General features: G+C 56.6%; 42 protein-coding genes and 1 tRNA gene (1 of these 43 only partly in view). 27 read left to right on the forward strand and 16 right to left on the reverse strand.

All coding sequences use genetic code 11. The annotated features are described in order from the left end of the window. Both GSQ80_RS17455 and GSQ80_RS17460 read left to right on the forward strand, forming a co-directional pair. Positions 1 to 419 (forward strand): ROK family protein (locus GSQ80_RS17455; protein ID WP_158788950.1); only part of this gene is annotated, 419 nt, incomplete at its 5' end. Continuing rightward, the gene (locus GSQ80_RS17460; protein ID WP_371315734.1) at positions 406 to 1,251 is read left to right on the forward strand and encodes an MFS transporter; all 846 of its coding nucleotides are present in this window, start codon (positions 406 to 408) and stop codon (positions 1,249 to 1,251) included. The genes GSQ80_RS17455 and GSQ80_RS17460, both read left to right, overlap by 14 nt. Before the next feature lie 213 nt (positions 1,252 to 1,464). On the opposite strand, the gene GSQ80_RS17465 is transcribed toward GSQ80_RS17460, so the two are convergent. The 6 genes from GSQ80_RS17465 to GSQ80_RS17490 form a co-directional block, all read right to left on the reverse strand. Continuing rightward, complete coding sequence (locus tag GSQ80_RS17465) at positions 1,465 to 2,322, reverse strand: sigma-70 family RNA polymerase sigma factor (protein WP_158788951.1); 858 nt, start codon at positions 2,320 to 2,322, stop codon at positions 1,465 to 1,467. A gap of 13 nt (positions 2,323 to 2,335) precedes the next feature. Then, the gene (locus tag GSQ80_RS17470) at positions 2,336 to 2,641 is read right to left on the reverse strand and encodes an antibiotic biosynthesis monooxygenase (protein ID WP_158788952.1); all 306 of its coding nucleotides are present in this window, start codon (positions 2,639 to 2,641) and stop codon (positions 2,336 to 2,338) included. Between the two features lie 331 nt (positions 2,642 to 2,972). Next, a complete protein-coding gene (locus GSQ80_RS17475) occupies positions 2,973 to 3,254 on the reverse strand; it encodes a TSUP family transporter (RefSeq protein ID WP_254059738.1) in 282 nt (93 codons plus the stop codon). Positions 3,255 to 3,286: 32 nt separating this feature from the next. Then, complete coding sequence (locus tag GSQ80_RS17480) at positions 3,287 to 4,726, reverse strand: TolC family protein (RefSeq protein WP_158788953.1); 1,440 nt, start codon at positions 4,724 to 4,726, stop codon at positions 3,287 to 3,289. Then, positions 4,723 to 7,950, reverse strand: coding sequence for an efflux RND transporter permease subunit (locus GSQ80_RS17485; RefSeq protein WP_158788954.1), 3,228 nt, complete (start codon positions 7,948 to 7,950; stop codon positions 4,723 to 4,725). The genes GSQ80_RS17480 and GSQ80_RS17485 overlap by 4 nt, the downstream gene beginning before the upstream one ends. Positions 7,951 to 7,952: 2 nt before the next feature. Then, complete coding sequence (locus tag GSQ80_RS17490; protein WP_158788955.1) at positions 7,953 to 9,203, reverse strand: efflux RND transporter periplasmic adaptor subunit; 1,251 nt, start codon at positions 9,201 to 9,203, stop codon at positions 7,953 to 7,955. A gap of 980 nt (positions 9,204 to 10,183) precedes the next feature. Here GSQ80_RS17490 and GSQ80_RS17495 point away from each other — a divergent pair. Both GSQ80_RS17495 and GSQ80_RS17500 read left to right on the forward strand, forming a co-directional pair. Continuing rightward, positions 10,184 to 11,356 carry an MFS transporter gene (locus GSQ80_RS17495; RefSeq protein ID WP_158788956.1) on the forward strand — a complete coding sequence of 391 codons (1,173 nt, stop codon included), beginning with the start codon at positions 10,184 to 10,186 and terminating at the stop codon, positions 11,354 to 11,356. Positions 11,357 to 11,434: 78 nt separating this feature from the next. Further along, on the forward strand, positions 11,435 to 12,850 hold the full coding sequence (locus GSQ80_RS17500) for an aldehyde dehydrogenase family protein (protein WP_158788957.1): 1,416 nt from the start codon (positions 11,435 to 11,437) through the stop codon (positions 12,848 to 12,850). Here GSQ80_RS17500 and GSQ80_RS17505 read toward each other — a convergent pair. Next, positions 12,804 to 13,547, reverse strand: a complete 744-nt coding sequence (locus tag GSQ80_RS17505; protein ID WP_158788958.1) for a TetR/AcrR family transcriptional regulator — start codon at positions 13,545 to 13,547, stop codon at positions 12,804 to 12,806. The genes GSQ80_RS17500 and GSQ80_RS17505 overlap by 47 nt on opposite strands. A gap of 307 nt (positions 13,548 to 13,854) precedes the next feature. Here GSQ80_RS17505 and GSQ80_RS17510 point away from each other — a divergent pair, with 307 nt between their 5' ends. The 12 genes from GSQ80_RS17510 (at position 13,855) to GSQ80_RS17560 (ending at position 34,882) form a co-directional block, all read left to right on the forward strand. Beyond that, positions 13,855 to 15,456, forward strand: coding sequence for an FGGY-family carbohydrate kinase (locus GSQ80_RS17510; RefSeq protein ID WP_216850416.1), 1,602 nt, complete (start codon positions 13,855 to 13,857; stop codon positions 15,454 to 15,456). Continuing rightward, positions 15,453 to 16,112: a class II aldolase/adducin family protein gene (locus tag GSQ80_RS17515; protein ID WP_216850418.1), complete on the forward strand. Its 660-nt coding sequence runs from the start codon at positions 15,453 to 15,455 to the stop codon at positions 16,110 to 16,112. Before GSQ80_RS17510 ends, GSQ80_RS17515 begins: the two co-directional genes overlap by 4 nt. Next, entirely contained in the window at positions 16,109 to 17,590 is a 1,482-nt protein-coding gene (locus GSQ80_RS17520; protein WP_158788959.1) for an aspartate aminotransferase family protein, read from the forward strand. The genes GSQ80_RS17515 and GSQ80_RS17520 overlap by 4 nt, the downstream gene beginning before the upstream one ends. A gap of 12 nt (positions 17,591 to 17,602) precedes the next feature. After that, positions 17,603 to 18,268: a class II aldolase/adducin family protein gene (locus GSQ80_RS17525; protein ID WP_158788960.1), complete on the forward strand. Its 666-nt coding sequence runs from the start codon at positions 17,603 to 17,605 to the stop codon at positions 18,266 to 18,268. Positions 18,269 to 18,685: 417 nt separating this feature from the next. Further along, entirely contained in the window at positions 18,686 to 22,177 is a 3,492-nt protein-coding gene (locus tag GSQ80_RS17530; RefSeq protein ID WP_254059739.1) for a TonB-dependent receptor, read from the forward strand. A gap of 150 nt (positions 22,178 to 22,327) precedes the next feature. Further along, complete coding sequence (locus GSQ80_RS17535; protein ID WP_158788962.1) at positions 22,328 to 23,980, forward strand: DUF5597 domain-containing protein; 1,653 nt, start codon at positions 22,328 to 22,330, stop codon at positions 23,978 to 23,980. Positions 23,981 to 24,029: 49 nt separating this feature from the next. Beyond that, on the forward strand, positions 24,030 to 25,733 hold the full coding sequence (locus tag GSQ80_RS17540) for a DUF5597 domain-containing protein (protein ID WP_254059740.1): 1,704 nt from the start codon (positions 24,030 to 24,032) through the stop codon (positions 25,731 to 25,733). A gap of 78 nt (positions 25,734 to 25,811) precedes the next feature. Further along, positions 25,812 to 28,601, forward strand: coding sequence for a glycoside hydrolase family 31 protein (locus GSQ80_RS17545; RefSeq protein WP_158788964.1), 2,790 nt, complete (start codon positions 25,812 to 25,814; stop codon positions 28,599 to 28,601). 72 nt (positions 28,602 to 28,673) lie between these two features. Further along, positions 28,674 to 30,677: a hypothetical protein gene (locus tag GSQ80_RS17550; protein ID WP_158788965.1), complete on the forward strand. Its 2,004-nt coding sequence runs from the start codon at positions 28,674 to 28,676 to the stop codon at positions 30,675 to 30,677. A gap of 124 nt (positions 30,678 to 30,801) precedes the next feature. Then, entirely contained in the window at positions 30,802 to 31,131 is a 330-nt protein-coding gene (locus GSQ80_RS17555) for a hypothetical protein (RefSeq protein WP_158788966.1), read from the forward strand. Positions 31,132 to 31,268: 137 nt separating this feature from the next. Further along, positions 31,269 to 31,394: a hypothetical protein gene (locus GSQ80_RS23690; RefSeq protein ID WP_256369911.1), complete on the forward strand. Its 126-nt coding sequence runs from the start codon at positions 31,269 to 31,271 to the stop codon at positions 31,392 to 31,394. A gap of 1,031 nt (positions 31,395 to 32,425) precedes the next feature. Then, the gene (locus GSQ80_RS17560) at positions 32,426 to 34,882 is read left to right on the forward strand and encodes a PAS domain S-box protein (RefSeq protein WP_216850420.1); all 2,457 of its coding nucleotides are present in this window, start codon (positions 32,426 to 32,428) and stop codon (positions 34,880 to 34,882) included. A 239-nt stretch (positions 34,883 to 35,121) separates the two neighbouring features. Here GSQ80_RS17560 and GSQ80_RS17565 read toward each other — a convergent pair whose 3' ends face one another. Continuing rightward, positions 35,122 to 35,463 (reverse strand): STAS domain-containing protein, encoded by a 342-nt coding sequence (locus tag GSQ80_RS17565; protein ID WP_158788968.1) that lies wholly within the window; start codon positions 35,461 to 35,463, stop codon positions 35,122 to 35,124. Positions 35,464 to 35,606: 143 nt separating this feature from the next. Here GSQ80_RS17565 and GSQ80_RS17570 point away from each other — a divergent pair, with 143 nt between their 5' ends. The 3 genes from GSQ80_RS17570 to GSQ80_RS17580 are packed head-to-tail and all read left to right on the forward strand — an operon-like array spanning position 35,607 to position 41,132. After that, a complete protein-coding gene (locus GSQ80_RS17570) occupies positions 35,607 to 38,012 on the forward strand; it encodes an efflux RND transporter periplasmic adaptor subunit (protein ID WP_158788969.1) in 2,406 nt (801 codons plus the stop codon). A 4-nt stretch (positions 38,013 to 38,016) separates the two neighbouring features. Continuing rightward, the gene (locus GSQ80_RS17575; RefSeq protein ID WP_158788970.1) at positions 38,017 to 38,973 is read left to right on the forward strand and encodes an efflux RND transporter periplasmic adaptor subunit; all 957 of its coding nucleotides are present in this window, start codon (positions 38,017 to 38,019) and stop codon (positions 38,971 to 38,973) included. After that, the gene (locus tag GSQ80_RS17580) at positions 38,970 to 41,132 is read left to right on the forward strand and encodes an HlyD family efflux transporter periplasmic adaptor subunit (RefSeq protein ID WP_158788971.1); all 2,163 of its coding nucleotides are present in this window, start codon (positions 38,970 to 38,972) and stop codon (positions 41,130 to 41,132) included. The genes GSQ80_RS17575 and GSQ80_RS17580 overlap by 4 nt, the downstream gene beginning before the upstream one ends. A gap of 79 nt (positions 41,133 to 41,211) precedes the next feature. Here the strand turns inward: GSQ80_RS17580 and GSQ80_RS17585 are convergent, their stop codons facing one another. From GSQ80_RS17585 to GSQ80_RS17595, 3 genes are all read right to left on the reverse strand, one after another. Further along, positions 41,212 to 41,433, reverse strand: coding sequence for a hypothetical protein (locus GSQ80_RS17585; protein ID WP_158788972.1), 222 nt, complete (start codon positions 41,431 to 41,433; stop codon positions 41,212 to 41,214). Positions 41,434 to 41,647: 214 nt separating this feature from the next. Next, positions 41,648 to 43,084 (reverse strand): sigma-54 dependent transcriptional regulator, encoded by a 1,437-nt coding sequence (locus GSQ80_RS17590; protein ID WP_158788973.1) that lies wholly within the window; start codon positions 43,082 to 43,084, stop codon positions 41,648 to 41,650. A gap of 435 nt (positions 43,085 to 43,519) precedes the next feature. Beyond that, positions 43,520 to 43,596 (reverse strand) — tRNA-Asp (locus GSQ80_RS17595). A 483-nt stretch (positions 43,597 to 44,079) separates the two neighbouring features. Here GSQ80_RS17595 and coxB point away from each other — a divergent pair. The 8 genes from coxB to GSQ80_RS17635 are packed head-to-tail and all read left to right on the forward strand — an operon-like array spanning position 44,080 to position 52,095. Beyond that, positions 44,080 to 45,093: a cytochrome c oxidase subunit II gene (gene coxB / locus GSQ80_RS17600; RefSeq protein WP_158788974.1), complete on the forward strand. Its 1,014-nt coding sequence runs from the start codon at positions 44,080 to 44,082 to the stop codon at positions 45,091 to 45,093. A 20-nt stretch (positions 45,094 to 45,113) separates the two neighbouring features. Further along, a complete protein-coding gene (gene ctaD, locus GSQ80_RS17605; RefSeq protein WP_158788975.1) occupies positions 45,114 to 46,841 on the forward strand; it encodes a cytochrome c oxidase subunit I in 1,728 nt (575 codons plus the stop codon). After that, positions 46,838 to 47,434 (forward strand): cytochrome c oxidase subunit 3, encoded by a 597-nt coding sequence (locus tag GSQ80_RS17610; protein WP_158788976.1) that lies wholly within the window; start codon positions 46,838 to 46,840, stop codon positions 47,432 to 47,434. The genes ctaD and GSQ80_RS17610 overlap by 4 nt, the downstream gene beginning before the upstream one ends. Positions 47,435 to 47,450: 16 nt before the next feature. Then, positions 47,451 to 48,320, forward strand: coding sequence for a hypothetical protein (locus GSQ80_RS17615; RefSeq protein WP_158788977.1), 870 nt, complete (start codon positions 47,451 to 47,453; stop codon positions 48,318 to 48,320). After that, positions 48,317 to 49,045, forward strand: a complete 729-nt coding sequence (locus GSQ80_RS17620) for a c-type cytochrome (protein ID WP_158788978.1) — start codon at positions 48,317 to 48,319, stop codon at positions 49,043 to 49,045. Before GSQ80_RS17615 ends, GSQ80_RS17620 begins: the two co-directional genes overlap by 4 nt. Positions 49,046 to 49,072: 27 nt before the next feature. Then, on the forward strand, positions 49,073 to 49,708 hold the full coding sequence (locus GSQ80_RS17625; protein ID WP_158788979.1) for a ubiquinol-cytochrome c reductase iron-sulfur subunit: 636 nt from the start codon (positions 49,073 to 49,075) through the stop codon (positions 49,706 to 49,708). Beyond that, entirely contained in the window at positions 49,696 to 51,237 is a 1,542-nt protein-coding gene (locus GSQ80_RS17630) for a cytochrome b N-terminal domain-containing protein (RefSeq protein WP_158788980.1), read from the forward strand. The genes GSQ80_RS17625 and GSQ80_RS17630 overlap by 13 nt, the downstream gene beginning before the upstream one ends. A gap of 3 nt (positions 51,238 to 51,240) precedes the next feature. Further along, entirely contained in the window at positions 51,241 to 52,095 is an 855-nt protein-coding gene (locus GSQ80_RS17635) for a cytochrome c oxidase assembly protein (RefSeq protein ID WP_158788981.1), read from the forward strand. 373 nt (positions 52,096 to 52,468) lie between these two features. Here the strand turns inward: GSQ80_RS17635 and GSQ80_RS17640 are convergent, their stop codons facing one another. From GSQ80_RS17640 to kdpA, 5 genes are all read right to left on the reverse strand, one after another. Beyond that, on the reverse strand, positions 52,469 to 52,723 hold the full coding sequence (locus GSQ80_RS17640; RefSeq protein ID WP_174241361.1) for a hexameric tyrosine-coordinated heme protein: 255 nt from the start codon (positions 52,721 to 52,723) through the stop codon (positions 52,469 to 52,471). An 89-nt stretch (positions 52,724 to 52,812) separates the two neighbouring features. Further along, positions 52,813 to 53,745 carry an NADP-dependent oxidoreductase gene (locus tag GSQ80_RS17645; protein WP_158788983.1) on the reverse strand — a complete coding sequence of 311 codons (933 nt, stop codon included), beginning with the start codon at positions 53,743 to 53,745 and terminating at the stop codon, positions 52,813 to 52,815. Between the two features lie 204 nt (positions 53,746 to 53,949). Next, entirely contained in the window at positions 53,950 to 54,513 is a 564-nt protein-coding gene (gene kdpC, locus GSQ80_RS17650) for a potassium-transporting ATPase subunit KdpC (protein WP_158788984.1), read from the reverse strand. 9 nt (positions 54,514 to 54,522) lie between these two features. After that, positions 54,523 to 56,574 carry a potassium-transporting ATPase subunit KdpB gene (gene kdpB / locus GSQ80_RS17655; protein WP_158788985.1) on the reverse strand — a complete coding sequence of 684 codons (2,052 nt, stop codon included), beginning with the start codon at positions 56,572 to 56,574 and terminating at the stop codon, positions 54,523 to 54,525. A 15-nt stretch (positions 56,575 to 56,589) separates the two neighbouring features. Then, positions 56,590 to 57,671, reverse strand: the 3' portion of a protein-coding gene (gene kdpA / locus GSQ80_RS17660) for a potassium-transporting ATPase subunit KdpA (protein ID WP_158788986.1). The gene runs 694 nt beyond the window's last position; only the last 1,082 of its 1,776 coding nucleotides appear in the window; the start codon falls outside the window, past its right edge; it ends in the stop codon at positions 56,590 to 56,592.

Below are 57,671 nucleotides of genomic sequence, written 5' to 3' on the forward strand. Positions count from 1 at the left end.
TGGCTAGAGAGCGCATGGGTTCGGAGGCGCCATCCAGCTCGCATGCGATCTTCCTCATGGCGAGCGAAGGAGAACCGCGAGCTCTCTCGATCTTCGAGACAGTCGGTCACTCGCTGGCAATCGCCCTTACCGGGCTTGTGAACACGCTGAATCTGCCTCTTTATCTTCTGGGTGGCGGCGTTTGCGAGGCATGGGAGATGTTTGCTCCGCGCATGTTTCGCGAGCTGCGTGTACGTAGCTACGTGTACCGGCTGACCGAACCGGGCGAGAGAGACCCTGCAGGTCTGGAACGGCATAAGACTTATATCTTGCGCGCACAGCTTGGCTCTGGAGCGGGTTTGTTGGGCGCTTGTCTCCTGCCGTACGAGCGTCAAGCTTCGACCTCCACCAGTCAGGAGAACCTGCTTGTCCATAAATAAATATGTGGTCCGCAGCACTCTAGTCGGTGCTCTGGGCGGTTTGCTCTTTGGCTTCAATACAGCGGTGATCTCCGGGACCACAGCAGGGTTAACACATGCCTTCGGGTTGTCAGTGCGGCAGCTTGGAATTACCGTCTCCATTGCCTTATGGGGAACAGTCGTTGGTGCGCTCGCAGCCGGTGTTCTCGGCCAAAGGTATGGCTCTCGGGAGATGCTTCGTCTTACGGCAGTTCTCTATCTGATTTCTTCGATCGGGTGCGCAATTGCGCCAATCCTCCCACTGCTGCTCGTTGCGCGGTTCCTGGGTGGCTTGGGTATTGGCGGTTCCTCCGTGCTCGGACCTGTGTACATCGCCGAACTGGCTCCGGCACACCTGCGAGGGCGCCTCGTCGGTACGTTTCAGGTCAACATTGTGATCGGTATTTTGCTGGCATACCTTTCGAATTACCTTATCAGCTTGCTCAGGCTTGGGGCGCACGAGTGGCGTTGGGAGTTCGGCGTGGCCAGTGTGCCGGCTTTTATCTTTTTCTGCCTGCTGTTTACGATTCCCCGAAGCGCACGCTGGCTTACCACCCAAAGCCGGTCTGAACTTGGCAACTTCATTCGCCGTGTGTTCCGTGAACGTCTTGATGGTCTGCACGTGACCATCTTCGCGGAGGGTGAAGTCGGCAGCTGTAAGGTTATGGGCGGGATTTTGATGGGCGTCTGTAACGACTATGTCGACGACGACGAGGTCGGTGTTGAGCTGAAAAGTTGTGTTGGGGACCGCTTGAGGGGATTGTTCGATCGCGACAATCGAAGTAAATGCAGGGAGGGTGAGGAAGCAATATAGTAAAGCCCGCGCCATAAGCCGGTCCCTCATGAACACCAACCACATATAACACGAAGTGGGTGCGGACAGGTTTGATTCGCCAGAGTCGATGTTCGGCAAAGTCTGGTTATCGGCAGGTTCGGATTCCAGGGCGAAGTTGCCGAAACACCGTTTTGCGGGAATGAGCGGCTGCTGACGGTAAGCCGACGTACCGTCGCGCGCAAGGATCTGATTTTACGGTAGACGAAACCAATCCAAGCCTTCTGTCACATAAGAAGCGAACAAGAAGTCCCGTATGACGGCGATTTTCTCGCCTTGCCAGCCGATCAGCACGAAGTGCGTTGGCCTTTCCATCTCTTCGTTGCAATCGAAACCAAGCAGGGCCGGCCGGCCTTCGACTGCGCCCAGTACGAATTGCCACCGCGCCTCCTCTGCGTAACGCGTGAAATAGGCGCCGACTTTTTCGCGGCCCTCCATTTGGACTCGGTTTACGAGATCGAGCTTGACCCCTTCGGCCAGCATTTCTCGAATCGCATCGAAGTCGCCTCCTTGAAACAGAGCCACATATCGAGAAAGCAGATTGCGTTCCAGATCTGTCATGACCGGCAAACGAATGTCTTCTGGCTCGGCGGCTAGCCGGCGTAGGTTCGCGCGGCCTCGCTGCAGGGCGGACTTGGCTGCTGCCGTCGTGCATCCCGCGACCGACGCGATCTCTTCTGCGGAATACCCAAGGACGTCTTTCATGACGACCGCACAGCGCTGCAGTTCCGGGAGCCGCAGGAAGGTCCGAAAGCTGATCGAAACCACCTGCGTCTCCTGCAAAGGGGGGGACGCGAGATCGTCGGGCAACGGGAGGATGTCTTGGCGCGCCCGGGAGCGCAGAACGTCGAGGCTGGCGTTGTGCGCGATGCGGAACAACCAGCCTTCCACATTGTCCTGAGGCATGTCAGGTGACCATGCCCGAATTGCTTTGAGCAGCGTCTCCTGTAACACATCTTCGCCATCCACCGTTGAGCCAACCATGCGAGCGCAGTAGCGATGCAGACGTGGACGGAGTTCCTCCAAGCGTTGATGAAATCCTGCGTTATCCATGGTTCCACCTTACCTAGCTGGCTTCACTCAGTACAACGTGCCCCTGCATCGACTCGAGCGTGGCAAGCTCCCGAATTTTCGGGAAATACGCTACCAATCGCGCATCGGAACGCATCATCGCAATATCTTCCTGTGATCTCCATTCCGAATAGATGACAACACTGGCACCGTCACTTGCAGCAATCAGCCGAGTAGACACCCAGCCTTGCAACCGGCTGATCACATCCCGGGTACTCGCCTCGAGCATTTCGATCACCGTGGCCTGTTTCGACGGCTCCATCTTCAGCAGATTTACCAAAACCACAAATTCGTTTTTCATCTCAGTTCTCCACTTCCGTGAATTCGCCGTTTTCCTTCTTGGAAACGGCTTACTTCAGGAACGAAGTTACTATCGAAAACGAATCGGCCTGCTCTACTTTTCTAAAACTGACAGTGGTACTGAGAAGCGGACATCGTCTGCCCTGTCGTCCGTGCCGTTCCCCGAAAGTCGCGTTTTTGGCAACTATGCCTCGACGTTCCGAAAGCGCGGTTTTTCGCGAGCTGTCGGCTAGGGTATTGGTTTGCTTGGCGGCGTCCGATACGTTCTCGGATCTTTGACCGAAGGAAGCTGCCGCGGAGTAGAGCAATACGATGCCGGATACGATGGCGATCTAGTGGGTTGAGACTTTAGCTGTGAGATACGCGCTGAGAAGAGCTCCGAGAGTCGTGGCTGTTTCGAGGAACATGCCGACTCTAATGTTGGATAGGCCTTCGGGAACATAGGCAACGGCCGCGCCTGAGGATGTCGCAATGACGGAGAGCAGCGAGGCACCGATGGCGTATCGGATGTCCACTTCGAATAGGAGCGCGAGCACGGGAACGATGGCGACACCACCGCCGAGACCAGTGAGAGACCCGAGGAGGCCGGCAACGACCGAGGTGGCGAAGAGCAAGCTCGCGAAGAGGATGAGGCTCTCGTGATCTTTCAGGGTGCCAGGTTGCCGCGCGCGAAGTCGAGGGAGCGGAGAGACAGAAGGTAATCGTAGCGCGCGTTGACTGCCGCGACGCTGGCCTGGGTCCCTTGCAGTTGCGCCTGGCTGAGTTCGACGATGGAGCTCAGGCCTAGTTTGTACCTGGTCTGTGCCAGAGCGAGCGCCTGGGCGGTTTGTTCCCGAAACTGATCAGCAACAGCGATGCGGCGAAAGGCTGTCTGCGCGTTGAGTAGGGCGATGCGGACATCCCGGGCGATGGAATTAGATAAGTCTTGTGCCTGCTTTTCGGCGGCTTTTTGCCGAAGGCGGGCCTCCTGCGTTTGGGCATCGATGCGGAAACCGGTGAAGAGCGGGAGAGTAAGGTTCACTCCTCCTGCGGCATACCAGTTGGGGACGAAGACTCCATCTGGAGCGACGGGCGTGTAGCCTCCCAGCGCCAAGGCGGAGATGGTCGGCAGATGCTGCAGGTGCTGCGCCGTAGCTAACTTCTGGTCGGCCGCGGCATCGAAGCGGAGGGCTTGGAGATCAGGGCGCTGGGCCTGTGCGGTGGAATTGATAGCCGCAGAGCTATCGGGCGCTGGCGGTGTTGGTGGCGCGGCCTCAGGGTCTTCGACAGCGCGATAGAGCGTGTCAGCGGGCATAGCAAGCACGGCGGCAAGGGTAGCACTGGCGGAGGCGACTGCGTCCTCGGTGTCGAGTTGGAGGAGTTGCGCCTGTGAGAGATCGGCTGAGGCGATGTTGAGGTCGAGATCGCTTTTGAGAGCGCTCTTGGTGAGGGCTGAGGTTAGGTTTTGGACATCGCCTCGGGCGGCGACGGTCGCCTTGGCTACATCGAGCAGAGCCTGAGCGTTGAGCAAACGATAGAAGGCCTCATCGGTCGCGAGCAGGACATCCTGTTCGGTGGCGAGTGCGGTCTGGTCCTGGGCTTTCTGTTGGAGTTTATTGGAGGCAACCAGGTCACGAGTGTGCCCAAAGTCTGTAATGAGCTGCGACAGCGAACCACCGGTGCCGGCGTGAGTGTAAAGACGCGAGTCTGTAAGAGCACCGGCGCCGATGCGGGTCGCATCCTCGGCTTTTTCCGCGGTGATGGCGCCGGAGATCTGAGGGAGCTCGGCCGATCGGGTTTCGCGCGTGACTTGTCCGGCTGCGAGGGCAAGGAGACGATTGGCGGTGATGCGTGGATTATTCCTGAGGGCCAGGCGCTCCGCCTCAGTGCGTGTGATGGCAGTGGCGGCCGTTGCGGGATTAATGAGGGGTAGCTGTCGGCTTGGAGGCTCGGCTTGAGATTGAGCTTGGACAGCCAGCGGATCAGTAGTTGCGTGCCTCAAGGAAGTTGACGGAGGCAGCGGGGCGGCGGGGAGATCGTTCGTGCTGGCCTGCGCGAGCATGGGAAGCGGTGCTGCGAAGATGAGAAAGAGGAGGCAAATTTTCATGCGGTCGCCCCGAGCGTCTGCGATGAATCTCCTGAGGGAGCTATGCCGGTGTTTGATCTGCGAGCTTCTATGTGGCGATGAATGATTAGGTAGGCGCTCGGCACGAGGAAGACCGTAACGACGCCGGAGACGGTGAGGCCGCCGAGGATGGCGCGGGCAAGCGGGGCGTATTGTTCGCTGCCTGCCTCGATAGCGAGCGCCATGGGGATGAGGCCGAGGACGGTAGCGAGGGTCGTCATAAGGATCGGGCGCAGACGGACCTTACAGGCAGTGATGATGGCGTCTTCGAGTTTGTATCCCTGCCCGCGGAGTTGGCCGGTGAACTCGACGATCAGAATGCTATCTGAGACGACGATGCCGGTCATCATGAGAACTCCCATGAGGCTCATGATGTTGATGGTGGTGCCGGTGAGGAGAAGGAATAGGATGACGCCCGAGATACCGGGAGGGATGGCGAGCAGAATGATGAAGGGATCAACAAACGAAGCGAACTGCGCCATCAGGATCAGGAAGACGAGCACGATCGACATGATGAGGCCGATCGCAAAGGAGCGGAAGGACCGGTTCATATTGTTGACGGTACCGCGCGCGGCGAGGATCGTTCCATGCGGCGGGTGCATCTCCGTGACGATCTTGTTAACGTCTTTGCTGACAGGGGCAAGGTTCTCCGCTTTGGGCATCACGTAGACGTCGAAAACGCGGCGGAGCTGGTAATGATCGACTTCGGTCGGCGTGTTGATGGATTGAATGGATGCGACGGTTTCGAGGGGAGTGGTGGTCTTGCCGTCGGCAGAGCGCAGGGGGATTTGCTTGAAGTCGTTGAGGGTTTGAACCTGTGTCTCTGGATACTGGACCGTGAGCATGTAGTTGTTGCCGGTCTTCTGGTCAATCCAGTAGCTGGGAGCCACCATTCCGTTGGAGGTCATCGCCGTGATGACACTGTCGACAATGGTTTTTGGGGTTAGACCTTCGAGGCTTGCCTGCTGACGGTCGATGTTGAGCGCGAGGCCCGGGTAGTCGATGTCCTGAGGGATGAGAACGTCGCTCACACCGGCGACTGCACGCATCTTTCTCGCAAGCTGTTGTGCAACGGCATAGCCACCGTCCATATCGTTGGTGCTGACCTGGATATCAAAGGGGGCGGGAAGGCCCTGGTTGACGATGGAATCTACGAGACCTCCGGACTGGAAGTAGGTCTGGACGGCGGGAAGGTCCGCTGCTAGTTTCGCTCGTACGCGCTGCATGCAGACAAAGCTGCTGAGGCTGTGGTCTTCCTTCAGGCTTACTTGGACGAAGGCGGTATGCATTCCGGAGTTTGGGGTGTAGATCGCTGAGAGGTCGGGCGTGACTCCGATGTTGGAGACGATCATGTTGAGATCTTTGGGCTCGATGACGTCGCGTACATCCTGCTCGACATGAGCGATGTACTGATCGGTGAGTTCAATACGTGTTCCGGTAGGAGTCTTGACGCTGATCACGAATTGACCGGGATCTGTGCGGGGGAAATAGGCTCGGCCAAGAAATGGAGCGAGCGCAAAACTGAGTGCGACGAAGATGGAGAACACAACGATCACCAGCGCGGGTCTGGCGAGGCAGTAGTGAATGGCTTTGTCGTAGTGTTCCTGCAGCCAACCGAAGCCCTGATTGAAACGGGAGACGGTGCGGGCAAATAGACTGGTTTGGGCGTGACCACCACGCATCCTCTCGGGTACGGGATCGTTACTTTGCGCGGACTCGTGCTCCTCACTATGGCCGGTGCGTTTAATGAAGCGGGAGCAGAAGAGTGGAACGACGGTCATCGCGACGACGTATGAACAGAAGAGTGCGATGACAACGGCGAGCGCCAGCGCCGTAAAGAGATACTTGCTTACGCCAGTGAGCAGGACGACGGGGAAGAAAACGATGGCGGTGCTGAAGGTCGCTGCCAACACAGCGAGTTGAACTTCTTTGCCGCCTTCCTGCGAAGCCTTAACCGGGTCTTCGCCCATCTCGAAGTGGCGAAAGATGTTTTCGAGCACTACGACGGAGTTGTCGATGAGGCGGGAGAGAACGAGGGCCATGCCGCCGAGAACCATAGTGTTGATGGAGTCGCCGAACGCCTTCAGGACGAGGAAAGTAGCTATGCAGGAGATTGGGATGGAGAGCAGAACGGCGACTGTGGCACGTATGTTGCCGAGGAAGAGCAGGATCATGATGCCGGTGAGGCAGAGGCCAATCGCGCCCTCACTGATGACATTCTTGATGGCAGTTTTTACGAAGACGGATTGATCAAAAACAACCCTGGTCTCAAGCTGTTGGGGAATATCCAGGAGATGGGCAGTGGCTTTACGGACACCGTTGACGATGGTGATGGTGTTGGAATCGCCGCCCTGCTTGAGGACGGGAATGTAGACGGAGTGCTGTCCATCGACGCGGACGATGTTGGTCTGGAGCTGGCCGCCGTCGACTGCATGACCTACGTCGCCTACGAGGATGGAGGCGTTGCCGACTGTTTTGAGCGGGATGCTGTTGACGTCGTCGGGCGTGGGCACCTGGCTGTTGGCGTAGATGTTGTAGTCCTTGGGGCCGATGCGGACGTCGCCGGCGGGAAGGATCAGGTTCGAGTCGTTGACTGCGTGGACAACGTCCATGATGCCGAGCTGCGATGCCTGTAGCTTAAGCGGATCGACATAAACCATGATCTGCCGGTAAGTTCCGCCATAGGGCTGGGGAACAGAGGCGCCGGGGACGTTGGCCACCTGATTTCGGACGCTGAACTGTGCGACGTCCTTGAGCTCGGTCTGATTCATGCCGGCGCCCTTGAGGGTGATGAGACAGACTGGAAGATTTGCTGCGTCGAAACTGAGCACGACGGGTGGGAGGGTTCCCGGCGGCAGACGGCGCAGGTTCGCCATCGCGAGGTTCGAGATGCTGCTCACCGCTGCTGTCGGGTCAGTGCCAGGCTGGAAGTAAATCTTGATCAGGCTGACGCCAGACATCGAGCGCGATTCAATATGGTCGATGTTGCTTCCGAGGGTAAAGAAGCGCTCATCGCTGTCGGTGATGTTGGATTCGATTTGTTGGGGCGGCATCCCCGCATAGAACGTCGCGACGACGACGATCGGGATATTGATAGGTGGGAAGAGGTCGACGGGCATGGAAGTGATTGCTGCGACGCCAACGACGACGACGATCATGCACGCCATCAGAATGAAGAAGGGATAACGAATCGCAAAGAAGGACATGGTTACCGGCCGCCCTTCGGATTCGCTTGATAGTTCGCGAGGTCGTTCCTGGCAGGCTGTGGAGTGACCTGCTGGCCGGGTTGCAGTTCTGACTGGCCACCAATGATGACCTCGTCGCCGGCTTTGAGACCTGAGGTAATCTCCTGCGAGTTCGAACCGCTTATACCCAGCACAATAGGCTGCTTCCGCGCTCGATTGTTGCTGTCGACCAGCATTACGGAAGGTTGATCGCCTTGGATGATGGCGCTCGCAGGAATGATGAGTGCGTCATTTTTCTGCTCCAGATTGAAGGTCACATCCGCGTACATCCCGGGTGTGAGCGTCAGATCTGGGTTGTTCACGTCAACTTCGGTCAACATTGTCCTGGTCGCGCTCGATACATCCCGCGTATAACGCACGACTGTACCGGGAAACTGCTGACCGGTCGCCTGCACGTGGACGGTGACTTGGGAGCCGATGTGCACGAGTGGCACATCCCGCTCAGGAACCGGCATACGGAGACGCAATACATCGCTCTGGGCGAGCCGGACCACACCCTGGTTCAACCCCTCAGTGGTTCCTGCCGGGATGAGCGCACCGGTGTCCGCATAGCGCATGGTGACCACGCCGTTGTAAGGAGCAGTGATGGTAGCGTATTGCTCCATGCTGCTGACTCTCAGATTCTCGGCTCGCGAGACACCCAGCTGTCCTTGCGCGGCGGCAACGGCCGATTTGGCAGCTTCGACTTGTGCGGCGGCTGATCTATCTTTCGCCAGAGCGTCGTCAAGCTCCTGTGCCGCAACCAATCCAGGCTGTTGGTCCGACGCCTGCTTCAGGCGGCCGTAGTTGGCATGGACGGCAGCATAATTGGCCTGCCCCATCGACACTTCATTCTGGAGTCGCCCGATGTTTTGCTGCGTCTGGGTTATACCAGCCTCAGCTCCAGCAACCTCAGCTTGCAGCTCAGGAACTTCCAACACGGCGAGCGTCTGTCCCTTGCGCACGCGGTCACCAATGTCCACGTAGATGTGGCGGATGTAGCCGGAAACCTTACCGTGAACGTCGATCTCCTGATACGCCTGAAATACTCCGGCGACGGTTAGCTGATTAGCGATGAAGCCGGCGTGGGCTGTTGCAACGGATACAGAGGGTAAAGCCGCCACAGGATCGACGGGAGCCCCTTGCTCATAGTGATGAGCATGCCAAAAATAGATAAGCAACAGCGCTGCAGCCAAAGAACAAGTAACAGTCACAAGAGGACGCTTGATTCGCATCGCAGACCTTCCTTCAAAGGGATTCCCAAATGATCCGCGGGAGGGTCTTATCTCCAGCGACTAGTCGAGAAAACGTCCTTCGTGCGGGGGTGGTCGAAGATAGAGAATCGGGGCTCGACGAAGCGGCGACAGGTTGATGGCCGTTTCGCGGCGATGAGGCCTCGTCCGGTACGTCCCAGCCGCCTCGTCAAGAGAGAAGAGCGCTCTCACTATGACGGGAATCTGAACCACGTTGTAGCCATCTGCGGCGTGGGCTATTGCGCTCTTTGCGGCATCGCTGCCACGAGTACACACTTTAGCTGGGGACGAACAAGCCAAACCTTCTGACCTGTAAAGTGACAGCTTATATCCCGTGCCCCAGGCAAAAATCATGAAGGCGAGGACAACGCAAAAACCACCGTACAGAGGAACATGCCCCTTCGATCGCAGAGTTCGAGATTGGTTTACGTATTCCAATTGAGCGATGTACGTTGGAATCCTTATGGACCCCCCCCGCACCATGTTTAGAGAAGCATTGGCCGAAATAGGTTGTTTTCCTAAGGTTGCGCATGGGATTCTGAAACAATTCAGGCACTTCCCGATAAGTCGACTTATCGGCAACTTCAACCTGGACGGGAGGTTCAGCGTTGCCGGCTAGAAGGCCGGTTTGCCTTGAAAGGTTTAGTAGCCACAGTGAAGACCCGCGTAGTTTGGTCAAATGTGGGTTGAACAGGCTCAATACTTTTTTACTTGTTCTCCGAATACCTTTTCTGGAATTGATTCACATTTCCCTACGAAGCTAAGCGGTCCACAGGGCAGCCGCCGACTTCGACGTGAGTTAAAAGGTCTTGGCGGCAAGTTTCGGTTGACAGCTTCTTGAAAGAAATCTCTAATTACGTGAGCAATAGTCATGTATGGCCTTTCTGCCCGGAGCGCACCATGAAAACTAATGTGACGGTAATTAGTGGTTTCTGTTTTCGACTTGCTGGACGGATGGCACCATGCTAAGAAAGCTAGTGCCGAACAAGAGGGACAGGCTCATTCTCCTGCCCGCGATCGGTTCGCAGTTCATTGTGTCGACCAGCCTGTTTCTGATGCCCGTCTTGATCGATAGCCTGCAGGTGAAAGCGGGACTTTCGGGGAGGGCCGCTGGATTCCTGCTCAGCATGGAACTGGTTGTATCGGCATGTACGACCCTGTTTCTTTCGGCTAAGCTGCACGTCCATTCAACACGACGATGGGCATTGTTTGGTGGGCTGCTGGCCATCTTGGGTACTGTCCTCACATTTGTATCTCCTCTTCTTCCAGCGCTGATTGGTGCCCGCTTGACCGCGGGAATCGGCGCGGGGATCGTAGGCGCGGAGGCGACGAGCGTTCTGTCCCGCGGAATCGAGCGTGAGAAGCTGATTGCTGCTGTGACTATTTCGTCGATCGCCAACGCTGCCATCTGGCTGGCGATCTTGCCTTACCTCGTTGACAGGCTTGGATACCGGGGGCCGTACGCGTGCCTATTGCTGATCAACCTCATCGGCACGGTTCTGTTGAGGCGCCTGCCCTCGCTATCCAAACAGAAGGGAATCAGCGAGAATCCAGCGCGATCGCCATTCAACCTGGCCGCCATGCTCGTCGTCGCAGCGATTTTTCTGACGCAGCTTGGCCAAGGCGCATTTTGGAGTTTGGAGGAGACGTTTGGCCGGCGAGCGGGATTCAGTAGCTACACAATCGGAATTTTGCTTGGCGCCGCTACGCTTCTCTTGCTGCTCGGCGCGGTAGGATCCGCGTGGGCCAGCGAGCGATTCGGACGCTTTTCGGGGATGTTGATTCTCATCGTCGTGAATGCGCTGTCTATTTTGTTCATCAGCACGATTACAGTTCACTGGGTCTTTGTCGCCGCAAACATTTTGCAGTCGATCACGAATCTCTCTTCCGTGATTTACCAACTCGGTCTCTCCGCGTCTATCGACCGGACAGGGCGAGTGATTGCAGCGAGCACTGGTTTGGTGACGCTTGGCAATGGGCTTGGCCCCAGCCTGTCTGCCAGCGTGAGTGGAGCTTTCGGTCCGTCAAGCGTGGGCGTCGTCGTCCTCGCATTCAACGTGATCGCGCTGATGTTGTATTGTGCGGTCAAATTGCGTGATACAGAGCGACAGCCCTTGTCTGCATCTGTAACGTGACCGGTTCTTCGCGTTTAGAGCTAGCTTGAGTTGCTGGTGTCAGCGTCGTCCCCAGATGAAACAGCAAAGGATGAAGAGGTGCAGCCTGTGAACACTTGTGCGATTGAAACGGCAGGCGCGGTCTTTCCAGCTGAGCGTATCGAACTGCTGCGGCAGCGTGTTGACGAGGGAATCTCGCGCTCGCTCTCTTGGCGTCTAGACCAACTCGAAGGACTACTGCGCTTTCTCGCGGACAACGAGGACGCAATCCTGGCAGCGTTGAAAGCGGATCTAGGGCGCTGTACGACCGAAGCACGGATGGCGGATATTTCCATGGTTCGGTCAGAGGTGCGGCTTATCCGGCGAAATCTAAAGAAGTGGCTACGGCCTCACCGCGTATCGACGCCCATTGCCGCCCAACCAGGGCGAAGCTGGATACAGCAGGAACCTTTTGGGTTGGCGCTGATTCTCGGGACCTGGAACTATCCGTTTCAGCAGGTTCTGATCCCGCTCGCAGGAGCGTTGGCGGCTGGAAATTCGGCAGTCGTGAAACTCTCGGAAGTCGCGCCGCACTCTGCTGCGCTGATGGCCGAACAGCTGGAGAAATACATCGATCGGACGGCGCTTGTCGTGGTGACCGGTGGGCCGGAAGCCGCAACACGGCTTCTCGAAAACCGGTTCGACAAGATTTTTTATACCGGCTCGAGTCATGTGGGACGGATCGTGATGAAGGCCGCGGCTGCCTATCTGACACCCGTTACGCTCGAACTCGGGGGGAAGAATCCCGTTATCGTGGCTGCGGATGCACCGCTAGCGGTGGCAGCCAGACGGGTCGCGTGGGGGCGGTTTATGAACGCAGGACAGATCTGCGTCGCGCCAGACTATGTACTCATAGACGAATCCAGGCGACTCCCTTTCATCGAGGCATTGCGAGATGCGATTGCACGTTTTTATGGACTTGATCCCAAGAACAGCGAATCCTACGGTCGGATCGTTGACCAGCACCATTTTGAGAGGTTATTGGGTTTGATGCAGAATGGCCGCATTGCAATTGGAGGAGAAACGGAGGCCGCGGAACGCTACATCGCGCCTACCGTACTTACTGATGTACCCGACGGTGCCGCTGCTCTGGAAGAGGAAATCTTCGGCCCGATACTGCCCGTTGTCGGCTATCGGACGCTCGATGAGGGCCTGGCGATTATCAGGACACGACCCAAGCCATTAGCCCTTTACCTTTTCACCGAGGATCGCTCTTTGCAGGAGCGTGTCATCCGCGATATCGGTTGCGGAAGTGTGGTGGTGAACGACGTGGTCGTCAATCAGATTGTGCCTGGCCTGCCGTTTGGCGGCGTGGGCAACAGCGGCATGGGTTCTTTCCATGGACGATTTACCTTCGAGGCCTTTTCCCACTCGAAGGCCGTCGTGAAAAGGGCCCTATGGGCCGATCTCGATGTGCGCTATCCACCCTTTAGCGACTGGAAGGATCGGATTTTGCAGTGGCTGATTTCCGTTTAGCTTGAGCCGTGGGCATCGCAGTTTTGCGATGCTTTTTCCCCTGGGGGAAGGAGTGCTCGGGTCTTTCCAGGGTTGCCGGATCAATCAGCAAGGACAGCGCCGTCTTGAGAGAAGACAGGATGCGGGAACGGTGAGGCTCGGGCAGCGCGAGGGCGAGACGCGTGGTCGCACTGGCCGCCTCGATCGCGATCAAAGCGCGATCAAAGACGGCAGCCGGATCGCCATGGGGATATTTCTGCTGGAGAGCGTCGGCAATGAGCCTGGCATTGGCAAGCGTGTCGTCGACGTTGAGTGCACGCAATTCCATAGACGCCGTGACGCAACTCCATATCTCGATGAAAGCCGGATTGGAGGCCTGAAGTTCAGCCATCTTATTGATGATGATCTCGTTCAGATGTCGGGGTTCAATTTTCCCTTCCTCAACCCAATTGCGAATTCCATTTGCAAGGGTTTCAGAGATAGCAGAGGTGTAGCGAGTCCACATCTCGCGCACGATGGCAAGTTTCATCGGGAAGTACTGATACACCGTTGCGATGGGCATCTTCGCTTCGCGAGCAATTTCGCGCATCGACGTACTTTCGTATCCACGTGCAGCGAACAGGTGCAAAGCTGCTTCCAACACTGCTTCAAAACGGGCCTGACTACGCTCCTGTCGGGGGATTCGTTTTATGAGTGTCCTGTCCTCCACCTCAAACATCTTCCCTCCACGATGGGTCGAACCCGTCTATTGCTCCGTTTAGACCATACACTATTTGGGTTCTCAAGCAGGCAGTCGTGGCCAATAGTCGAACAGGGATTCTCTGCATCATTTAGTGCATTTGAGCCACCACGATGGAGCTATTCTTCGCGATCCGCCTGACGTTGAATATCTCTATTTGACATAACATGACTGTTGCTCATATTATGAGACAACTGAGCAATGCCGTGTAATGGTTGTCTGCGTTCGCTTGGGATGATTGGTGAAGTGCAACTGGACGGAGATAGCCGCAAGTACTGGAGGGGCTGTGGTCGCAAAATCTCACAACCAATTCGTGCTTGCAGTCGACCTAGGAACTTCCGGCTGTAAATGCGCGCTGGCGCGGCTGGACGGTACCGTAGATCAGTGGGCGTTTCGCTCATTCCCTCTGCACATAGTCGACGAGATTGGCGCGGAGCAGGACCCTGAAGATTGGTGGAGCGCTTTTATTGGGGCAGCGCGCGAACTGATTGCGACACTCCCCGAGAGCCAGGGTGAGATCGTTGCGATCTGCTGTTCCAGCCAGGGCGAATGTACGGTCGCAGTGAACAAGGAAGGCCAGCCGCTGCAGCGTGCGATGTCGTGGGTGGACATGCGGGGAGGCGAAGCGATTCGTCGGCGGGCCGGGGCCGGCAGGTTCTCCGTGGCCGGCTACGATCCCATTAAATTGATGCGTTGGATCGGGCGCACTGGCGGAGCCCCAAGCCTTTCAGGAAAAGATACTGCGGGCCACATGGCGTATATCCAGGAGGCGTGGCCCGCGATTTACGACCAGACCTATAAGTTCCTCAACGCGCTCGACTATATGAACCTGCGGCTCACGGGTCGTTTCGCAGCGACAGTGGATTCGATCCTGACCTCATGGGTAACGGATAATCGTGACGCCAGTAACATTCGTTACGACGCGAAGCTGGTCGGGCAATCCGGCATCGCGATGGACAAGTTGCCCGAAATTGTGCTGTGTACCGATATACTCGGCCCACTTTGCGTCTCCGCTGCGGAAGCGTTAGGGCTGCCTCAGGAGACGCGCGTCGTTGCTGGAGCGGTGGACAACTCCGCCGCAGCGATCGGATCGGGGGCAGTTCGGGACGGAGAGGCGCACCTTTATATAGGCACCTCTTCGTGGATTGGAGCGCACGTCCCTTTCAAGAAGTCAGACTTGTCCTCACGAATCGCCTCCATACCTTGCGCGATACGCGGGCGCTACCTGGCAATCGCTCTGCAGTCCGCGGCGGGCTCGAATCTCTCGTTTCTGTGTGACAAGATTCTCTTCGATGAGGACGAACTCGGCACCGAGCGCCCAACCGACGTCTACGCCAAACTGGACCGCATGGCAGCGTCTGTGCCGCCGGGCGCTCGAGGCCTGCTATACGCTCCGTGGCTTTGCGGAGAGCGTAGTCCGGTCGACAACCCTAGCTTGCGCGCAGGTCTTCTGAATCTATCGTTACAGCATTCCCGAAGAGATATTGTTCGCGCCATCATGGAAGGCGTTGCCTTCAATACGCGCTGGATGACGACGCCAGTCAACCATTTTCTTGGAAAGCCAATGGAACAAATCACGATGGTTGGCGGAGGAGCCAGCTCCGATGTCTGGTGCCAGATCTTTGCCGATGTTCTGGGCGTTCGAATCCTTCAGCCCGAGGCTCCGATCCAGGCCAATGCGATCGGCGCAGCGTTCATCGCCGGCGTGGGGATCGGCGCGATCTCTTACGACGACGTTCCGAGCCTGACGCGCATTCGTCAGGCATACGAGCCGGACATGGAGAGAAAGGCGATGTACAACGTGGCCTTTGAGAATTACAAATTTGCATACAAACGGCTCCGTCCTCTGTATCGCCGCTTCAATCCGGGCAAGAGGACAAGTCTATGAGCTTCGATCAGGCGCGCCGTGCGGTCATTTCTACATGCCTGGAACTAGCCGACAAGGGATACCTGGCTGGAACCGGGGGAAATGTTGCATTCCGCATCGACGACGATCACTTCGCGATCACACCTTCGGCAACAGATTATTACGCGATGCATCCTGAGGACATTTGTGTTCTTCGCATGGGCGATCTTGTTTCCGTAGCAGGGGACCGTAAACCTTCCGTTGAGCTTCGACTACACGCCAACGTATTTAAGACGCGGCGAGACTGCAACGCCAGCATTCACACGCACCAGCCCATTGCGAGTTCTTACACCTTACTCGGGCGTGCGCTCGAGGTGCGTGATCCGGCCCTTCGGGCGATTCTTGGGCCAAGGGCTGAGATCGTAAGCTACGCCCCCTCGGGCACGAGCTGGCTCGCCGCGAAGCTGGGCAAGGCAGTAAAGCCGGATATCCATGCGTACCTGATGCGCAATCACGGTGTGGTGTGTTGTGGTCCGACGCTGGGGAAGACGGTGGCCCGACTCGAAGCGCTGGAGGCAGCCTGCACCGCTTTCTTCCGCACGGAAATCAAATGTCTAGAGTTCAATTTTCTCCGACCCTCCTCGGGAGAGGCTCTCACACTGCTGCACGACTTTGAGGAGATGGAGTTTGCTCAATGAATAGCACTGCCGTCAGTTTGCCAACCAATGACATCGATCTGGCTCCGGAGTACGGTATCTCGGAATGGCCCGATACGGTATCTCTGTACGAGCGCTTAGCGGCCTTGGTTCGTCAGCCGATCCGTCCGATCCGGCGTGAAAACATGACGACGGTCCTGGAATACTTTCAGGAAAAGTGCGTCGCTTCTTTGCGCGTCTCTGAAGAAGCCTCACGAGTGATCCCCGGCGGCGTTCAACACAATCTTGCATTCAATTACCCATTTCCGTTGGCGTTTACAGAAGCCAAGGGTGCCTATCTCACGGACATCGACGGCAACCGGTATATTGACTTCCTCAAGGCCGGTGGCCCGATACTGCTTGGCTCCAATGATCCGACGGTGCGAAAGCATGTTGTCGAGTTGCTTGATTCCTGCGGCCCGGTTACTGGTCTCCTGCATGAATACGAGGTGAAACTGGCCGAGGTGGTGTGCGAGGCTATGCCGTCGATCGAGATGTTCCGCATGCTGGGGTCAGGAACAGAGGCGGTGATGGCGGCGCTTCGGCTCGCACGCGCATACACGGGTCGAAAGTGGATCATCAAGATCGGCGCGGGATATCACGGCTGGAGCGACCAGATGGTGTACGGGATGCGGCTGCCGGGGACGGGACGCAGAGAGGCGATCGGCATTCCGCGGTCTTCTACAGCGTACATCCAGGAGCGCTACCCCAATGATCTGGGCGCTCTGCGACGGACCTTGATGTTGAACAGGCTGCGCGGGGGGACTGCAGCGATCATCGTGGAGCCGTTGGGCCCCGAGAGTGGAACCCGACCTGTGGAGCGGGATTTCAATCGGCAGCTCCAGATTCTCTGCAAGGAGTTTGGAGCGCTCCTCATCTTCGACGAGGTAGTCACCGGATTCCGCGTTGGGATGGGCGGTGCGCAAGGATATTTCGGAGTAAAGCCAGACATCACGGTGCTGGGAAAATGCCTCACAGGGGGCTACCCGATGGCTGGCGGCATCGGCGGACGCAGCGATGTGATGATGTTGTTGGCAGGCGGTATCGGGACGACCTCGAAACGTGCCTTTGTCGGTGGAACCCTGTCGGCCAATCCTCTGTCCTGTGCTGCTGGTTACTTCGGCATTCAGGAGATGAGGCGCACGGGGGCTGCTGTGAAGGCGGGGCGCGCGGGCGATCGTTTGCGGAAGGGGCTGGACGGAATTATCGAGCGACTTGGCTTGCCGTTTGTCGCTTACAATATGGGCTCTATCGTCCATCTTCAGACTTCCGGTGTCATGCTCATGAGCATGCGCAATCCGCTCAAAGTGATGAAAGAAGCTGGACCCCGCAAACACATGATGGAAGAGATGGGAGCTGCGTTCAGCGCGCATGGGCTGGTGACGCTGGCGGGCAGCCGCATCTACACGGGACTCGCCGATACGGATGAGGTGATCGATGACGCACTGAATCGCTTTGAAGATGTCTTGAAACTTGTTTGAGGAGAGGTTTTAGTGCAGCTGACGCAGATGAAAAATGACTTAGTGGAAGGCTGCGACCGTCTTGCGAGCAAGGGTTTTCTGCACACCTCGTACGACAGTTTCTCCTTGAGAGTCCCCGGCAAAACGGCGATGGTCCTGGTGTCGGGGCAGAAAGACTGGCGCAATCTTAGCGTCGTCGATGTTCGTGTGGTTCCGTTTTCGGTGAAGGATGATTCAAGCGGCCTCCACGCATTTATCTATGAGCAGCGGGGCGACGTCGGTTGCGTCGCCATTTCGAGTCCGCGAGGAGTTGAGTTGCTTGCCAGCCTGGGCGTCCCGCTGCCGCCGATTTTCGACGAACAGGTACGGCATATTGGCACATCCGAGGGATCGCTCGCGAACGCGGAAGCCGTACGTTGTGGCAACCTCTGGAAAGCGTTCGAGAAGGGGGCGAACGCTGCGCTGCTCGGCGAGCAGCTCGTATGCCTCGGCATGACCCGCGAGCGGGCCCTCTTCAACACTGAACTCTACGAGAAATGCGCGAGGGCTTATGTGCTTGCGAAGGCGTGTGACAAACGGATCAATCACATTCCGTTTTGGGTTCGAATGATTGCGTATCGCCGTTTGTTGAAGGACGAAGCTGTCGCCTGCACCAGCTATCGCGAAGGCCGGATTCCGGAAGCCATCCAGGCCTATTGAATGTCACCCCCATACGGCGCAGAAAGACGGACGAACGCGTGATTGGACAGTTCAGAGAAAAGGTAAGCGATATTCGTATACGAACGGGGTTGGCGTCCCGGAATCTGTCGGGAGCGGGCCGCCTTCGGTCCTCCAAGGACTGGTGCGTAGTGTGCCCCGGCAACGTTCTGGCTCAATCCAGCAGCTGAAGTCAGAGCGTTCGGGGAGCAGGGCGGGCGAGCCGATGGCTCGCCTGGCGATCCAAAAATAGTTGAAGTTCTTTGGAATTTAACATTGCAAGACGAGCATTGCTCAGATATTGTGGTTTGGGGTCAGGGCATACGCCCAGAAACGCATATCGTTGTCAGTTTGAGGTGAGCCATTCGGTACCTAGTTCGGTTTTCTTTCCTATTCTCGTTAATGGTGTCTTTGAGCACTATGCCTCTACATGCGCAATCCACGCAGTCGACAATCCTTGGTACGGTCAAGGATCCAGCAGGTGCGGTCATTCCGTCCGCGCGAGTCGTTATCACCGATATCGACAAAGGAAGCTCGTCAACTTTCCTCACCGATAAGAGCGGCGACTTCCAGGCGCAAGACCTACCCCCCGGTCGATACGAAGTCCAGGTTACGAAGGCTGGCTTCCAGAGTAAGTTGGTCTCGGATGTGGGACTCGGCGCCCGTCAACATTTGCGTATCGACATCGATCTCGTTGTTGGCACAGCCAAACAGGAAATCACAGTAGCTGCCGGCAATGAGGGAGCGATCGAGACGGAGACCGCATCCATTGCTTCTACGCTGGACTCACAAAGCGTAATGAATCTGCCAGCGAACTTCCGCGCAAGCGGCAGTACCAGTCCGCTGAATTTGGTTCAGGCACTTCCGGGCGTGCAGCCCGACACGGCTGCAGGCACCAACAGCCCCACCGCAAATGGCACGCCCTCGGTTAATTTCTCCGTGCAGGGAGGCCAGCCGTTCCAGACCGAAACCTCTGTCGACGGTATTTCCACGCAAAACGTGTCGAATAATACGCCTTTGTCTGACGCGTTCCCTTCGGCTGAATCCATCGCAGAGATTCGTGTTGAGGGTGTGAACAATAACGCCGAATTCGGACAAGCTGGCGAGATCACCACGGTGACCAAGAGCGGAGCAAACCAGCTCCACGGGTCGCTTTTCTGGTACGCCCAGAATCGCGCTTTCGACGCGGTTGCCTTTGGAACACCAATCGATCCGGTAACAGGGCAGGCCGAAAAGCCCGAAAAGATCGGCAATGACTTTGGCGCGAGCGTAGGCGGCCCGGTAGTGATTCCTCATCTCTACAACGGACGCGACAAGACCTTCTTCTTCGGCACCTATGAAGGCTTCCGTTTCCCCAAGCAGACCACGATCAGAGACCTCGTGCCCACGCAGTTGATGCAGCAAGGAGATTTCAGCCAGGAAATACCTGTAGATAGTGGCGCACTTTTCGACCCGTTCACGGGCGGCCTTTATAACGGCAATGTAGTGAGTCCCATCAGCGCTCAGATCATACCGTTTCAGCAATTCTTCCCTCTGCCGAACGTTGGTATCTATCAAACGGTAGCAGAGGCAGAGGCTGGTGCCGGTTATAACTATGCTGCCAACCGGGATAGCACCTATAACTCAAATCAGTTTGATGCACGCGTTGACGAGCGGTTCAACCAAAAGCTGCAGGGTTTCGCGAGATTCACTTTCAAAGATCTGACACTCCTCGATCCCCAGGATCTAAATGTGCCGTCACTGATGGACTTCGATAATTACAGGATTCTGGCTAGCTCCCTGATCTACACGTTCACGCCAAACCTGCTCAACGAGTTCCGCTTTGGCTTTACCAACGAGACGAACGGCATCCGCAATGAGCTGAATGGAGCCCCATACACGGCGGCCGCAGGATTTCAGCCGGTAGGCCCAACCTATCCCGTGAGCGGCATTACTGTTATCTATTTCCCGGGCGGCCTTACAACGCTTGAGGCCGGCAACATCAATCAGACATCGCAGAGCCATCTCTTCCAATACACGGACAACCTGACCTGGAGCAAGGGAAAGCACACCATGAAGTATGGCGGTGACATCCGGACACTCCAGTCCATCACGACCCTGGGCGACTATGGAATTAATAATGTGACAGCGTTTGTCTTCACTGGAAACGTTACGGGGGCGCTCTTGCCCGATCCCTCTCCCGCGCAGTATGCCGACGTTCTAGCCGGAACTCCGGTAGAGACGCAGTACTTCACCCTTATTCCTAAGAACGACGGCAAGTCCATCTACTACGGCCTCTATGCCCAGGACGAATGGCAGGCGCTCTCCAATCTAACAATTTCCTACGGTCTGCGTTACGAATACCATCCCGCATATCACGATGTGAATGGTGCAATCGGGAACTTCGATCCAAGCACTCCAAACACAGGCAGCGTAATTTATCCGGCAGGCCACCAGAACTTGCTCGACTCGTCATTTCTCGCGAACTTCGACGCTTGCGGATATGGTCCCCCAAGTTCTGGCTATGCAAATTGCACCCCCGTACTTTCCAGCAGCCAGGCGCATCTCCCGAGCAGCCTGCGTAAGTCGCAACTCGATCGCTTCTTGCCGCGCTTCGGCCTCGCATGGCGCCCGTTCAACGATGACAAGACAGCTGTCCGTGCAGGTTTCGGCGTCTACAACACCACACTGCTTGGCAGCATCTTCTTCTCTCTGACCGATACCCTGCAGGCCGCTAGTCTCGTCTATCAAAACTCCTTCACCGAGAATGGCCTTGCCTATGCCTGGCCGCAGACAAGCCCGGGATCGACGTCAGCGAACTACGGCACCGCCAGCTTTAACACAGCCAACAAGATCGATTGGAAGGATCCATACTCTATGCAATGGAACCTGTCGGTTGATCACCAGTTTCCCGGAGATATTGGCACGCGTATCTCTTACATTGCGATGAAGACCGATCAGCTCGTCTGGGGTCCGAACCTCAATGACATGTCGTACTCGACTACGACACCGGCTCAGCAGCGTCCTCTCACGGATCGCCCATTTCCGAATTGGGGGGTCGTCAACACGCACACTCCAGGCGCGCAGGCGACCTACGAATCGCTTCAGATGGAGGCGAACCATCACTTCGAATACGGGTTCAGTTTCGAATCCTCGTACACGTGGGCAAAGAATCTCGCTGATAACCAGGGACCTCAGTCGACAAGCTTCGCGGCAGAAAACGGCGGCAACAATGGTCAGAACTCTACGTACCTGAATGACCGCAGCCTTGACTTCGGAAATGTATACGGAACCCGTCGCCAACGCTGGGTCAATACCGGTGTCTACAAACTTCCCTTTGGTCGCGGCGCTAAATACGGTACAAATATCGGCCACCTTGAGGATGCATTTATAGGCGGATGGCAACTGAGTAGCATCTTCCTCTGGCAGACTGGTCCTTATCTCACGGCGTACATCCCCGGCACCGATGCCGACCCTTCCGGCACTGGATCAGGTGTTCTGGCGGGCCGCGCTCAGCATCCCGATATCGTAGGCAACATCGTTCCAGCCCATCGCAGCAGGAATCAGTGGGTCAATCCGAACGCTTTCGCGTGTCCAAGTAATACTGGCTACACTTCCTCCTCGTATGCCGGCAACTATTGCGGTGTAGGTGTTACTTCCAACCCTATCGGCCGCTTCGGCAACGAAACCGTTGGCGATATCGAAGGACCGGGAACGGTAAACTGGTCCGCTGGTGTAAGCAAACAGATTGCGATTACACAGAGTGTCCATCTGCGTGCGGAGTGTTCCTTCACCAACGTGCTGAATCACACGAACCTGAACGACCCAGCATTGGATATCACCAATCCAAACTTCGGGAAGATTACCTCAGCACGTGGTTCAGACTTTGGGGGTAGCCGCACCGGCCAAGTTTCAATGCGCCTCGAATTTTGAGGTGGCGTTGGGCGCTCAGCCGTAGCACGAACGCGGCTGAGCGATTGACATCAAATAATTCGCTCTCATAAGGCAACGGGGGGTGATGAGACATCGTAATGTAGGCGCTTTCCGTCCGCACCATCCATAAGAACCTTCACAGGAAACTCTATGCAGAAATCCCAACTCACGAACCATGCATCACCGCTCTTTTGGAAAGCGTCGCGCGTTATCTGCGGCGTCCTGTCTTTCGTCGCAATGCCGATGGCGATCGCTGCAGCGGCCCAATCAAAACCGATACCCGCTCTTGAAAAAACGGCCGGCGCTACCCGGCTCGTGGTCGATGGCAGCCCCTATCTGATCCTTGGCGGGCAGGTCCACAACTCGGATACGGCGAATATGGAAGACCTCAATAAAGCCTTGGACGTGCTCGTCGGGTTGCATGGCAACACGGCAGAGGTTCCCATCTATTGGGAGGCCATTGAGCCGACCCCGGGTCAGTTTGATTTTCACTCGGTCGATGCCGCGATTCAAGCGGCCAGGAAGCGCGATTTGCGTCTCGTGTTCCTGTGGTTTGGCACCTGGAAAAACGGAGAGAGCCACTACGTTCCTGAGTGGGTCAAACAGGACAAGCAGAAGTATTCCCGCGTCCTGGGGCCGCGGGGCGAAGAGACAGAGATTGTCTCTCCCCTCTGCAAGGCGGCCGTGGAAGCTGACTCCCATGCTTTTTCTTCGCTGATGAAACATGTGAAGAGCATCGACGAAGCGGATCGCACCGTCCTCATGGTTCAAGTGGAAAACGAACCGGGATTAATGGGAACGGACCGGGATTATTCAGCAGCCGCCAATCGCGCGTTCGACCAGCCTGTGCCGAAAGAGCTGCTCAGTTATCTGGAGGCGCACAGTCAACAGTTGTCGTCACCAATGGCCAAGGCGTGGCAGAACTCGCCGAAATCAGGCAGTTGGAAACAGGTTTTCGGTGAGCTGGCGCCAGAGTCCTTCAGCGCGTGGCTCATTTCCAACTATGTAAATAGCGTTGCGACTGCCGGTAAGCAAGAGTACCCTTTGCCGATGTACGTCAACGTCTGGCTCATTGAAGGTGTGGAGCGCGCTGGGAGATGGCCGAGCGGCGGCGCCACGGTTAACGTATTCGACGTATGGAAAGCAGCAGCGCCCGCCATCGACATTCTGGCACCCGATATCTATTACCCGAAGTTTTATGATGTTGCCGCGCAATATAGCAAACCGAACAATCCGCTCCTCGTACCCGAGGTGAACTTCAATCCATACTTCGTCGGCTTTGCTTACACGACCTTCGGTTCCTTCAACGGAATAGGTTTCAGCCCGTTCGGTTTCGACGATATCGAGAAGGGCGGCGCATCAGCATTTATCGGAAGCGTCTTTGAAGACACGTACCGCGTACTGAGGCCAACGCTCCCGCTCATCGCGCATTACCAGAACACAGGAAAGCTTCATCCGATTCTGCAAGGCCTGGCAAACGGCGAAGACTGGAAGCAATCGATCCGCGTCGGGAAAAACCTGGCAGCAAATATAGACTTCACCGCCACCTTCGATCCAGTTAAGGGCAGAGCCTGTGGCATGATCATCGAGTTGGCACCCGACGATTTCGTCGTCATGGGTACTGGATTCGACGTAACCTTCCGCGAGACGGAAGGTCCGCTGCGTGACGCGCAACTGATCTCCATCGAAGAGGGTACCTTCGACAAGGAACAGTGGATTCCAGCGCGCAGATTGAATGGCGACGAGCGTCACGTGTCTCTGTCTGATAAGTCAACCATCTTGCGAGTGCGCGTCGCACGATAGCGAGCTCGGGCATATGCTAAGTCTTTCCACTGTCGCAACCGCGAACCATATGCGTACTGAAATTCGACGCTCCGTGAGTCGAGCAACGAAGGCTCTTCTGAACATCGCCGCATTGACCGTCGTGGTCGGCGCATCCAACTCTCCTCTGCCCGGCCAGCAGCCGAACGACAGCCGCACGATGCCGCACATCGAGCATCAGAACGGCCGCTTTGCCATGTTTGTAGAAGGCAAACCCTATCTGATCCTTGGGGCGCAGATAAATAATTCAAGCGCGTGGCCAAGCACGCTCCCGCAGGTCTGGCCTGCGCTGGCAGAAATGAATGTCAATACGGTAGAGGCCCCGGTCTATTGGGAGCAGATGGAGCCCGAGCCGGGACGCTTCGACTTTACAAACGTCGACGCTCTCGTGGCCGGTGCACGCGAACATCATCTACATCTCGTATTGTTGTGGTTTGGCACATGGAAGAACGGCCAGGCGCACTACGTTCCGGAATGGATCAAAACTGACCCTCAGAAGTATCCCAGACAGATCAGTTCGCGTGGCAAGATACTCGATGTTCTCTCGCCCCACTCTCAGGCCAATCTTGATGCAGACAAGCATGCATTTGCGGCACTGATGCGACATCTGCGCGAGACCGACAGCAACGAACACACCGTCATCATGATCCAGGTTGAAAATGAATCGGGCTCTATTGGTACTGTGCGCGACTACTCGCCCGAAGCCAACAGACAGTTTGCTCTTGGCGTTCCAAAGACCCTCAAAGCGGACGGTGGATCCTGGGCCGACGTCTACGGCGCCGATGCGGACGAGCGCTTCGCAGCGTATTCAACCGCACGCTATATCAACGCAGTAGCTCTCGCCGGAAAAGCAGAGTATCCCCTACCCATGTATTGCAATGTTTGGGTCACGTATCCGGTCCATGCTCTTGAAAATCGCAACCAGCCAAGTCCCGGGCAGGAGCTTCCCAGCGGCGGTCCGCAGCAACAGAATATTGAGATCTGGAAGGCAGCGGCGCCCGCCATCGATGTGCTCGGTCCTGACTTCTACTCAGACGACAGCGACCTCTTCCACAGAGTAGTCTCTACCTATCGTCGCGACGACAACCCTCTTTTCATTCCGGAGGCTTTGCTCAGCCGTGATTTCGGACACAATCTCTTTTACGCGCTGGGCCATGGCGCCATCGGGTTTTCACCGTTCGGTATTGACAACGTTGAAGGCACCTTTAGTGATCGAAAGCTTCCGACCTACCTCTCCGAAAGCTTCACGCTGCTGAAGCCGCTTGCCCCGGAGATCGCGCGGCTTAACTTTGAGGGGAAACTCCAAACGGCAGTCGAAGCCAAGGGCACCGCGCGCCAGCAATTGCACTTCGGCAATCTCGACGCAATCGTGTCGTACGGCTTCCCTCAAAAGGATGGCGAAACACCCCCAGGCACCAGCGACGCGAGTGGAAGAGTCTTAATCGCCCAGCTGGGTCCCTATGAATTCCTCGTCACAGGCTTCGACGCCAGCGTCAGTTTCGTCATGTCTGATCCCCCCGAGTTGAATGCGTCTAATCTGCAGCTTGAGATCCTGTCGGCCGAGGAGGGCGAATTTGTGGATGGACGTTGGCAGTCGGCTCGCAACCTGAATGGGGATCAAACCGATCGCGGCCTGAATTTCAAAGACGATAACAAGAAAGTCGTACGCATTCGCATGCACACCTTGCCTCTCTACGATCCTCAGGTCCGCGGCAATAGCCATCTGGTCCCCTGACGGACGGTTCGCCGACGCCTAAGACCCTCTCTCCCGGCTTGAGACACGATGCTTAACTCAAGGACACCCGAATAAATCATGCTGCCCACGCGTATCCGACTTTTATGCTGCAACGTGTTTCTCCTGGCCGCTGTCGTTCACGCGCAAACGCCAAACCACACCGAAGTCTATAACCCCGTCGCGGATCTAAAGGCGATCGTCACAGTAGGCCATGCGCGCTTCACAGTCCTCACGCCACAGATGATTCGCTTGGAGTGGGCCGCCGACGGAAAATTCGAAGATCACGCCAGCCTCGTTTTTCTGGATAGGCATCTGCCCGTGCCGCAATTCTCCACGACGAAACTTGGCGATGGAGTCGAGATACGCACCGAAGCCTTGGACCTGAAATACACTCCTGTTGGTCCAGGCAAGTTCGACGCGCAAAATCTCTCAGTTTCACTTACCCTCCCGAGCGGCTCCGTTACCTGGCATCCCGGTGACCGCGAGGACGGCAACCTCATGGGCACAACGCGCACACTCGACGGCGCGCTCGGCGGAAAGACTCGCGAGCCGATTGGGCCAGGTCTTATCTCGCGCGACGGCTGGGTAGTAGTCGACGATTCCACGCGACCGCTGTTTGACTCAACCGACTTTTCTTTTCAGAAAGGCGAAAACAGTGCCTGGCCGTGGGTCATGGAGCGTCCCGCCGGAGATCGTCAGGATTGGTATTTCTTCGGATACGGACACAACTACAAGACCGCACTGGCGGATTTCGTTCGAGTCGCAGGCCGCATTCCCTTGCCACCGCGCTTTGCGTTTGGCGCCTGGTGGTCGCGCTACTGGGCTTACAGCGATCAAGAGCTCAATGAACTCGTCAAGGGTTTTCGCGAAAACGACGTCCCGTTCGACGTGTTAGTTATCGATATGGACTGGCACAACACCTTCAGCGATAAGCGCTCAACGCATGCGGTGGATCAAGCAGGCCAAACCCTCGGGTGGACTGGCTATACCTGGAATCCGCTCCTCTTTCCCGACCCGGTAGCGTTTCTCAACGGCCTTCACGACAACGGTCTCAAGGTCACGCTCAACCTTCATCCTGCCAGTGGGGTGCAGCCGTTCGAGGATGCGTATCCCGCGATGGCAAAGGCCATGGGCCAGAACCCCGCCGACAAAAAGTACGTCCCCTTCGACATCACCAACCAAACCTTCGCTCGTAATTACTTCGACATCCTGCACCACCCGATGGAAAAGCAGGGCGTGGATTTCTGGTGGCTCGACTGGCAGCAGGATGAAACCACAGCCATCAAGGGTGTGAACCCGACCTGGTGGTTGAACTACACTCACTTCACCGATCAGGCGCGCGAGGGCAAGAGGCCGCTCCTGTTTCATCGCTGGGGCGGTCTTGGCAACCACCGCTACGAAATAGGATTCTCGGGCGACACGGTTTCAGTCTGGGAATCGCTCGCCTTCCAGCCGGGCTTTACCGCCCAGGCCGCGAACGTCGGTTACGCCTTTTGGAGCCACGACATCGGCGGCCACATGCCAGGTGTCGTGGAACCCGAACTGTATCTACGCTGGCTACAATTTGGTGCGCTCTCACCCATCCTTCGTACCCATACCACCAAGAATGCCGACTCCGAGCGTCGGGTGTGGGCCTATCCGGAACCCTACTCAGGTCTCATGCGCGAGGCTATTCAGCGCCGTTATGCGATGATTCCCTATATCTATACGGAAGCGCGGCGGACCTACGACACAGGTGTCGCGTTTCTCCATCCTCTCTATTTCGACTGGCCGGAATCGCCAGAAGCTTACCAACACAGCAACGAATATGTGTTTGGCGAGTCCATGCTGGTCGCGCCAATTACGGCGTCGGCCGAGCCAGTCACGCAACAGTCTGAGCAATCAGTGTGGCTGCCCGAAGGAGAATGGGTTGAGGCGGACACCGGGCGCATGCTGCATGGAGATCAGATCGTAACGGAAGCCTTCACCTTGTCGGAGATACCGATATATGAGCGCGCCGGAGCCATCGTTCCTATGCAGCCTCCGATGGAATACACCGGTCAAAAGCCTGTTGACCCACTGATCGTATCTGTCGCGCCTAGAGGGTCGGACGGGAGCAGCAGCTACACGCTCTATGAAGACGGTAGCGACGGCCGCGCTTATGAAGTGGGCGAGTTCGCGCGTACTCGCATCGATGCGACCCAACAAGCTTCGACCTCGCGCATTACGATCGCCGCGGCGCGCGGAACCTACCCAGGCAAGCCGGGAGAACGTGCCTATGAAGTTCACCTTCCTGGTGATTGGCCGCCCCTTCGCGTGAGCGTGAACGGCAAGCCACTCCCGCGGAACCTTGATGTGTCCAGGAAGGACGCATCAACGGGATGGACCTATGAAGGGAACACGCTCACCACAATCGTGCACACGCCACGGCTCCCGGCGGGTACTTCTGTCGAGATTGTTGTAGAGCGCGACCCGACGCTAGTGAAGCGCTGGCATGAGCTTTCGGGCTTCGCTGGCGCGATGACTCGCCTCCGCGACACGTACGACACGCTGAACCTGACCTGGCCGGCAGGAATGTCTCCTGACAGTCTGATCGACATCATGCAGGCCGGCACTCGCCTACAGTATCACCCTGAGCGCGCTGGCGAGGAACTACGTCATCTACGCGAGACTCTGCCCACAGCGCTGGCGGACGTAAAGGCAATGGCTGATTCGTTAGCCGCAAACGTTCAGGATCAAAAAGAGAATGGGCGAAACTCAGCCGCGCCTAACCATCCGGAGACCGATAAGCGCCAACATGACCTTGATGACGCTCGCTCTCGAGCTATGGCTCAGATGCAGAGTGCCGCGAACATACTCAACTCGCCGCCGAGCGCGGCACCGCAGTAGCGGTTAGCTACGAACAGAATGGAACCGCATTGCCTTCCGAGAAAGTCGAACGATGTTAATCCAGGTCACTTAATGAAAAAACTGATCCTAGCGCTCATCCTCGTGTGGATGACAGATCTTTCAGAAGCGCAAACCCCGTTGCCAGCAGGAAGCCCACAAGGCCACGCGCAGGCGGACAGCATTTTTCAGTCCATCGAAAATGGAGACATCCAATCTGTCGGCGACCACTATGTAGTTACAAGAAAAGACACCCACCTACCGATCAGCATGATCTTCAAGTCGTGTCAGGGTGTTGGCGTCAATCGCGACTTGAATCAATTATGGGTATTGCCGATTCACGCAGCCGGCAGCCAGATTGAAGTCAACACCAACCTCTGGGTGCTGCCTGAAGACCCATCGTCCCGGGAAAATTCCTGGTACATCAAACTTCAAAGTGGTGATTCGGTTGCCGCCTCGCTTGACGATGTTTTGAAAGTCCGTATAAGCGGCAACAAGTTTGAATTGTATAAATCAGAAGCCCGCCCACACAGCGACACCTTTAACAATCGTTACTCCTTCCATATCAAGGACGGCGAGGTGCTTGAAAACGCCCTAGCCGGTTTTTACTGGGGAACGATTTTGCCGTCGGTCGTCGAAAAGACGAAGGCGAAGAACTATCCCTATAGCGATGGTTATGTGATCAGCACCTTGAACCCCAAGTCCTATGGGGGCACGTATCCGGACGTCGATCACGAATTTCAGATCAAAGGCCGGCTAGCGATGGGATCTGCGCTCGATCTGGAGATTGTCAGGCGCATGATTGCGCTTCAGTTCAAAGTGATGAACGACGATCCAGAGAAGCTGTTTCGCATTCCATGCGCGGTTCAGCCTTCTGGATTGCGTGAATATCATGTCCGCAGAAATAGCCTGGACAATCATGAAAATGCTGAAATGTTTCTGTTGACGGGCAACATCGAGATACTGGACGAGTCTTGGCGCTATTACGGAGCCACGAAAGACGCTGCGTGGCTAGGGAGTAATATTGGCAACCTGGAAAATGCTGCGTCGTTGACCATCGCAAACACGGATCAGTATGGCCGTGTATGGTCCGACGTCTATTACGAAGATCAAGTGATTAAAGATGGGCGGGAAACCGAGGCGGGGGCGTTTGCAGCTTATTCCTTTGGCTTGCTGGCCAACATGGAAGACATCCTGGGCCGGAAAGACAAGGCCATCTACTACTCAGGCTATTCGAAAAGAATTGCCACCGCGCTGGTGCAGCCTCTTCCGTTGGGATTTTGGGATGAGAAGAGTCAGTGCTTTATCGATTGGGTCGATCGGAACGGACAAGCTCACGATCACATTCATCTCTTGTCCAATGAACTTCCTGTGCTGTTCGGATATGCCTCGGATGCGCAGGCCAATGCGGTCCGCCGACTGATCGATGAAAAGTTTGTCGCGTTTGAGAAATTTCCAAGTTTCGTGGCGGCCGATATTGCCGATTATACGAAATCGGAGATTGGGAACGGGGGACCGTACGATCTGAGTGCTGCCGGGAGGTATTGGTACTGGGACGCGGCGTTCTGGGAATCGCGAGATCGGAACGATGTGCTTCTGAAACAACTCAAGGCCGTTGCGAATGAAGCGGCGCAGAGCGGTTACTTCATGGGTGAACGATATGATATGGACTCTGTCTATTACGTCGATGGAAAAGATTGGCACGGAGCTGAGATGTATTACGAGTATCCATGTGTTTACACCTCGGTACTCATCTCAAACTATTTAGGGTTCACACCTTTCGTCGACGGCGATCTATCGATTCACCCGTATCTCCAAGGCTATGGCAACGTGCAGTTCGGTATCCCGCAATACAACGTGAACTATAGCTACGCTGAAACAGGATTTCTGCTGAAGAACCGCTCCGAGAAGGTGCGGCGCTTTATGGTCGATCTGTCGGCGCTTTATGTCGGCACGACTGAGTTTAAACTGCTGAAGAACTCGGGCCAAACGATTGTGGGAGCAAAATCTAGGATTGAGTTGTCTCCGCAGGAGGAAGCACGGTGGTCTCCCATCCCATCGAGGGATCAGCTCCAATAAGGAAAGCGATCGTTGTTGCAGCTTGGGCTGAATAAATGTTGAAGCGGCTGGAGCGGTCGCGGTTCCATAGCGTTTCCGTTCACCTTCATACCGCGTTCAGAAAGCTAATTATGATTAAAGGGAAGTGGCTTCTAAAAGATTTCTTCGGATCCATGTTGATAAAGATAGACTTAGATCGGGCCTGTTAGTACGACAGCTGGAAAGAACCGATGTTTTCAGCAAGTGGGGTTTTCCTAATAAAATGCCGTTTTGCGGCAAATGGGCAGCCGAGGGATACACCTGCGGAATGTGCTTGTCTCATCTATTCAGACTGCATTGTAGAAACACGCAGCGTCCGCTCGCTGACCAGCCAATAGAGGCAACCGAAAACTGCACCGGCAAGCAAGAAAACGAGGCCCTGCCGTTCTACCGCGATCCTAAAGCCTTCAAAGAACGTCTGGTCTTCAATGAATAGGGGCTTCGGAGCCAGGGAGGACATTGCACAGCCAACGAGGAAGATAAGGGCAGCACCCATCGTCGAGAAGTACAGCGCCCTAAGCGAGGCGACAAATTGGGCAATAACGTCACTAGACACCAAAGAGGCGCGATCAAATGCATGGCCAACCCGAAGCCCTCAAAATTGCGAAGAATATTACGAATCCGATTTCAAAGAAGATGGATGGTCGACCGCTAGGCGCGACGCTCAAATGCGTGACACAGGCATCCCAGATCACGTAAATGAGAGTGGCAGCAGCGGCATCAGTCAAGTATCCAACGATGCGTCTCGTAAACAAGTGATTGAAGGCTCCGATCTTATGCAATCCTACCTCGCTATCGTCTTCATCAAGCGAGAGGCCGAGCTTCCTAGAAAGTCGGGTTTCGGCAACTTCGCCGCTCAATGCACTTAGGAGGTTGGGCCGTCGTTGAGGTAGCGGTCGGAGATGGGGGTGCAGCGGATGGTTCGCGACCTTCCTTCAAAGTCGGATTTTCGGCAATTACGATATGTCCAGCCATCTTACATGCTCGAAGAATTGCTGTTGTGCTTCACGACTGGCGCTGCACGCTAGCAAACTGGTCGGTGGCTTTGGTTTTCTGGGTTTGGCCAAACGCACTCCTAACTGAGACGATGAACTATTGAAGGTGTTCCCGAATACGCTTCTCTATGACGACAGGGAGTATGTTGTACTGACGGAAACGTTCGATCAAGTGGGAGTGCGCTGAGAGTTTGAAATGGGAGCATCATGTCCTGCTCTTAGGAGGGCATTTAGACTTGATTTCTACTTCAGAGTGGTCCAAGTGTTATCGAGTGCGCGCCGGAGTGTTGTAGTCGCAGGATCCAAACTCAAACCTCAATTCAACGCGCCATCGTCCGGCGCTACAACACTCAACTCGTTCACCTTGTACTCACAAAGCCCGGAGAACGTGAACGCCTCATTGAAAAAACAAGGTAAGCGGGAGATCCAGTTAGAGAATTCTGACCAGAGGCTGATGGACGAAGATTTTTCTGGAGATGGTGAACGCGGGCCTCATTCCCGCGACCATCACGTGTCTAGGGAGCAATGATGAGGCCGCTTCGCGGAGTCAAGCGCCCGCAGAGTCGTCTTTTCGAGAACTTCGGCTAGTTGTTTCCGGTAACCGTTTTCATGTTTCAGGCGTCCCCTGGAGGCGACATTCTTTCTTAATCCTGCCTCGGACAGTGAATTTCGTGCCGTGCTAAAGTTGGCAACTAATTGCACTCGGCATGATTGAACCGTTGTCCCGGAAGAACTATGCTCAACGCATCCTCTCCTCGTAAGTTCGGACGTCGGTTCTATTCGTGGGTGGCCGTGGGAGCTTTTCTGGCGGTCCAGGCGGTCCTTTCGCTCACGCTTAGACAAGGTCCGGCCCTAGTCGCATACTGCGACATCAGCTATCTCGTCTTGCTGCTCCTGGCGAGCGGAGTTGCCATCCGCAATGCGGTGCAGAGCAGGCAGTCGACCCGATTATTCTGGTCCTTCCTTGCAGCGGCCTTCGGAGTGTGGGCTGTGGTTCCTGGCGGTTGGTTCAACCGTGTGGTGCTGCACGGCAGGATTTCGTCGTTCCTTTTCGCCAATCCACCACTATTTCTGCACATCGTCTTAATGATCGCAGCAATGGCTACCCGTCCTCACTTGAAGTTACCTAGCCGGAGACCGTATCGGTCGACGCTGAACTTTCTGATCATGCTGTTTGTGTGGGTTTTCGCATATACGTTCTACCTGTTCCCGTATCAATACGGAAACGAGCCAACGGTAATGATGTTACGTTTCGAGGCCATCTATTTTGTTGAAAATGCCGTTCTTCTTGCCATTCTCGGAAGGTTGATTTTCTGGTCGCAATTTCCCTGGAAGCGAATCTACCTACACATGTTGGGTGCCTCGGCCCTCTATACCTGTGCTTCCCTGGTCACTAATGTTCTTTCGGCGTTGAAAGATCCTTCCGGCGACCTGACCGGAGCGAATTATCCGTCTGTAAGCGGTTTCGTCGGGATGATGTTCACTGCCTCCATCTTTTGGTTTTTCTGGATCGGACTTGAAGGAAGCAAGCTAAAATCGGAACTAAATCACGCAGTGGTCTTGGACACGGCAAACCCCACATACAGTTCTGTTCTGGCAATGCTCGCGGTACTGAGTGTTCCGGCTGTTGGCGTGTGGGAGCTGTTCCGAACGGGTGAGCCGATTGGAACCCACGAGATTCGTCTCCTCATGGTCATGGTGGCAGGATTCATTCTCGCTGTCGGCGCCGCTGCCGAGAATCATCTTGCCAACCGCGAGTTCACTTCTGATGTTGCCGCAGCCCACGACAGGCTTCTTCTGGCGATGAGATCGGGTAAATCCATGGGATGGGACTGGGACCTTGCCAACGGACAGAGTACTTGGTTTGGCGACCTGGAGCCGACGTTTGGGATTCGCGGGGATCCTTACCTCGCCCGCGAGGGCGAATTCATGGAGCGCCTCCACCCGGACGACCGCGAGCGCGTATCGAAGATTATCGTAGAGGCGATAGAAGTCCGAAGTGAGTATAAAGCGGAATATCGCGTGGTGCGTACAGATGGCGCTATACGATGGCTTTCTGATAGCGGGAAATTCTATTTTCCGGCCAATGGCGATCGGCCGCGCGCACTCGGGATCGGCGTGGACATCACTGAGCGAAAACAAGCGGAATTTGCATTGCGAGAGAGCGAGGAGCGCTTCCGCTTAATGTCGAACACGACTCCGGTGCTGATCTGGATGGCCGACACCGACAAGCTCTACACCTATTTCAATAAGACCTGGCTCGATTTCACGGGACGGCCACTGTCGGCCGAACTGGGAAACGGGTGGGCGGACGGGATCCACGTGGACGACCTTCTGCAGTGTCTGGAAACCTATACGGAGGCGTTTGATCGGCGCGAGCCGTTCAGGATGGAGTATCGGCTCAGGGCAAGCGACGGGGAATATCATTGGCTTCTCGACATAGGAGTGCCCAGATTCAACTCCGACAACTCGTTCGCCGGATACATTGGGTCCTGCATCGATGTGACGGAGCGCAGACTCGCAGAAGAGGCGCTCTCCAGCATAAGCGGCAGGTTGATTGAGGCGCAGGAGCAGGAGCGCACCCGCATTGCCCGAGAGCTTCACGATGACTTCAGCCAACGAATGGCCTTACTCGCCATCGAACTCGACCTGCTCAAGAAGGACCTTCCTACCTTGAACGGCGATGCCCTCCACCGCGTGGACAGACTGCGGGAACAGGCCCGGGAGATGGGTTCCGATATTCAGGCTTTGTCTCACGAGCTGCATTCCGCGGCGTTGGATCACCTGGGCATTGTCGTGGCCATGAGAGGCTTCTGCCATGAGTTCGGAGAAAAGCAGAAATTCAAAATTGAGTTTCATTGCGGAGACTTGCCGAACCCCGTATCACCCGACGTTGCCCTCTGCCTGTACCGCGTTTTGCAGGAAGCACTGCACAATGCAGCGAAACATAGTCGAGCTTCGCAGGTCAACGTAGACCTCCTGGAAATGCCCGGGGAGATTCGACTCACCGTTAGCGATGACGGGGTCGGTTTCGATGTCGAATCGGTCAACAAGGGACGGGGGCTCGGTCTCATCAGCATTCGCGAGCGAGCCAAGCTCATGAACGGAACGTTCTCGATTGTTTCGAAGTTGAATTGTGGTACGGAGATCGACATTCACATTCCAGTGAGGGCTACGCCGCAGGTGGATTGAATCATCGACGGTAGACTCTATAGTTTCAATTAAGTTACCGATTAGGGTATCCCTTTTACGGCGGTAGTACGCGCGAACTGCGCAAATTGTCCGGAGTGATCTCCCAAGGTGAATTAATTGCCACGCTAGGAGGACTGGCCGGGGAACGTCAAATCTCTGAATAACTTATCGCGGAAGTCCCGCAAGCCGCCAAGCGCTTGAACTTCCCTAAAGACGCGAACCTAAGACGACAGCAAAGGTTATGCCGTTGCGCAGGCGTCGACTGCCTCTTGTTCCGTGGCAAAAACGCCGAAGAGGCTGAGAATTCCAACCATCTTGAAGGTTTTCGTGGCAAAAGAAGAGGGGTTGACGAGCTTGGTATCGCCCCCTATTTGTCGAGTGCGCCGAAGCGCATTGACGATTGCGCCGATGCCAGAGGAATCGATAAAAGGCATCTGCTCCAAATCAAGAATGAGATAGATGCAGCCACTAGAGATGGCGGATTCGAGGGCTGCGTCAAATTCCGGGACGTTGGAAGACTTGAGCTGGCCTTTGATGCGAAGGGAGCAGGTGTTTCCGCTTTGCTTTATGTCGAGATCCACGAAGTCTCCTGCAAGCTGGAAAGAATGATTTCACAACGGGGAGAGCGCTTGCTACACTCCGTCTACAGAGATTGACGCTTCAGGCTTGTTTCCGTCAAGCACCGGGTCCCGATGTTGCGTAGACGTTTGTTTGAAATTCTCCCATGTCAATGCCCAGCCGTCCCGCCCTGGAACTGACGAATGAGCTTCTCACCGCTACGGATTCCTCTGTCCGGGCGCGGTTGATTGCTCTTGCTGTCGTCGAATCCATCAAGGATAGCGCCTGCCTGGTGCATAGGTTGCTTGAGGGGGACGAGGGACCGATGCTTTTGCCAGTGGGAATGGCGGGGCCGGTGTCCATGGGGGAACAGATGCTGCCGGCGGACAGCGATCTGGTGCTTCCATTATTGGCCGGGCGCGAGGAATCTTTGGTGTACTCGGGAGCCCAGGTGCCACGGGAGGAGTATGCCCATGTGAACGTGTCGCGTTCGATCGCTTCGCTGGTGTATGTTCCATTTTCCCAGGCGGGAACTGTAGTGGGGCTAATTGAAGTGTTGACGTTTGCGGAACCAATCACTGCGGCGGAGCTGGAACGACTGGCCGACCTGGTGACGCTGGCAGGGCCGGCAATTCTTGCGGCGGAGGAGTTTGAGCGACAGCGGCAGGATCTGTTGGATTCGGTGCACCGAATGACCCAGCTATATGACCTGGAAAAGTCGTTGAATGCGACGCTGGAACTGGATGCGGTGATCGCGATGGCGCCGGCGAAGACGTCGGCGATGCTGGAGTGCCAGGCGATGCATCTCTGGCTTTTCGACGGCGATGAACTGCGCTTGATGGCGGCACATGGTGAAGATGCCACGGTAGAAATAGGGGCGATCCAGACCCCGGATGAAGGCTACGTAGCCACGATGGCGCACGAAGGCGAACCGCTGTTGATTGATGATGCCGAAGACCCACGATTGTTGCAACGGAATACTGCGCTGGAGTCGCTTTCCGAGGAGCAGCGGACCGAGCGCGTCACGAACGCGCTGGTCGTGCCGTTGATGCAGGATGAATCAGAGGTTGGCGTCCTGGAAGCGGTAAACCGGGGTGGTGGGAAAGTATTTGATGAGGACGATCAATTTTTTCTCTCCGCGATGGCGGAGACGGTGAGCAATGCCCTGAAGAACGCCAGCCTGATGCATGCCGAGCGAAAGCTGGAGATATTGGAGGCTCTGGTCCACGTCAGCTCGGAGATTACGTCGACACTGAGGTTGGACCGCCTGCTACAGATCATAGTGAATAGCCCACAGAGTGTGCTCCCGTATGAGCTGTCCGCGATCGCTTTGGACAACAGAGGTAACTTGCAGCTGAAGGCTGTTTCTGGGATGGCGAGCATCCCAATGGGCGACGTTCAGGTCGACAGGCTAAAGGATCTTGTGCGCTGGCTGAGTTCGGAGTCGTCAGTGCTGCATGCCCGCCAAACCGAGCAGGAAAATGCGGAGGAGATCGCGGAGGCGGTGGCACGATACTTCGAAGGCACGGGATATCGCGCTCTGTACGCTTTACCGTTGGTAGACGACCAGGGACGCGTAGGAATGCTCCTGTATGCGGCGAGCGACCCAGATTTTCTGGACGCCGCGCAGATGGAGATGGTCAAGATTCTGGCGGCCCAGGCGACTGTAGCTATTCGAAATGCGCTGCTGTATCGCGAGGTGCCGCTGATTGGATTGCTGGAGCCACTGATGCAGAAGAAGCGTGAGATTCTGCGGACCAGCGGAAGTCGGAGGTTGTTTTACGGCGGGTTGACGGCAGCGGTGCTGCTGTTCCTGCTGTTCTGCCCGCTGCCGATGAGGATATCGGGAGAGGCGACGGTGGAGCCACAGCACCTAGTGACGATTGCAGCGCCCACCGACGGCAATGTGGAGGCGGTCGCCGTGCGGGAGGGCCAGCGTGTAACGGCGGGACAACAACTGGGGACGATGAATGACTGGCAGTGGAAGGCGGATCTGGCCGCAACACAGGCAAAGTACGAGGCGGCTGAGTTGGGAATGGAGGCGAGTCTGGCTGGCGGTTCGGCGCAGGCGGGCGAGGATCGGGCCCAGGTGGAGTATTTGCGGACAGCGGTTGCGAGGGCTCAAAGTCGAGTCGATAGTGCGGAACTGCGCTCGCCAATTGATGGCCTGGTGGCGACGCCGGCGTTGCAAAGCGCGGCGGGGGAGCATTTAAATGCAGGGGATCCGTTTGCGAAGGTGCTGGATCTGTCGTCGGTGGTGATGGATATTTCGATCGCGCAAAGTGACGTTGCGCTGGTGCGGCCGGGGGACAGAGCCGTTATCAAGCTGGACAGCTATCCGCAGCAGACATGGCGCGGAGTGGTGAACATTGTTAGTCCTCTTGCGCAGACGGTGAATGATGAGCGCACGTTCGCGGCACGAGTCCCACTGGAGAACAGGAACGCAACCCTGCGTGCTGGGATGAGTGGACATGGAAAAATTTTCATTGGCTACCGTTCCGCAGGCTATGTTCTGCTGCGCAAGCCGGCGCTTTGGATATGGCAGACATTGTGGAACTGGATAGGTTGGTGATGCAATGAATAATTCTTCGTTGTTGCGATGGCCGGTGAGCATTGGGGCGGCGGCCATAGTGTCCCTGCTGACAGTTGCGACTGTTTGCGGCTGTGACTCGCGGCCGACAGCCCAGCCAGCAGTGGAGGCGGCCACGACGCCGGCGTCGGGGCGAGTGCCAATGCCTGGCGATTCAACTGCACCTAGATCGTTCAGCACGTCCGGTCCACTGGTTGCGGAGCAGCAGGCAGATGTCGCTGCTCAACGCGATGGGCGCGTAATAGAGGTTGTGGTAGACATTGGCGATCATGTGCGGAAGGGCCAACTCATGGCATTGCTGGACGATCGTGCGCTACTTGCGGCGTGCGACGAGGAGAAGGCAAAGGTAGCGTCGCTGCAGGCTCAGGTGAAGGAGTGGCAGTCGCAGCAGCAGGTGGATGAGGCTGATCTGCGGCGCGCGGATGCCCTGCGAGCGGACCGCATTCTCAGCGATGAGGACTGGGAGCATGTGAAGTACAAGCTGGCGGAAACCGTATCGGAAGTAGACCGCTACAAGGCGGATGAGGCGGGCGCTGAGGCCAGGTTGCAGGCGGCAAATCTTCAACTGGCACAGTCACGAATCATTGCGCCCTTCACTGGAGTAGTCGGGCGGCGATCCTTGCGAATGGCACAGGAGGTGAAGACAGGGGACGTGCTGTTCTGGGTTACCGCGGCCGCGCCGCTGCATGTCATGTTTACGGTGCCGGAGTCGGCGATGCGAGCGTTCGAGCGCGGAGCGAGCTTGGTGCTTACGACGGAGGATTATCCGAGGCTAAAACAGAAGGGTCGAGTGTATCGGGTAAGTCCAGTGGTAGATCCGGCGAGTGGAAGCGTGCAGGTCATTGGTGAGGTAATCGACCCGTCGCCACTGCTAAAGCCGGGAATGACGATGCAGGTGCGGGCAGCGGTTAGCGCGAAAGACACGGTGGCGCAAGAGCGATGAATCTCAGTGAGGCGCTGGACGCAGCATTACCGGAGATCCCTAAGGTGCGGCTCTCTCGTGCGCGTCCTCCTCGTCTTGATCCAGAGCTGGTGACACGTGAAGACGTGCTCGACGGAGAACCCATCGTTGGGATCCTGCAGCGTAGCAAGGGTAGCTTTTTTCGTTTTCAGCCGCCGCAGTGGCAGCTGGCACAGTTGTTTGATGGGATCCGCAGCTACGACGAAATAGCGCAGAAGTTTAACGAGGAACAGGGTGGCGCTATGACGGCGCGCGAAGCGGAGGAGTTTGCGACCATCCTGGACGAGGCCGGTTTCTGGTTCAAGACACCTCAGGAAAAGAATATTGCGTACAGCGCCCGGCTCAAGGCGGAAAGAGGACGAAAAGCGAATCGAACCTCGAAGATCAACTTGGCGCACATCAGCTTTACAGCCTGGGACCCGGATAAGTATCTAACGTGGCTGGACGGGATCGTGGGGAAATTCATCTATAGCCGCTGGTGTGTCCTTGTGGTGGTGTTGCTGTTCTGCTTTGAGGGTGCGGTCTTCGTGGCTAAGTGGAAGGATTTTGGTCCGGATATTCCGCTGTACTACAACTTCACGCACAAGACATTTGCGGACTTTGCTGAGTTCTGGGTATTGTTGTTCGGCCTTGGATTCATTCACGAGTCCGCTCATGGTTTGACTTGCAAGCATTATGGCGGCGAAGTCCACAATATGGGGCTAATGTTTCTGTACCTGACGCCTGCGTTTTTTGTGGACGTAACCGAGACGTGGGTGTCGGCGACCAAGATTCAGCGGCTGGCAACGATCATTGCGGGAATCTGGGTGGAGATGGTGGTGTGTGGGGTGGCGATGATCGTGTGGACGAGTACGCAACCTAGCGCGTTTGTGCACGATCTCGCATACAAGGTGATTTTGATTACCGGCTTGGCGGTCATCGTAATGAATCTGAATCCGTTGTTGAAGCTTGACGGATATTACTTTCTTACCGAGCTGATTGAGATCCCTGATCTGAAGGAACGGTCGACTAGTTTTGTTTCCGCGTGGTTTCAGAGCAGTATTCTGCGGCTTCCGGCTGAAGTGCCATCGGTGCCGCGGCGGCGTGCTCCGCTGTTTGTTGTCTATGCGTTGGTCTCCGGGGCATACAGCTACATGATGCTCTTCTTTGTGATCCGGTTTTCCTACAATGTAAGCTCCAAATTTGTGGAGGAGTTTGCTTTGATTCCCGCGGGCGCTATGGCAATTGCGATTTTTCGAGGCCGGTTGAAATCGCTGGCTGGCGTGGCGAAGGAATTTGGGAAAACCCACATGAACGGACGATTTTGGTGCCGACCACGGACGCTGGGAGCTGCGTTGGCATTGCTCGTAGTCCTGTTTGTACCAGTAATGCGGGATCGTGTGAATGCATACTTTGTCGTTGAAGCCGCGAATCCCGTGACGTTGCATGCGCCTGTCAACGGAAAAGTGGAAGCGGTGTACGTGCACGAGGGGGAGACGGTGCGGAGCGGGCAGCTACTGCTGCATATGTCGAGTCCGGACGTCGCGACGATGGCTTCGAACTCGCAGGCGGCGATAGGTTCGGCGCGCTACCACGCGGTCGAGGCGCAGCTCGGGGGACGGTCGATTGGCGCGTCAGCTGCGGAAGAGGCTGGCGCGCGACGGTCTGGGGATCTGGCGGAGGAAGCGCAAGCTCTGCTATCGGTGAGAGCGCCTGTGGACGGACGCGTGGTTACTCCACAGCCGGTTGGATTGATGTATCAACAAGTTGGTTCCGGCGAGCCGTTGCTTACGATTGCCGGTGGAGATTCGGGGCTAGCGATTGAGCGGATGCGGCTCTACATTCCTGCAGGCGAGATAAATCGGATTCGCCCCGGCGATGAAGTGTCGATAGCGCTACCAGGGGCTTTCTCATTTTTGCGCTTGCGCCTGACGTCAATCGAGGGAGAAGCTTCTACGCTGCCGAAGGGCCTTGTAGCGCATCAAGACTATAAAGGGATCGTGCTGCCGACGTTCTATTGTGCTCAACTTGAATTGCCGCCAGGAAGTCCACGTTTGGCACTGGGTACCGTCGGTCCAGCGAAAGTGTTTGGTGCGCGACGAAGTCTCGCCGGACGCGCTGAACAGATAGTGATGGACGTAGCCCGCACGCATGTTTGGTAGTACAAAAGGAATCGGTGACCTTTTGGTCACCGATCGTGGATTACGCCTCTACACGCCGTGACTTCCACGGCGCGAGCAATTAAAAGGCGGTGCTTTTCGCCAGGGTGACCTTTGCGAGCTTCCCGGACGACTTCGCGAGATTCGCAGTCGACTTTGCGAGGTTCACGTTCCTTGCCACTCGCAGCGCGGTGACCATCTTCCCAGCGGGGGCAGCGGGCGATGCGGTTGCGGACTTGGAAGCTTTGATGGCGCTGGGCTTGGCGGTGGAAGACTTGATGATCGACTTCTTGGAAACTGCCATGATCGTAACCTCGAATAGGAATTTGAACTGCTGTACGGCTAAATGAAGTGCAACCGATGTGCCAAACGGATAGCGGATTCCGAAAATTTCTATATAGCCCTCAAAAGAAAGGAGATGTAGGAAATGATCCGGATATTCCTCTTCAGGTCCATTATCCGAAAGAGGTGAAAAATAAACCATCCATAGGTGAAAAAGTGACTATTCTCAAAAGTCGTTACGCCAAGCCGTATTTGCGACACAGATACTTGATACGTTGACCGTCAAGATTCAACAGCCGGGCCGCGGCCGCCTTATTGCCCTGAGTGCGACGAAGGGCGGCGTTGAGGAGAGCGACTTCCATCTGCTGAATCTCATGGTCGAAGTCGGAACCTGACTCAGGAAGCAGAGCCGCCTCGCTGGCGGCGAGGTTGGTTGCGAGCAGCCGAGATGGCAAATGGGTGGCTTGAATCTCTTCTCCGCGTACCGTGATTACCAGGCGCTGAATGAGATTCTCTAACTCGCGAACATTACCAGGCCAGATGTGTTGTTCAAAAGCAGATAGGGCGGTATCGTCGATGTGTTTGATGGGAACGCCATTGGAGATGCAGTGGGTCTGGAGAAAATGTTCGCACAGGATCGGAATATCGCCGAGACGCTCGCGCAGCGGGGGGAGTTGTATCGGGACGACGTGAATGCGGTAGTAAAGATCTTCGCGAAAACGTCCGGTACGGGCCATCTCCTCGAGATCTTCATTAGTAGCGCAGATCAAACGAAAATCGATCTTGCGCAGCGTGCGGCCGCCGAGTCGTTGGACCATGTGGTCCTCGAGTACGCGGAGGAGTTTGGTTTGAAGGGACAGGGTCAGGGTCGCGATCTCATCGAGGAAGAGCGTGCCGCCGTCGGCCAATTCAATCTGGCCCGGGCGGGCCTCTGTGGCTCCGGTGAAAGCGCCGCGCTCGCTGCCGAAGAGCTCAGACTCGATGAGATCCTGGGGAAGGGCAGCGCAATTCAGGCGGATGTATGGCTTGTTCGCGCGGGGGCTAAGAGCCACGATGGCGCGAGCAACTAACTCTTTTCCCGTGCCGCTTTCGCCGCGAACTAATACGTTGACGTTGCTGCCGGCGACTTGTTGGATGGCATCGTAGACGGTACGCATCGATTCGCTTCCACCGATGAAATCCTGGAATCGGCTGTTCTCAAAGGCCTGCTGCCGCATATGCTGCCGGGCGGATTCCTCGCTTCGTGTGCGAAGGAGGTCAACCAGAGCCAGTCGAAGCTCCGAGATGTCGACTGGACTTCGAAAGTGCGCGTCGGCGCCTGCTTCGAGCGCCTGTTTCTCGACCGAACGAGTGCGAGAGCGGCTGAGTGAGATGAGTACGAACTCGCTGTTAAGCCTACGCAATTCGTTGAGGACAGAGAGGCCGCCGTAGGTGCGCTCGTCGTCGCTATCGCCAGTATCGATATCGAGTAGAACGGCCTGAACCTGGGATTCACGCGTCCATCGGGCAAGGTCCTCGTAGGTCTCTCGAAGTACGATCTGAAACCAGGGCATGAGTTCCGGACCCAGGTCTTCGACGAACTGATTATCTACGGTAACAACGCAGACGACGGGGAGGCGGGAATGCTGTGACAGAGGAGATGCCTTGTCAACTGCACGTCGTCGCGAGGCCATGCGCCATAGTAAACGAAAGATGGAAAATCTCGAACGATAAGGGGCTGCAAGAATGGCGGGGAGCCGAAGGGCGAGATAATCAACTCCCAGGAACCTTTCGGTACGTCTCGCATGCCTCGTATGCGCTGCAGTTGCGTCTAGGCCGATGGTTCTTCGTGTAAAATCGCCCCAAAAATCCAGTTTGCAGAGAATCCCGGCCAAGTTGGTGAACCGCTTTGACTCGGCTGTTTAGAGGATCGACCGCGCATAGAGATCCGCATCACAACCAGCTGGAAGCTGCTTACGGAGTGATGCGAATGCTACTAGAGGGGAGAAGACGGCTCATACCGCTGCGAGAAACCCGAAACGGCAAGCTGATGATGGAACTCGCCAGCGGCTTTTTCGTGACTGTCACTTCGGTCTATTGCCACAAACCCCTGACTTCCTTAGGTTTGATGGCGGGGACGACGGGGCTCGAACCCGCGACCTCTGCCGTGACAGGGCAGCGCTCTAACCAACTGAGCTACGTCCCCCCAGATGTTCTATCTTACATTATTTGCGAGCAGGAATGAAACCCTGCGCTCGAACTCAAACACTTCGTAATGCTCGGATCGCGAGGGATGAACTTCCTACCCTCAATTCGGCGGCCGATCCTGACCTCTCCGTACAGCAATCCAGGCAGTTTACCAAATCTTCGGGTTTGTTCATGTGATTAGACGCATAGTGGATGCTTGGCTGGACGTGAAATAGTATGACGAATTCAACACGCCGGTATTCAATTGTGCCCGTAGCAGTACATGTTCGAACGTGAGACCCCTATGTACGACGTTGCTGGATTTGTTCGTAATCCAGTTTCCGGCTTTGTGCCCAATGCAGAACCATAGGTGTATAAATTGAATTAGATACTTGTCTTACGCCATTGAAAGCCTCCGCAGGTTATGTACTCAGCGGTTTCATGGATTTACAGCACAAAAGACGTTAGCTCGCGAAAGTGCTAGCCGTCTTTCTGGAGACAAATGTTTGCGAGTCAAGGCTGGTCCGGTTTCGCGGCAATAATACTGTCGGCCTTTATTGCTGATCCAACCAATATCTTTGCCCCTGCGGGAACACCCGCACGCTCCATCTTCAGTCTGTCCATGCTGGTTCTCAGCATCACGGCGGCAATTTTTCTGATTGTGGCGGGAATTCTCGCATACGTGCTCGTGAGATATCGAGCGCGCGCGTCGGACGGACAAGGCGAGCAGGAGCCGCCTCAGATCTACGGAAGCAATCAAATTGAGCTTTCCTGGACAGTAATTCCAATCCTTATCGTAGTGATGTTGTTTCTCGCCACCACGCGGGTCATCTACACAACTGAGCACGCGCAACGACCAGCAAACGCCTTGGATGTCACCGTCGTGGGCCACCAGTTCTGGTGGGAATATCGCTATCCTCAACTGGGAGTTGTGACGGCTAACGAATTACACGTGCCGGTCAGCGACCATGCTCACCCGCTGCCAAGTTACTTGACCATGTCATCAGCAGATACAGATCACAGCTTCTGGGTGCCGAGACTTGCCGGCAAGATGGACCTCATCCCAAACAAAGTGAACACAATGTGGATCGATCCCGAGACGAAAGGTTTGTACCTTGGACAGTGTGCGCAATACTGTGGCGTGCAACACGCAAAGATGTTGATTCGCGTCTACGCCGACACTCCACAAGAGTTCACTGTCTGGGTGGAACACCAGCGGCAGCCCGCGGTAGATGATCCCACTGTCGCCGTGGGCCGGGATGTCTTCATGCACAACGCATGCATCAGCTGCCACACGATACGGGGCACCGTGGCTACAGGCAGATTTGGCCCCGATCTCACTCACGTGGGAGGTCGCGAGACGATAGCTTCGGGCTCAGTTCCAAACACTCCTGCGAATCTCCGAGAATTCATCGACGATCCTGCGAATTTTAAACCAGGCGCGCTCATGCCTCCTATGCATTTGGACAGTCACGATCTAGATGCTGTCACGGCTTACCTAACCACGCTCAAGTAGTGGGTTGAGGAAGGATCACAATGGCAACCCAGATTCCGGTAAATGAAGTGCATGACCAGATAGCGCAGGTTCCACGACGGCTATGGCTTGAGGTGCTGCACGGCTGTGTGACAACAGTTGATCACAAGAAGATCGGCCTGATGTACATCGGCTATGCTCTGATCTTCCTGGTGATTGCAGGGTTCGAAGCGCTACTGATGCGAATTCAATTGGCGATACCGAATAACCACTTTGTGTCGCCAGAAGTCTTCAATGGCCTCTTCACCATGCACGGAACGACCATGGTGTTCTTCGTCGGTATGCCTATTCTGTTTGGCTTTGGAAATTACTTGATCCCGCTGATGATTGGGGCCCGGGATATGGCGTTCCCTCGGTTGAACGCGTTTAGTTTCTGGATATCTGCCTTCGCCGGGTTTCTGCTCTATTTCAGCTATATCGGCGGAAGTGGGCTTTATGGAGCTGGCAGTGCACCCGATGTCGGCTGGTTCGCCTATGCCCCTCTAACGGCCCGCGTTTTCTCCCCGGGCCATAGCACAGACTATTGGACACTGGCCCTATTACTCACGGGGATTGGATCTATCGGCACGGCACTGAATATCGTTGCGACTATCATCTGCATGCGGTGCCCTGGTATGAAGATGAGCCGGCTGCCTCTTCTGCCATGGATCTACCTCGTGATGTCGGGTCTGACATTTGTTGCGATCGGTCCACTAACTGCTGCGCAGATCATGTTGATGCTCGACCGCTACGTCGGCTCTCACTTCTTTGATACGCAGGCTGGTGGTTCCGCGGTTTTATGGATGCACTTCTTCTGGATATTTGGACATCCGGAAGTTTATATCCTGGTGCTGCCTGCGTTTGCCTTCGCAAATGAGATTATTCCGGTGTTTTCGCGGAAGGCTATCTTCGGATATCCAGCGATGGTAGCTGCTTCCGTTGGAATTGGTTTTATCAGTCTTAGTGTCTGGGCTCACCATATGTTCACTGTCGGGCTCGGTCCGGGCGGAAACACCTTCTTCACGCTCGCCACGATGATCATCTCGGTGCCCACCGGTATCAAGATCTTCAATTGGTTAGCTACTTTGTGGGGCGGCAAAATACAATTTACCGCCTCCATGATGTTCGCCATTGGCTTTCTATTCCAATTTCTGATCGCTGGATTGACCGGCATCATGTTATCGGTAGCCCCCTTCGACTGGCAGCTTGGGAACTCATATTTTGTTGTAGCCCATTTCCACTACGTGCTGGTGGGCGCAATTCTCTTTATGATCTTCTCCGCTTTCTATTATTGGTTCCCAAAGATGACCGGGCGAATGCTGAGTGAGCGGCTAGGGAAGTGGCACTTCTGGCTCTTCGTGATTGGATTCCATTTGACGTTCGATCTCATGCATGTGCCAGGCCTGCTCGGTATGCCACGCCGGATCTATACCTATGAGGCCGATCGCGGTTGGATGATCTGGAACCTGCTTGTTTCCAGTGGGGCCATCATTCAAACAGTGGCAACGCTTCTCTTCGTCTACAACATGGTGTGGTCTTACTTCAAAGGGCCGATTGCTGGACCCGACCCTTGGGATGCGTGGACGTTGGAGTGGTCGACGCCATCACCACCTCCGTCCTATAACTTCGCGGAGATACCTACTGTCGCTAGCCGTCGGCCATTATGGGATCTGAAACACCCTGAAGACCCGGACTTTGATTACGAGATAGAACAGGGTTCTCCACAACAAACGAAGAAGGAGGGCGCATGAGCGAAGCTGCGTTGCAGTCGGGCAGCCCAAATCAGGTATGGACGCTTCCGTCCCGCGGAATCGTAGGGATGACGTGCCTGATCATTGCCGAGGTTGCCATCTTTGTGATCTTTGTCGTGGCATACATCTTTTATATCGGGAAGAGTTTGACTGGCCCGGCACCGAAAGACGTGCTGGAGCTGCCAATCTTCACAACGATCTGCCTTCTCTCCAGCAGTCTAACGGTTCATGCTGCTGTATCGGCTCTGCAGAAAAGCAAGCAAGGCCTATGTTCGCTCTGGCTGGCAGCGACGGTATTGCTTGGAGGGATCTTCATCGCAGGTACTGCTTACGAGTGGTACGACCTGATCTACAAACATGGCCTGACGATCAGGACAAATTTATTTGGAACCACCTTCTATTCATTGGTTGGATTGCACGCGACCCATGTAGTCGTCGGCCTGATCCTCCTCTCCCTGGCTTTGTTCTTCTCCGTGCGCGGAGAGATGAAAGAAGAACACAGCGAGAAGCTTGAAGTTCTGTCGCTGTATTGGCATTTCGTCGATGGCGTCTGGGTCATCGTATTTTTAGTTGTTTATGTGCTGGGCAGATAACCAGCGAGGAGGCGCATTGCCAGTCGATCATCCGCACCAGGAACACGGCATTCAGCTCCCATCGCCAACCGCGTGGCCAGTGGTGCTGGCTCTAGGTATTGCTCTCGTCATGTCGGGCATGGTAACGAGCGGTATTGTGAGTGTACTCGGAGGAGCGCTTGCACTCGCAGCAATGGTGGGCTGGTTTCGGCAGGTTCTTCCGCATGAAGCCCACGAGGCTGTCGAGGTGAGCACAGAAGAGACACTCATCTCGAGTGCCCGAACGGTCGCGGCGAGATTGCCTGCAGACGCGACCTCCCGAAAGATCATCCCGGAAGAAACCTTCCGAATCACCACCGGCATCAAGGGTGGGATTGCAGGTGGGATCGCGATGGCTGTGCCAGCGGCTATCTTCAGCATTATCAGATACCACAGCATCTGGTATGCCATGAACTTACTTGCTGCTGGAGGCTTTGTCAGCTGGGCTGGTGCAAGCGATGCCTTTCTGAGCGAATTCCACCTACGGGGATTGCTTGCCGCCTTCGTGATTCACGGTCTTACCTCGCTGCTTGTTGGTCTGCTCTATGGCGCAATGCTGCCCATGTTCCCAAAGTACCCGATCGTTACTGCGGGCATCATGGTTCCCTTATTGTTCACGGGTATTTTGCACTCAGCCATTGGGGTAGTCAGTCCAATTCTTAACCAGCGCATTGAATGGTTCTGGTTTGTGGTGTCTCAAATAGCCTTTGGTCTTGTCTGCGGGTTTGTCGTGAATCTACAGGCGAAGGTGCGCACTTCGCAATTCCGAGCACTCCCATTCTCCGTTCGTGCAGGGCTTCACAGTGATCTCAACGAACGGGACTATGAAGAGCCGATCGAATCCAAGGACGAGGACATTACGCGATGAATCTGCGCTCGTTGGCTTCTTCGTTCATGATCGCTGTCGTGGTGCTCTTCGATGCGGGCTGCAAGGTTGTCCCCGCAAGACCCGAGCCTGCGGCTCAACGTCCCGATCAGATCTCGAATTTTACGGCTCTATATCAACAGAACTGTACGGCTTGCCATGGTGAGCAGGGCAAGAACGGTGCTGCCATCTCCTTGGCGAATCCGGTTTATCTGGCTCTCGCTGGTACGGACATCATCCAGAAAGCGACAGCTAATGGCGTTCCTGGAACCCTGATGCCGGCGTTCGCTAAGAGCCAGGGCGGCATGCTGACGGATCAACAGATCGCGATCCTGGCGCAAGGAGTTGAGTCGGCATGGGGCAAGCCGGCGACTCTTCAAGGACAGTCTGCTCCTCCTTATGCTGGTAGTTCGGGAGATCCAACTAAGGGGCAGCAAGCCTTCACTACCTTCTGTGCGAGTTGCCACGGCAACGACAGCACCGGGCTCAAGCGAAAAGAGAATTCGACTGGCTCCCTCGTTGATCCTGCCTATCTTGCGCTTGCTAGCGACCAGGGCCTGCGCAGCTTGATCATTGCTGGGCAGCCCGATTATGGGATGCCCGATTGGCGGTCCGACATGACCGGTGCGAGCTCACGGCCCATGACTGACAAAGAGATTACCGATATTGTGGCGTGGCTCGCTTCCCATCGAGTCGCAGCTCCAGGCCGGCCTTATGCGCATCCATAGATCACTCACCAGTGTGCGGAGACAAGTATGAGCGAATTTCTAAAATATCCGGGAGAGTCCAGTAACGACGCCTTGTCGCCGGAGGGCAAGGCGCAGGCACACACGCGTCGAGTGTTTCTGTTCAAGCTTGCCGTTGGGTTGAATGCCGTTGTAGGCGCGGTGCTTGCGGTCCCTCTGATCGGATATCTGCTCGGACCAGCCTCCAGGAAGAAATCCAGTGTCGGTTCCTGGATCAGCATCGGGGAGGTGAATGATTTTCCCGTGGGCCAGACGCGGTTGGCTGAATTCCGTAGCCCGGTTGCGACGTTCGACGATGGGGAAACGGCGAAGGTCCCTTGCTGGGTTCGGCGTGTATCGGAGCAGACATTCCAGGTGTTTGCCATCAACTGTGCGCATCTGGGTTGTCCGGTGCGATGGTTCTCGGAGTCGAAGTTATTCCTCTGCCCGTGCCACGGTGGAGCGTATTACGAGGACGGTAGCAGAGCGTCTGGTCCTCCGGAGCGCGGCTTGTTTGAATACAAGTACAAGATCGCAGGGAACTCATTGGTGATCCATGCGGGCGACATGCCAACGCTCGCGACCCAGGCATCGTGCAAGGATAAGCCACTAATCCAGATCGAGCCTGTAGCAGCCGAGACGAGGTCAACAACATGGGAAGGCTGAAGGAGCAAGGCATCGCAGCCTATCAGTGGCTCGAACATCGGCTCGGTCTCATCAAGCCGATTAGTGAAGCAGCCGCGCATCCGACTCCGTCGAACAACGCGAGCTGGTGGTATGTGTTCGGCAGTGCGGCGACAGTGTTGCTGATCCTGCAGGTGATGACAGGGATTCTGCTGGCGCTGATTTATAGCCCTTCCGCGAATGAGGCTTGGACGAGCTTAAACTTCCTGAACCACAACATCGCTTTGGGATGGTATGTGCGCGCGTTGCACGGTTGGGGATCAGACTTCATGATCGCCATCGTGCTGATCCACATGGTGCAGGTATTTCTGTTTGGCGCGTATAAGTTTCCTCGAGAGCTTACGTGGATTGTCGGCGTTGTACTGCTACTGCTTACGTTGGGCATGGCGTTCACCGGGCAGGTGATGCGGTTTGACCAGGATGCGTATTGGGGCTTGGGGATTGGGGCTTCGATCGTTAGTCGCGTCCCGTTTGTTGGCGCGCAGCTGGTGCATCTTGTTCTTGGTGGGCCAATTATTGGCGGCGCTACGCTGTCTCGTTTCTTTACGTTGCATGTGTTTGTGATTCCCGGCCTGCTGCTTGCTGGGGTTGGGGTGCATGTATGGATGGTGCTTCGGCATGGGGTGAGCGACTGGCCGATGCCGGGGCGGTTGGTGCGTAAGTCGACGTATGAGCGCGAGTATCACGAACTGGTCGAGAAGACAGGCATGCCGTTTGTCCCCGACGCTGCATGGAAGGATGCGGTGTTTGCGGCTGCTATTCTGTTCGCGGTGATGGCTTGCGCGTTCTTCTTCGGGCCGTTTGGTCCAAGTGGACAGCCGGATCCAACGATTATCCAGACAGCGCCGAAGCCTGACTTCTTCTTCCTTTGGATCTATGCGGTGCTTGCGTTCCTTCCTCCGGCGCTGGAGACGCCGGTGCTGCTGATCGTCCCGGTGGTGGGGATTGCGGGAATGCTGATGCTGCCGCTGATTGCCAGTGAGGGGGAAAGACACTGGGCTCGACGGCCTGTTGCTGTGCTGTCCGTCTCTGTGATCGCAGTGTCGCTCGGGATCTTTACGCGGCTGGGAACGTATACGCCGTGGAGTCCGGTGATGGATGCGTGGTCGAGCGACGCTGTGCCGGTGAAATATATGCATGACCGAACACCGCTGGAGCGGCAGGGAGCGATGGTGCTGCAGGACAAGCAATGCCGCAACTGCCACGAGTTGGATAGAGTGGGCGGGCAGCGTGGTCCTGCATTGGACTCGGTGGCTACGCGGCTGACCGAGGATCAGATCGTGCGGCAGGTGTTGCAGGGTGGTGGCAACATGCCGGCTTATGGCAATGCGCTCAATCCATCCGAGACCAAGGCGCTGGTGAGCTTCCTGATGACGTTGCGCGGTAACGATCTGCAACCGGCAATCGATGCGTCGCGAGAGTTGACGCGGAATAAGCAGATGGAACAAGAGAAATCTCAGGGTGCAGCGTGGGGGCCGAAGGGTACTCCAAGCCCAGGGCAGAAGCAGTAGCGTATGTCCGATGCGGTGCGGGACATCTTCGCGGATTGGAAGCTGCCGATTGGGCTGACAGTCTCGATTATGCTTGCCGCGCTGGTGTATGTGCGCGGATGGATAGCGTTGCGGAGGACGCGGCGTGTGCAGTTTAGTGACGAGCGGTTGGCGTCCTTTCTGGGTGGGCTCGCGCTGTTATGGATGGTGGTTGCGTCGCCGTTGGATGGCTTTGCGGATGCGTTGCTGACGGCGCACATGATCGAGCATTTATTGTTGATGTCGGCGATTCCGATGCTGCTGTTGTATGGGCTTCCCGTCGTGCCGCTGCTGCGTGGATTACCCAGGCCGGTGTTGCGTTCGGTGGTTGGCCCGCTGGTGCGGCTTACGGCGTTGCGGCGTGTTGCCGAGTGGTTGGTTACGCCTGCTGTTGCGTGGCTGGGGATGAATGTGGCGTATCTAGCCTGGCATGTTCCGTCGGCTTATAACTATGCGCTGGAGAATGAGACCGTGCATGGCGTCGAGCACTTATGCTTCCTGTTCACGTCGCTGCTGTTCTGGTGGTACATCCTGCGTCCATGGCCGGCGAAGCAGCGTCCCGATGATTGGGGGATGCTGGTCTACCTGGCGTTGGGCGATGTGGTGATGACGATGCTGTCGGCGTTTTTGGCGTTCTGCGAGCGGCCGGTTTATAGCTACTATGTGCAGCATCCGAATCCGTTCGGGATTTCGGTGCTGGATGACCAGGTGCTGGGCGCGGTGGTGATGTGGGTGCTTGGGTCGTTTGCGTACCTGGTGCCGGCGATGGTGATCACGTTTCGGCTGGCGGGCGTTGGGCAGGGTCGGCGGGCCCCGGAGCTGCGGCGGGCTGGACGGTAGGGCACCCCCCTCCCCCCTTGGGTCGTACTTTTCCCGCAAAGTAGTGCTAGCGTATGGGTTACGTCGCAAAGTATCCCCCTGCGACCTTGGAACCTGGTCGCAAAGTAGTCTAACCATGCGGGTTGCGGCCAAAGTATATCTTCGAAAGGGGTTACGACGGCGAAGTGGAGTTGGCCGCGCTTTGTATGTGGGATCGGTGGCTTACGGAAGTTCTAGTTAAAGTTTAGTCCTTTGCGTGGGGTAACTATGCCAACTTTTGGAAAGATAAATCGCCAGTGTTGATAGGGGGTTTGGCGATTTTGCAGGAGTTTGGGGGCTTGACAGGATATTGGGTGCGTCGGGGTTCGAACCGTTCTGGCGATGCAACGGTCGGTTAGGGGCGCCAGTAGTTATTCGCTGCGGCGATTGTCTGGAACTCGATGGCCACGACCTGACTTGCTTTCATCAAGCTGTCGGGGTTGGTGGCGTAGATGGGTCGCCCCGCCTTCAACACATCGAGATCTGGCTGAATGTTGTGAATCATGTGCCGCGCGAGAGTGATTGCGAGGGCACGTCCCTCCTCCGGCGTTGCTGTGATGAGTGTGCCGCCGGGAATCAAAACCAATGCTTCATCAGGGACGCGATTCATAGAAGTTCTCCTTGGACTGCGTTGCATCGAAAGGTTTGGAGCCCTGTATCGATGCAGGTAGGGTCGCGAGTAGGTCGTTTGGTTCGACCTCATTGCTTGAGGTCGGCCACTCGTAACACGATTTTGCCGCGGCGATGCGGTGCGCCGCCCAACATTTCATGGGAAAGCCGTACAGCTTCCAAAGGAAGGTCGGTGCCGACATTCGCTCTGAGCCGGCCCGAATCAAAAAGCTCGGTCAATCTGCGCAGCCGCTGCGAGGTCACCTCTACGAGGAAGAAGATGCCTCGGATGTTTGGAGCGGGGGTTGGAGTTATGTCGGAGACGATGGAAACGAGGATCCCGCCCGGCTTAATTGTTGGGAGGGAAGCGTCGCGGGAGCTACCGCCCACCATATCGAACACGATATCTACGAGGGGCACGACGTCTGCAAGGCTCGCGGTTTTGTAATCGACGACAAGCGCAGCGCCGAGGCCGCGGACATAGTCGGCGTCTTCGGAGGACGCTGTTGCGAAGACGGTGAGACCGGCCTGCGCCGCCAGCTGAACGGCATATGAACCAACGCTGCCTGCGGCACCGAGGATGAGTACGCTTTGTCCCGGCTGCGCCTTGGAATACTCAAACAACATCTGCCATGCGGTGACCGCAACTACAGGCGCGGAAGCTGCGGCTAGCCAGTCGAGTGACTTGGGTTTGAGGCTCAGTGTGTTCTCTGAAGCGACGGCATATTCAGCGTAGCCGCCAGTGAAGTTCGCGTTTGACACTCCGTAGACCACGTCGCCCACGGCGAATTGGCTGACGGCCGGGCCAATCTGTTCCACGATGCCGGAGATGTCGGATCCCAACGTGACCGGTAAGGCGACAGTTACGACGCTCTTGCCCTCGCGGATCCAGGCATCCCATGGGCCAACGCCTGCGGCGGCAACGCGCACCAGGACCTCGTTACCGGTTGCGGTTGGCTGCGGCAATTCGTCGAGTGAAATTACCTCGGGTGGCCCGAATTGATGGATACGCGCAGCCTTCATCGCCAGGTCCGGGCTCTCTGGCTGCCGGCATAGTTTCTCCCGGTTCGCCGCCGTTGGCACAGTGTACGGTAACCGTCATACGAATGGCTCAGCGGCTCGGTGTCAAGCGGATTCGGCCCCGATGGTCGAAAACCCTTTCACTCTGGAGATACAGCTTGAACCTATATCGGCGTGTGGGCATGAAGGGGATTGGCGATTGGAGAGTTAGTGGGTGGACAAGTTGTCGAGGGCGAGGTTCAGGTCGAGGACATTGACGCGGGGTTCGCCGAGGAGGCCGAACTGGCGCTGGGTGGTGTGGTCGTCGATGAGGTGGGTGAGGGTGGATTCGGAGAGGTGGCGCGCGTGAGCGACACGCGGGACCTGGTAGTAGGCCGCGGCAGGGGAGATGTCGGGGTCGAGGCCGGAACCGGAGGCTGTGACGAGGTCTACGGGGACGGGGGCTGAACCATTCTGATCGGTGGTAACGCTGGCCTGGACACGGTCGATGAGGACTTTGCTGGTGGAGCCGTAGTTGGAGCCGCTGGAGGAGGAGGCGTCGTAGCCGGTGCCGGCGGCGGAGGGGCGGCTGTTGAAGTACGTGTCGCCGGTGAAGGTTTGGCCGATGAGGTGCGAGCCGATGACTTCGCCGTTATGCGTGATGAGCTCTCCGCTGGCTTGTTTGGGGAAGAGCACGTGATCGATGCCCGTGATGAGGAGCGGGTAGCCGATGCCGAGGATGACGGCCGTGATGAGGGTGTAGAGGGTGGCGGTGATGAGGGTCTTTTTCATGAGTGCACCTTAGGCGAGATGGAGCGCGGTGATGAGCATGTCGATTAGCTTGATGCCGATGAAGGGGGCTACGATTCCACCGATGCCGTAGACGACTAGGTTGCGCTGGAGCAGGGCGGCGGCGGACATGGGGCGGTAGCGGACTCCGCGTAGGGCTAGCGGGATCAGCGCGACGATGATGAGCGCGTTGAAGATGACTGCCGAAAGGATGGCCGACTCCGGGTTGTGGAGGTGCATGATGTTGAGTGCGTTGAGGACTGGGAAGGCTCCGGCGAACATGGCGGGGATGATGGCGAAGTACTTCGCGATGTCGTTGGAGATGGAGAAAGTGGTGAGGGCTCCGCGGGTCATGAGGAGTTGCTTGCCGATGGCTACGATCTCGATGAGCTTGGTGGGGTTGGAGTCGAGGTCGACCATGTTGCCGGCTTCTTTGGCGGCTTGCGTACCGCTGTTCATGGCAACGCCTACGTCGGCCTGGGCTAGGGCGGGGGCGTCGTTGGTGCCGTCGCCGGTCATGGCGACGAGCTTGCCTTCGGCTTGCTCGCGCTTGATGAGGTCCATCTTGTCCTTTGGCTTGGCTTCGGCGAGGAAGTCGTCGACGCCGGCTTCGCGGGCGATGGCTGCGGCGGTGAGAGGGTTGTCGCCGGTGATCATGATGGTGCGAATGCCCATGGCGCGGAGCTGGTCGAAGCGCTCCTTCATGCCGCCTTTGACTACATCTTTGAGATGGATGACGCCCAGGGCGCGGCCGTTTTCGGCGACGACCAAGGGCGTGCCACCGGAGCGGGAGATGGCGTCGACGGATTCGCGGACGAGGTCGGGGAGTTTGGAGCCGTGCTCGATGAGATAGTTGGAGATGGCGTCGACGGAGCCCTTGCGGATACTGCGGCCGTCGACTTCGATGCCGGACATGCGGGTGGTGGCGGAGAAGGGAATGAACTCGGCGTTGAGGTTGGCGAACTCGCGGCCGCGGAGATTGTACTGCTGCTTGGCGAGGACGACGATGGAGCGGCCTTCGGGGGTCTCGTCGGCGAGGGAGGAGAGTTGGGCGGCGTCGGCTAACTGCTCGCTGGTGACGCCGGGAGCGGTGACGAACTCGGAGGCCTCGCGGTTGCCGATGGTGATGGTGCCGGTCTTGTCGAGGAGGAGAGTGTTGACGTCGCCGGCGGCTTCTACTGCACGACCTGACGTGGCGAGGACGTTGTGCTGGACTAAGCGGTCCATGCCTGCAATGCCGATGGCTGAGAGCAGGCCGCCGATTGTTGTGGGGATGAGGCAGACGAGGAGCGAGATGAGAACGAAGACGGTTTGCGGGGCGCCGGAGTAGATGGCGTAGGGCTGCAGGGTGACGACGGCGAGCAGGAAGATGATGGTGAGGCCGGCGAGAAGGATGTTGAGGGCGATCTCGTTGGGAGTCTTCTGGCGTTCGGCACCTTCGACGAGAGCGATCATGCGGTCGAGGAAGGTCTCGCCGGGGTTGGAGGTGATGCGGACGGTGATCTCGTCGGAGAGGACGCGGGTGCCACCGGTGACGGCGGAACGATCGCCGCCGGCTTCGCGTATTACGGGGGCGGACTCGCCGGTGATGGCGGATTCGTCGACTGAGGCTACGCCTACGATGACTTCGCCGTCGCCGGGGATCATCTGGCCGGCTACGACTTTGACGACGTCGTCGGCGCGGAGCTGGGAACTGGGGATCTCTTCGATGGTTCCAGACTTTGAGACTTTGTAGGCGGTGGTCTCGGACTTGGCTAGACGGAGGGCGTCGGCCTGGGCTTTACCCCGGCCTTCGGCCATGGCCTCGGCGAAGTTGGCGAAGAGGACCGTAAACCACAGCCAAAGGGTGATCTGGAGATCGAAGCTGAAGTGGCCGTGGCCAGTGAAGCGGTCGTAGATGAGGAGGACGGTAGTGAGAACGCTGCCGACTTCGACCACAAACATGACGGGGTTCTTCATCATGGTCTTGGGGGCGAGCTTGACGAGAGCGTCTACGGCGGCGCGACGAACGATTGCTGAATCGAACAGCGAGCGGCGGCCTTTGGCTTGACTTGCGGTGGACATGGTTTCTCCGAATGCCTAGAAGGTGTGGCCAGCGTGGAGGAGCAGGTGCTCCAGGATGGGGCCGAGGGACAGCGCGGGGAAGAACGTGAGCGCGCCGACGATGACGATGACCGAGGTTAGCAGGACCGTGAAGAGTGGTGTGGTCACGGGGAAAGTGCCTGCGGTTTCGGGGACGATTTTCTTACCGGCTAGATTGCCGGCGATGGCGAGCATCGGGATGGCCATCATGAAGCGGCCGAAGAACATCGCAAAGCCGAGGGAATAGTTGTACCAGTGGGTGTTGGCGCTGAGGCCTGCGAAGGCGGAGCCGTTATTGCCCGTCGCCGACGCGTAGGCATACAAGACCTCGGAGAGGCCGTGGGGGCCGTGGTTGGTGAGCGCGCTGAGGCCGAGGTTGGGCATCAGGACGGCAATGGCGGCAAATCCCAAGATGATGAGCGGGAAGATGAGGAGATAGAGCATCGACATCTGGACGTCGTAGGCTTCGATTTTCTTGCCGAGGTACTCGGGGGTTCGACCAACCATGAGGCCGGCGATGAAGACTGAGATGACGACGAAGACGAGCATGCCGTAAAGGCCGGCTCCGACGCCACCGAAGACGATCTCGCCGAGCATGATGTTGGTGAGGGGAACGAGGCCGCCGAGGGGGGTAAAGGAGTCGTGCATGGCGTTGACGGCGCCGCAGCTTGCGTCGGTGGTGACGGTGGCGAAGAGGGCGGAGTTGGCGATGCCGAAGCGAACCTCTTTGCCTTCCATGTTGCCGCCGGACTGGGTGAGGGAGGCGTGTTGATCGACGTTGTGCATCAGCGGGTTGGGTTGAGCTTCGGCCCGGTAGCAGACGAAGACTCCGCAGAACCAGAGGATGGTCATGGCGGCGAGGACAGCCCAGCCGTGTTTGGGCGAGCCGACCATGGTGCCGAGCGTCACGGTGAGGCCGGCGGGGATGAGGAAGATGGCGAGCATCTGCAGGAAGTTCGAGAGGGGCGTGGGGTTCTCGAAGGGATGCGCGCTGTTGGTGTTGAAGAAGCCGCCACCGTTGGTGCCGAGCATCTTGATGGCTTCCTGCGAAGCGACCGGGCCTTGCGCGATGGTCTGCG

The organism is Granulicella sp. L46 (genome assembly GCF_009765785.1).
GTDB lineage: Bacteria > Acidobacteriota > Terriglobia > Terriglobales > Acidobacteriaceae > Granulicella.

Excerpts from the sequence above, each read along its gene's own strand:
- GSQ80_RS17465 (WP_158788951.1), bottom strand. The coding sequence starts at position 2,322 with ATGGATAACGCAGGATTTCATCAACGCTTGGAGGAACTCCGTCCACGT.
- GSQ80_RS17470 (WP_158788952.1), bottom strand. The coding sequence starts at position 2,641 with ATGAAAAACGAATTTGTGGTTTTGGTAAATCTGCTGAAGATGGAGCCG.
- GSQ80_RS17480 (WP_158788953.1), bottom strand. The coding sequence starts at position 4,726 with ATGAAAATTTGCCTCCTCTTTCTCATCTTCGCAGCACCGCTTCCCATG.
- GSQ80_RS17485 (WP_158788954.1), bottom strand. The coding sequence starts at position 7,950 with ATGTCCTTCTTTGCGATTCGTTATCCCTTCTTCATTCTGATGGCGTGC.
- GSQ80_RS17490 (WP_158788955.1), bottom strand. The coding sequence starts at position 9,203 with ATGCGAATCAAGCGTCCTCTTGTGACTGTTACTTGTTCTTTGGCTGCA.
- GSQ80_RS17495 (WP_158788956.1), top strand. The coding sequence starts at position 10,184 with ATGCTAAGAAAGCTAGTGCCGAACAAGAGGGACAGGCTCATTCTCCTG.
- GSQ80_RS17505 (WP_158788958.1), bottom strand. The coding sequence starts at position 13,547 with ATGTTTGAGGTGGAGGACAGGACACTCATAAAACGAATCCCCCGACAG.
- GSQ80_RS17515 (WP_216850418.1), top strand. The coding sequence starts at position 15,453 with ATGAGCTTCGATCAGGCGCGCCGTGCGGTCATTTCTACATGCCTGGAA.
- GSQ80_RS17520 (WP_158788959.1), top strand. The coding sequence starts at position 16,109 with ATGAATAGCACTGCCGTCAGTTTGCCAACCAATGACATCGATCTGGCT.
- GSQ80_RS17530 (WP_254059739.1), top strand. The coding sequence starts at position 18,686 with ATGCCTCTACATGCGCAATCCACGCAGTCGACAATCCTTGGTACGGTC.
- GSQ80_RS17535 (WP_158788962.1), top strand. The coding sequence starts at position 22,328 with ATGCAGAAATCCCAACTCACGAACCATGCATCACCGCTCTTTTGGAAA.
- GSQ80_RS17540 (WP_254059740.1), top strand. The coding sequence starts at position 24,030 with ATGCGTACTGAAATTCGACGCTCCGTGAGTCGAGCAACGAAGGCTCTT.
- GSQ80_RS17545 (WP_158788964.1), top strand. The coding sequence starts at position 25,812 with ATGCTGCCCACGCGTATCCGACTTTTATGCTGCAACGTGTTTCTCCTG.
- GSQ80_RS17550 (WP_158788965.1), top strand. The coding sequence starts at position 28,674 with ATGAAAAAACTGATCCTAGCGCTCATCCTCGTGTGGATGACAGATCTT.
- GSQ80_RS23690 (WP_256369911.1), top strand. The coding sequence starts at position 31,269 with ATGCATGGCCAACCCGAAGCCCTCAAAATTGCGAAGAATATTACGAAT.
- GSQ80_RS17560 (WP_216850420.1), top strand. The coding sequence starts at position 32,426 with ATGCTCAACGCATCCTCTCCTCGTAAGTTCGGACGTCGGTTCTATTCG.
- GSQ80_RS17570 (WP_158788969.1), top strand. The coding sequence starts at position 35,607 with ATGTCAATGCCCAGCCGTCCCGCCCTGGAACTGACGAATGAGCTTCTC.
- GSQ80_RS17575 (WP_158788970.1), top strand. The coding sequence starts at position 38,017 with ATGAATAATTCTTCGTTGTTGCGATGGCCGGTGAGCATTGGGGCGGCG.
- GSQ80_RS17580 (WP_158788971.1), top strand. The coding sequence starts at position 38,970 with ATGAATCTCAGTGAGGCGCTGGACGCAGCATTACCGGAGATCCCTAAG.
- GSQ80_RS17585 (WP_158788972.1), bottom strand. The coding sequence starts at position 41,433 with ATGGCAGTTTCCAAGAAGTCGATCATCAAGTCTTCCACCGCCAAGCCC.
- GSQ80_RS17590 (WP_158788973.1), bottom strand. The coding sequence starts at position 43,084 with ATGGCCTCGCGACGACGTGCAGTTGACAAGGCATCTCCTCTGTCACAG.
- coxB (WP_158788974.1), top strand. The coding sequence starts at position 44,080 with ATGTTTGCGAGTCAAGGCTGGTCCGGTTTCGCGGCAATAATACTGTCG.
- ctaD (WP_158788975.1), top strand. The coding sequence starts at position 45,114 with ATGGCAACCCAGATTCCGGTAAATGAAGTGCATGACCAGATAGCGCAG.
- GSQ80_RS17610 (WP_158788976.1), top strand. The coding sequence starts at position 46,838 with ATGAGCGAAGCTGCGTTGCAGTCGGGCAGCCCAAATCAGGTATGGACG.
- GSQ80_RS17620 (WP_158788978.1), top strand. The coding sequence starts at position 48,317 with ATGAATCTGCGCTCGTTGGCTTCTTCGTTCATGATCGCTGTCGTGGTG.
- GSQ80_RS17625 (WP_158788979.1), top strand. The coding sequence starts at position 49,073 with ATGAGCGAATTTCTAAAATATCCGGGAGAGTCCAGTAACGACGCCTTG.
- GSQ80_RS17630 (WP_158788980.1), top strand. The coding sequence starts at position 49,696 with ATGGGAAGGCTGAAGGAGCAAGGCATCGCAGCCTATCAGTGGCTCGAA.
- GSQ80_RS17635 (WP_158788981.1), top strand. The coding sequence starts at position 51,241 with ATGTCCGATGCGGTGCGGGACATCTTCGCGGATTGGAAGCTGCCGATT.
- GSQ80_RS17640 (WP_174241361.1), bottom strand. The coding sequence starts at position 52,723 with ATGAATCGCGTCCCTGATGAAGCATTGGTTTTGATTCCCGGCGGCACA.
- GSQ80_RS17645 (WP_158788983.1), bottom strand. The coding sequence starts at position 53,745 with ATGAAGGCTGCGCGTATCCATCAATTCGGGCCACCCGAGGTAATTTCA.
- kdpC (WP_158788984.1), bottom strand. The coding sequence starts at position 54,513 with ATGAAAAAGACCCTCATCACCGCCACCCTCTACACCCTCATCACGGCC.
- kdpB (WP_158788985.1), bottom strand. The coding sequence starts at position 56,574 with ATGTCCACCGCAAGTCAAGCCAAAGGCCGCCGCTCGCTGTTCGATTCA.